Here is a 57,671-nt window from a genome sequence, read left to right on the forward strand (position 1 = left end):
GATGCGCGCCTTGTCTGCACGATGTCTGCGCCGAACCTGCATTTCGACCCGCGGCAAACAAAGCTAACTCGTTGTATCCGCAAACAAAATAGCTCGTGAAACCAATATGAAAAATGCGTGAAACAATTGTGTTCACGATCGCTGCGCAGCCATTCAATTGCATCAGCACGCCGGCATATAAATTTTCCACAAAATTCACGTCAACCGGTGCGCGAGCTCACGCGTTATTCGACGCAGATGCCGCCCGAAGCTATCCGGCATTCAGCCTTAAGGGCCTTTGCACACGCCGCGTTCGCGGTGAGTACGGGGAGTCTGAGCGCTAAGCAGACGCGTCGAAAAATTGTTCGATGCGGCTGTCAACCGAAAGGTGGATGGCACGTTTACCGACATGACTCTACATATAACCGGGTCATTTGGTTAATTAACTCAAGCTGAGGATTCACAAAATGAACAAACTGATCGCCGCTCTGGTCGCTGGCCTCTTCGCAACGGCAGCATTCGCACAAGCTTCGGCACCGGCAGCAGCTTCGGCAGCTCCGGCAGCAGCTGCTTCGTCGGCAAAGAAGACCACGAAGCACGCTCACAAGAAGTCGCACAAGAAGGCAGCAGCAGCTGCTGCAGCTTCGGGCGCTTCGGAGTAAGTTTGTTGTAAAAACGCAGTCAAGAACTCGCTTCATTGCCGTTCTTACGGCGTTGAAAGGCAGATCACCGCAAGGCGATCTGCCTTTTTGTTTTTGACGCGCTCGCGTAACATTCGCGAGTTAAATTCCAGCAAGGAGTTATGCCGTGCGATTTCCCATGCGCTCGTTGATTGCGCGTTTCGCTGTTGCCGTTGCACTGCCGCTCGCGGCAATCTCGTTCGCCGCGACGACCGCCGCCCCCGCTCATGCGCAACAGATGCCGGCCGGCGCGAAGCAGCCCGGCGACTTTCCGCGCGCGAAGCTGACCGCGGGCATGTTCGTGATCGACGCAGCCGTCGCCGCCAACGACGCCGATCGCGAACAAGGCTTGATGTATCGCACGACCCTCGCACCGAACGAAGGCATGCTGTTCGTCTTCAATGAAACCGCCGTGCATTGCTTCTGGATGAAGAACACGTTGATCCCGCTGTCGATCGCTTTCATGCGCGCCGACGGCACGGTCACCGACATCGACGAGATGCAGGCCGAGACCACCAACAATCACTGCCCGAAGAACAACGGCGTGTATGCGCTGGAAATGAGCAAGGGCTGGTTCTCGTCGAAAGGCATCAAACCGGGGATGAAAATCCAGGGGTTGCCGGCCGCGCAATAAAGGCGCGTCGATCGCGGCGACACCCTGCCGATTCTTCAGCGGACGCTTTTCAGAAAAAAGCCGGTGCCTTTCGCGAGGCACCGGCTTTTTTGCGTTCAGAGCACGGCGGACCCTGCGCGCTACCGCACCGCAAAAGGCCCGCGCCGTCTCGCGAGCCCTTACCGGCAGGCCATCAGGCGCGGCTGGCAAGATTCCTGCAAAAGACAAGCCGACGCGCTATCCTAGTATTCTTGGCAAAGCAGCATCCAAGGCTCCCCGGGCAGCAGGGACTGCCGCCCGGCAAGCGTTACAGGCGCGCCATTTCAAGGAGGTTCACGTGCCCCGCAAGACTCCCATCGAGCGCTACCGGAATATCGGCATCAGCGCTCACATCGACGCTGGCAAAACCACCACCACCGAACGCATCCTGTTCTACACAGGCGTGACCCACAAGATCGGCGAGGTTCACGACGGTGCTGCGACGATGGACTGGATGGAACAGGAGCAGGAGCGCGGCATCACGATCACATCGGCTGCCACCACTGCTTTCTGGAAGGGTATGGCCGGCAACTATCCGGAACACCGGATCAACATCATCGACACCCCGGGCCACGTCGACTTCACGATTGAAGTTGAACGCTCGATGCGCGTGCTCGACGGCGCCTGCATGGTGTACGACTCGGTCGGCGGCGTGCAGCCGCAGTCCGAAACCGTGTGGCGTCAGGCGAACAAGTACAAGGTGCCGCGCATTGCGTTCGTCAACAAGATGGACCGCGTCGGCGCGGACTTTTTCCGCGTGCAACGGCAGATCGGCGATCGCCTGAAGGGCGTCGCGGTGCCGATCCAGATTCCGGTCGGTGCGGAAGATCATTTCCAGGGCGTGGTCGACCTCGTCAAGATGAAGGCGATCTACTGGGACGAAGAGAACCAGGGGATCAAGTTCGAGTACCGGGACATCCCGCCGGAACTCGCGGCTACCGCGAAGGAATGGCACGACAAGATGGTCGAGGCCGCCGCTGAAGCGAACGAGGAACTGCTCGACAAATATCTGCACGGCGGGACGCTGACCGAAGAGGAAATCAAGCACGGCATTCGTGTGCGCACCATCGCCAACGAGATCGTGCCGATGCTGTGCGGCAGCGCCTTCAAGAACAAGGGCGTGCAGGCCATGCTCGACGCGGTGATCGACTATCTGCCGTCGCCGGTCGACATTCCCGCCATCACCGGCCACGACGAACACGACAAGGAAATCGAGCGTCATCCGAGAGACGACGATCCGTTCTCCGCGCTCGCCTTCAAGATCATGACCGACCCGTTCGTCGGCCAGCTGATTTTCTTCCGCGTGTATTCCGGCGTGGTGAATTCGGGCGACACCGTCTACAACGCGGTCAAGGAGAAGAAGGAGCGCCTCGGCCGGATCCTGCAGATGCATGCGAACGAGCGCAAGGAAATCAAGGAAGTCTACGCGGGCGACATCGCCGCGGCCGTCGGCCTGAAGGAAGCGACCACCGGCGACACGCTGTGCGATCCGCAGCACGTGATCATTCTCGAACGGATGATCTTCCCCGAGCCGGTGATTTCGCAGGCCGTCGAGCCGAAAACCAAGGTCGACCAGGAAAAGATGGGCATCGCGCTCAATCGTCTGGCTCAGGAAGACCCGTCGTTCCGCGTGCAGACGGATGAAGAATCCGGCCAGACGATCATCTCCGGGATGGGCGAGTTGCACCTGGAAATTCTGGTCGACCGGATGAAGCGCGAGTTCGGCGTCGAGGCCACCGTCGGCAAGCCGCAGGTCGCGTACCGCGAAACGGTGCGCACCAAGGTCGAAGACGTGGAAGGCAAGTTCGTCAAGCAATCGGGCGGCCGCGGCCAGTATGGCCACGCCGTGATCACGCTCGAGCCGGCGGCGCAAGGCAAGGGCTACGAATTCGTCGACGCGATCAAGGGCGGTGTGATTCCGCGCGAGTTCATCCCCGCGGTCGACAAGGGCATTCAGGAAACCCTCAAGGCCGGCGTGCTCGCGGGCTATCCGGTGGTCGACGTGAAGGTGACGCTGACCTTCGGCTCGTACCACGACGTCGACTCGAACGAAAACGCGTTCCGCATGGCCGGTTCGATGGCGTTCAAGGACGCGATGCGCAAGGCGAGGCCGGTGCTGCTCGAACCGATGATGGCCGTCGAAGTGGAAACACCGGAAGACTTCATGGGCAACGTGATGGGCGACCTGTCGAGCCGTCGCGGCATGGTGCAAGGCATGGAAGACATCGCCGGCGGCGGCGGCAAGCTGGTGCGCGCCGAAGTGCCGCTCGCGGAGATGTTCGGTTATTCGACCTCGCTGCGTTCGGCGACGCAAGGCCGCGCGACCTACACGATGGAGTTCAAGCACTACGCTGAAACGCCGAACAACGTCGCGGAAGCCGTGATCAACGCGAAGCAGAAATAAGCGCCGTGGGTTGCAACACGCGATGTCCTGCAACCCGCAATGCAATGAAGGCAAACGGCAAAAGGCCCGTCCCCTGTGGATGGGCTTTTTTCGTCCTTTTTTCGTCCTTTTTCGTCCATTACGCAGCCTCCGGCCGCAGCCAACACACACGTTTTTGAACGTGCAAAAATGCCGGACGGCACCGCGCCCTGCATCCGGAGACGTGCCCACGAGGAGACACACCATGAGCCAGGATCACGAACACCCGCACTACAAGGATGAGCAGGCGCCGGCGCCGATCGACTGGCGCGAGCACGGCGTGAAGGTCATCAAGGGCGACCAGCTCGACAGCAATACCGCGCAAACGCCGGGCATGAATCGCGCGGCGGCGATCAACGCGGCGCGCGTCGGCGCGCAGAAACTCTGGGCCGGCACCGTGACGATCCATCCGAATGCGAAAACCGGCGCACACCATCACGGCGCGCTCGAAAGCGTGATCTACGTGGTGCGCGGTCAGGCACGCATGCGCTGGGGCGAGCATCTCGAGTTCACGGCCGAAGCCGGCCCGGGCGACTTCATCTTCGTGCCGCCCTATGTCCCGCATCAGGAAATCAACGCGAGCACTGACGATCCACTCGAATGCGTGCTGGTGCGCAGCGACAACGAAGCGGTGGTGGTGAATCTGAACATCGACGCGGTGGAAGCGCCTGAAACGGTCTTCTGGGTCGATCCGATTCACAAGCATCCGCACGATCACTAAACCGCTTTCACGCCACTCATGACGCCGACCGCTTCGCTGCGCCCTCGCCTCATCACGCTCTATGCCGTCCTGATTGCCGCCAATCTCGGCGCGTGGGCCTGGGCGCTGATCGCGTTTCGTCACTACCCGCTGCTGCTCGGCACCGCGCTGCTCGCATACGGCTTCGGTTTGCGCCACGCCGTGGATGCCGACCACATCGCCGCGATCGACGCCGTCACGCGCAAGCTGATGCAGGCGGGCAAGCGTCCGCTCGGCGTGGGCCTCGCGTTTTCGCTCGGCCATTCGACGATCGTGATCGTGGCGACGATCGGCATCGCGTGGACCGCGCATTCGCTGCACGGCCGCTTTGACACCTTCAAAGCGGTGGGCGGCACGATCGGCACGGTCGTGTCGGCCGTGTTTCTGCTGGTGCTGGCGTGCGTGAACCTCGTGATTCTGCGCGACGTGTGGCGCCGCTATCGCCACGTCCAACGCGGCGGTGAACTCGCTGCTGAAGCGACGGCGAGCATCGCGCCCGCCGGCCTCCTGTCTCGCGCATTGCGGCCGATGTTCCGGCTCGTGACGAAAAGCTGGCACATGTACCCGGTCGGCGTGCTGTTCGGCCTCGGCTTCGACACCGCGACCGAGATCGGCCTGCTGGCGATTGCGGCGTCCGAAGCCGGCAAAGGTCTGCCGCTGTATTCGATTCTCGTGTTCCCGGCGCTCTTCACCGCGGGCATGACGCTGGTCGATTCAACCGACAACGTGCTGATGGTCCACGCCTACGGCTGGGCCATGGACGATCCGAAGCGCAAGCTCTACTACAACGCGAGCATCACGTTCGTTTCGGCGGTCGTGGCGATCGTCATTGGCGGCGTCGAAGCGTTGGGTCTGCTGTCGGACAAACTCGGTTTGAGCGGCGGCGCATGGGAGGCGGTGGCAGCCCTCAACGAACGCTTCGGCGTACTGGGTTATGGCATCGTCGCGACCTTCATGGCGTGCTGGATCGGCTCGGTGCTGTTCCACCGCTGGCGCCGCCCGAACACGGCCGCGCGGTAAATCCACCTTGCCTTCGCAGAGGATCGGTAACGTTTTCAAAGCGGGTTTTCGAAGCAGGTTTTCAAAGCGGCGCCGGCGTAACGGCGATTTCCGCGCTGCGGCATCCCGCGCTTTAGCGCAGGCCGTGCGAGACAACCGCCAAGCGTTGTCGTGACGACACACGCCGACCCTTTTATGCGCCAAACGGCAGCCGGACCGCGCTGCAAGCACGCCGAACCGGCGTGCAATCGCTTAAACTGAAACCGCTTTTCAGCACTGCAGCGCGCTGCAGCTTTTCGTCATTGCAATAAGTCGCCCTGTCGCGCGCATTCGGCGTGACCCTTCAGAACCGACAGCAGAACGGATTGGACACTCCATCGATGAAGACTCCCGCGGACCGATTTCTCGAACTCGACCTAGCCCGCCGCACCGCCGACGCCTACGGCAACCACGCCATCGACGAATTCATCGCCGGCCGCGTCACGCGCCGCGATCTGCTGCGCTACGCGAGCGTGATCGGTTTGTCGCTGGCTGGCGGCGGCGTGCTGAATGCGCCGCGAGCCCGCGCGCAAGGCACGCCGAGTCCGTCCAGCCAGACGATCCGCGTGGCCCATCTGACGCCGGCCGGCGCGGTCGATCCACTCACGGTGAACGACGCCGCGAGTCTCGCGCTGCTGAACCAGACCGGCGAATTCCTGATCGACGACGACAGCGAAAAACTCGCGCTGAAGCCGGCGCTTGCCTTGTCGTGGAAGCCGAACGACAAGGGTGACGTCTGGACTTTCACGCTGCGCCCGAGCGTCAAATTCCACGACGGCCAGCTATTCACCGCCAAGGACGTCGTCGCCACCTTCGATCGCCTCGCCGATCCGGCGAGCGGCTCGGCGGCGCTCTCGGTGCTCAAGGGCGTGCTCTCCAAAGGCGGTGCGAAGGTGGTCGACGAACACACGGTCGCCTTCCATCTCGACGCACCGAACGGCAACTTCCCGTACTACGTTTCCTCGGACAATTTCAACGCCGTGATCCTGCCCGCGAACTATGCAGGTGGTTATGAAAAGAGCTTTATCGGCACCGGTCCGTTCAAGCTCGAGAAGTATCAGGCGAAGGTCGGCGCTTCGTTCGTGCGCAATCCGGATTACTGGGGCGATAAAGCGTTACCGCAACGCGTACAGTTCTCGTTCTACGCGGACGAACAGGCGCAAATGCTCGCTTTGCAAGGCCATCAGGCCGACGTGATGGGCACCTTCACCGTGCAGGGCGGCGCGGGCATTCTGAACAATCCGGATTACAAGGCAATCGGCGTGAAGTCGAGCGCGCATCGCCAGATTCATATGCGCAACGACAACCCGTTGTTCAAGGACAAGCGCGTGCGTCAGGCGCTGGCGTTGTCGCTCGATCGCGAGGTGCTGGTGCGGGGTCTGTTCAAGGGCCGTGCGCAGCTAGGCAACGACAGCCCGTTCGCACCGGTGTTTCCGTCTTCCGATGCAGGCGTCGCGCAACGCAGGATCGACATCGCGAAAGCGAAGCAACTGCTTGCACAAGCGGGCGTGCCGAACGGCTTCGACGTCACGCTGACCACCGAAAAGTACATGGAGATTCCCGACCTCGCCGTGGTCGTGCAGAACGCGGCGAAGGCGATCGGCGTGCGCATCGATCTGAAGGTGGAGAGCCAGTCGCTGTACTACGGCGCGGGCACGCCGGGCAAATCGGATTGGCTCGACTCGCCGCTCGGCATCACCGATTACGGTCATCGCGGCGTGCCGAACGTGTTTCTGAACGCACCGCTCACCAGCACCGGCACGTGGAACGCCGCGCACTTCAAGAACCCGCAATACGATCAACTGGTCGCGCAGTTCGTCGCGGCGGTCGATCTGGGCACGCAGAAAAAGATCTCCGGACAGATCCAGACGCTGCTGCTCGACGAAACGCCCGTGATCATCCCGTTCTTTTACGATCAACTGATCGCCATGCGCAAGGGTGTGAACGGCGTGCGCTTCACCGCGCTCGCGCAACTGTATTTCGACCGCGCGGTGCTGAGCGCGTGATGTCGAACGCACGAGCGGTGAATGCAAAAACCGCTGAACGCATGAGCGCACGGCGCTTCTTCGGCAGGAGATCACGATGTCGACCACGGTGACCCCTTCCGCGTCCCCGATCTCGAGCGGCAATGCGGGCCGTGTCGTGCGGTTTCTGGCGACGCGGGCCGGTTTGTCGTTGATCACGCTGTGGCTGTTGTCGGTGATCGTGTTCGCCGGCGGCCAGTTGCTGCCTGGCGACATCGGCCGCGCGGTGCTGGGACCGCTCGCCGATGCACGCGCGGTCGCCGCGCTCAATCATCAGCTCGGCGCGGATCGTCCGCTCCTGACGCAATACGTCGAGTGGATTTCGCATTTCGTGCGCGGCGATATGGGGCTCTCCTACGCGTACCGTGAACCGGTCGGGCCGTTTATCGCCGACGCCCTGGCGCATTCGGCCAAGCTCGGTTTGCTGGCGTTTGTCGTCGTCGTGCCGCTCGGCATTGCGGGCGGCGTGTGGTCTGCCATGCACGCGGGGCGCTGGCTCGATCGCACCATCAGCATCGCAGGTTTGTCGGCGACGGTGGTGCCGGAGTTCGTCTCCTCGATCGTGCTGATTCTGGTGTTCGGCATATGGCTGCGTTGGCTGCCAATCGAGGCGTCGTATCCGCCCGAAGCGAGCGCGCCAGAACAATTGCGGTATCTGATTCTGCCGGTGCTGCCGCTGGTGCTGGTGTTCTTCGGCTACATCGCGCGGATGGCGCGCGCGGGCACCGTCGAAGCGCTCGATGCGGACTACACCCGCACCGCGATCCTCAAGGGTTTGCCACGCCGCACCGTGATCTGGCGGCACGTGCTGCGCAATGCGCTGCTGCCGACCATCACCGTCGCCGCTACGCAGCTCGGCTATATGATCGGTGGCCTCGTGGTGGTCGAGACGCTGTTCCACTATCAAGGTATCGGCTCGCTGATCTACAACGCCGCAAAAGCCAAGGATTTTCCGATGCTCGAAGCGGGTGTGCTGACGATCGGCGTGGTCTACACCGTCGCCAATCTCGTCGCCGATGCGCTGCATGTCCTGCTCAATCCGCGACTTCGCGTGAGGAGCGCCGAATGAGCACCCTTGTTCCGCCAGCCGCGCCGCCCGCGCCACGTCCGGCTACCGAGCCGCGCTTCGACCAGTTGCGCGTGCTGCTGCGCTCGCCCACGTTCGTGGTCGGCGTGTTGATCGTCGGATGGTGGGTCGTCTGTGCGATCGCCGGGCAATGGATCGTGCGGATCGACCCATACGCATCCGACCCGCTCAACTCGCTCACGCCGCCCGATGGCACGCACTGGTTCGGCACCGATCAGCTCGGCCGCGACGTGTTCTCGCGAGTGATCGTCGGCGCGCGGGACATTTTAACCATCGCGCCTTTGGCGACGCTGTTCGGCACGCTCGCGGGCACTGCGTTGGGATTGATCGTCGGCTACTTCGAGGGCTGGGTCGACAACGTGGTGGGCCGCGCGATCGACGCCGTGCTCGCGCTGCCGCTCGTGATCGTTGCGTTGCTCGCGCTGGCCGCGGTCGGCGCATCGAACTTCACCGTGATTCTCGTGATCGGCATCACCTTCACGCCAATCACCGCGCGCACCGTGCGCGCCGCCGTGTTCGCGGAACGGCATCTGGACTACGTCGCCGCGGCGCAACTGCGCGGCGAACGCGCGCCGTACATCATGTTCGCCGAGATTCTGCCCAACGTGCTGCCGCCGATCATCGTCGAGGCGACCGTGCGGCTCGGGTATGCGATTTTCGCGGTCGCAACGCTGTCGTTTCTCGGCTTCGGTATTCAGCCGCCTTCCGCCGACTGGGGCCTCGCGCTGTCCGAGTCATACACGCTGATGGCAGGCGGCGCGTGGTGGACTGTCGTGTTCGCAGCCGGCGCCATCGCCTCGCTCGTGGTCGGCGTGAATCTGATCGCCGATAGCGTGCAAGGAGTGCTCGACCGATGAACGGCCCGCCGCCCGCCTCGTTCCCCGCCTTCGACGTGTCGAAGAGCGATCGCACGGATGCGCTGACCGTCGTCGGCCTGACGGTCACGTACCGGATGCGCGGACGCGATCGTGAAGTGCTGCAGGACGTATCGTTTCGCGTGCGGCGCGGCGAAGCGTATGGCCTTGTCGGCGAATCGGGCTGCGGCAAATCGACGGTCGCGATGGCGGCGCTGCGCTATCTGCCGCGCAACGGCAAGGTGAAAGCGGGCAAGATCATCATCGCCGGCCAGGACGTGCAGAAGCTCGACGCCGACGCGTTGCGCACGATGCGCGCGAATGCGATCTCGATGGTCTATCAGGATCCCGGGCGGGCGTTGAATCCGTCGCTGACGATCGCGCGGCAAGTCACGGAAGCCTTTGAAGCTGCCGGCGTCTCGCGTGACGAAGCGGTGCAGCGCACGGTCGAGATACTGCAGCGGGTGCGTATCGCCTCACCCGAGCGCGTGATGGACAGCTATCCTCATCAGTTGTCGGGCGGCATGCAGCAGCGTGTGGTGATCGCCATGGCGCTCGCCTCGAACCCGGCCTTGCTGATTCTCGACGAACCGACCACCGGGCTCGACGCCACCGTCGAAGCCGAGGTGCTCGACCTCGTGGCGCAACTGCGCGAAGAGCTCGGCACGGCGGTGCTGTTCATCAGCCACAACCTCGCGGTGATCGGACGAATGTGCGAGCGCGTCGGCGTGCTTTACGCTGGCAAGCTGGTCGAGGAAGGCGCCACGCAGGACGTGTTCGCACGGCCGCGTCATCCCTATACGGTTGGACTGCTGCGCTGTCTGCCGACTGCGGGGCGCAGCAAGGACACCGAGCGGCTCGACACCATCGCGGGCAATCTGCCCTTGCCCGGCTCTGTCACGCAAGGCTGCATTTACGCGGACCGCTGCCGCCTCGCCGACGACCGCTGCCGCCGCGAAGCACCGCCGCCGTATCGCTTGAGCGCGGCGCACGGCGATCAGATGTCGCGCTGCCATTATCACGAGCGCGCAATCGAACTGCCGCGTACGGCTGCGGATGCGCTGCCTTCGCATGACGATACGTTGCGTGATGGCGAGCGCCCTGCTCTCGTGCTGCGCGCGGAAAAACTCTCGAAGACATTCCACGTGTCCGGCGCGCCGCTGCGCGCGGTCGACAACGTCTCGATCGATCTCGCCAGCGGCGAAACGCTCGGCCTTGTCGGCGAATCGGGCAGTGGCAAGACGACGCTCGCGAAACTGATGCTTGGCCTGCTGACGCCGGATGCGGGCAGCGTGCTCGAACTCGACGGCTCGCCACTCGCCGCGCGCGTCACGCGACGCAACGACGAGCAGGTCAAGTCGCTGCAGATCGTGTTCCAGAATCCGGACTCGGCGCTCAATCGCGCGCATTCGGTGAAGCGGCTGATCGGCCGTGCGTTGTCGCGCCTCACCGCGCTGCGCGGCGCCGCGATCGACGAACGGCTCGCCACCTTGACGGCGGCCGTGCGTTTGCCTGAACGCTATCTCGGTTCGCGCACGCGTCAGTTGTCCGGTGGCCTCAAACAGCGCGTGGCGATCGCGCGCGCGTTTGCCGGTGAGCCGCGCGTGGTGGTTTGCGACGAACCCACTTCGGCGCTCGACGTCTCCGTGCAGGCCGCGATTCTCAACCTGCTCGCCGATCTGCAACGCGAGCGTGGCGTGAGCTACGTGTTCATCTCGCATGATCTGCACGTGGTGCGCTATCTGTCGGATCGCATTGCCGTGCTATACCTCGGCCGCCTGCTCGAGATCGGACCGGCAGCCGCGGTTTTCGGCGGACCGCACCATCCCTACACCGAAGCGCTTCTGTCTTCGGTGCCGACACTCGACGCCCACGACAACACAGCTCGCATACGCCTGTCCGGTGATCTGCCGAGCGCCGCATCGCCTCCTTCCGGCTGCGTATTCCATACGCGCTGCCCGCGCAAGCTCGGAGCAATCTGCGAGCAGCAAGACCCGCCCTTTCTCGAAGCCGGCAGCGACGACCGTGCCCAGCCGTCCGCGCATCGCATCCGCTGCCATATCCCCGTCGACGATCTGCGTGTGCTGCAGGCCGCCTCGCGCAGCAACGCCGTCGAAGCCTCCGGCAGCACCTCGGAAAACGCACCGGAAAACGCCGCGCGCAACGAATAACGCGCAATAAGGCGGCTTTCCGGCCACGCGTTTCATCATCGAAACGTTTTCCCGCATTTTTTCCTCGCGGGCATCGCACGTGCCTATTCGACGCCCATCACTGCAAGGCTTTGCGGGCAATGGCATGGATATCGCTAAGTAGCGTCCAGACATTCGAAGCCAAAGAGATCGCGATAGAGACTGATGCGCCGCTTGTGCGAATCGCCGTGACAGGAAGCGAACCGTAACGCAGCGCGCCCGGGCGGTATCGGCTGAAGCGCGTGCAAACGCCGCGCACCGGCTAGGACACCGGGAAGACAGTGACGGTGTTTGACTTGCATTCGCAAACCAGACTCGGGGAGCGACGAGGCCCGCGTTCAGACAGGCCCGCCGTTGAAGGATCAGCGTGGGAGATGACGGCAGCGAGGTGCCGGCGTCCCCTCGGGAGAGACGTGATGAAAACCAGAAAATTCAATCAGTACTACTTCGGGGTTTTACGGAGTACGGCAATCGCGGCAGGCGTGGCTTTGCTGGTAACCCAGGTCGCGTACTCGGCGTCGACCGATGCGGTCCCCAGGTTGATGACGGTTGCCGATGCGCCCATGCCTGCGAGCGGCTCGCACGCCGCGACGCAAGCGGCGCAGGACGACGGTTCGGCGGAGGGCGCAGCGGCCACCGGCACCGCGCCCGACGAACCGACCGCTGCCGACGACGCGGCGCTGGTGTTCAGTCCGCGCGAGTGCACAAGCACCAGTGTCGGAGGATGCGTGCAGCATCGCGGCGGCAACGGCGCGGCGAGCGCCGGCAGCAGTGGCGCGGGTGCGAGCGGCAATGGCGCCGGCGCAGCCGGCGGAGCAGCAGGCTCGGGCAGTGGCGGCGGCAAGGGTAATGGCGGCGGCAGCGGTGGTGGCGGCGGCGGAGGCGGCAGCAGCAGCGGTGGTAGCAGCGGTGGTGGTAGCAGCGGTGGCGGTAGCAGCGGTGGCGGCGGCAGCGGAGGCGGCAGCAGCGGCGGCGGCAGCAGCGGCGGTGGTAGCAGCGGCGGCGGTAGCAGCGGCGGCGGTAGCAGCGGCGGCGGTAGCAGCGGTGGTAGCAGCGGCGGCGGTAGCAGCGGCGGCGGTAGCAGCGGCGGCGGTAGCAGCGGCGGCGGTAGCAGCGGCGGCGGTAGCAGCGGCGGCGGTAGCAGCGGCGGCGGTAGCAGCGGCGGTGGTAGCAGCGGCGGCGGCTGCGGTTGCGGTAGCGGTAGCGGCCCCGGCGGCGGATTCGGCGGTGGAAAAGGCGGCCCCGGCGGTGGTTTTGGCGGTGGTTTTGGCGGAGGCTTCGGTGGCGGGTTCGGCGGCGGCTTTGGCGGAGGCCCCAGCGGCGGTCACGGAGGCAAGGGTAGCGGCGGTAACGGTGGTGGCAATGGCGGAGGAAATGGGCACTAGCAGTCGCCTGTTTCCCGGGTAGGGGGCCCCCGCGCCCTACCCCTCGCTAACGACACGCGTATGCCGTCCGCAGTCCCCCGGCATCGGCGGTGATGTCTCGATCCCCCGGTCGAGCGTCACCGCCTGAGGCCGGTTGGCGTCGGCAGCACCCGCAGGCGGCCCGGCAAAGCGCCACGCACGGCCGCGAAGCGACAACAGGCGGCGCCTGCTCTTGCACACGTTTAAAACCAAAACAGTCGATCGCGTCGTGCGCGGCCGGAACCAAACCGAAGCGTTCGCCTCATATCAGATTCAACGTTCGATATGAGGGCATCACAACATGCAACGAAACGTCCCCCACTCCATGGCGCGCACGGCCACCGGCCTGCTGATGGTTGCCGCTCTGGGCCTCGCATCGCTCGCTCATGCGCAAACACCGGCGCCAACACCGGCTACGTCGGCCCAGCCACAAACCTTGTCGCAAGCCGCCCCGCCAGTCGATCCGACCTTCTCCGCCTATTCGCTCGCGCAAACCTGCAGGCAGAAAAACGACAACGTCGCGCAGGGTCAATGCATCGGCGCGATCCGCGGCATCATCCACGGCTATCAGTACGGCGTGCTGTTCCTCGGTCAGCGCGCCTCGCTGCCGCCCAACGAAACGCAGCGCGTGTCGCTGTGCTTGCGCAATACGCAGGTGTCGTCGATCGTCGACGACTTTGTCGCCGACGCCGCCCAGGTCAACGAAGACTCGCTCAAACACACGCCCGCTGAAGTCGCCGTTCTGGGTTCCGTGCACATGCACCATGGTTGCAATTAACGGCGCCGGCGCATCGAACCGCAGCGGCATAAGCGCACCGACCCGACCGGCGGCTGCAATCCGCTAACAGCCGCCGCTGCGCTCACAGCATGTCGAGTGGCCGCTTGCTGCGTGGCGGTTTGAAATAAGTGTCGATCGCAGCAAGTTCACGAGCGTCGAGTTGCAGTTGCGACGCCCGATGGTTGTCTCGCACATGCTCGACGCGGCCCGCTTTCGGAATCGCGAACACACCCGGCTTTTGCAACACCCACGCGAGCGCCACCTGGAAGATCGAGACGCCGCGTGCGTCGGCGATGTCGTCGAGCGGCGAGCGCTTCGGCAGGCGCGCGTGATCGACCGGGCTGTATGCCATCGCCGGCATGTTGCGCGCGGCGAGCCACGGCAACAGCTCGAATTCCGGCCCACGGCGCGCAACGTTGTAGAGAATCTGATTGGTCGCGCAGGCCTCGCCACCCGGCGTGGCGACAAGCTCTTCCATATCGTCGGTATCGAAGTTGCTGACGCCCCAGTGGCGAATCTTGCCCGCGCTGCGTAGTGCCTCGAATGCCTCGACCGTTTCGGCGAGCGGCACCGAGCCGCGCCAATGCAACAGATACAGATCGAGCCGATCGGTTTTCAGGCGCTTGAGACTCTGTTCGCAGGCCGCGATCACGCCGCGCCGGCTGGCGTTATGCGGATACACCTTGCTGACGAGAAAGACCTGATCGCGCAGCCCCGCCAGCGCTTCTCCGAGAAGCGACTCGGTGGCGCCGTCGCCGTACATTTCCGCCGTGTCGATCAACGTCATGCCCAGCTCGATGCCGCAACGCAGCGCGGCGAGTTCCGAGGCGCGCCGCGCCGGCTGTTCACCCATCTCCCAGGTGCCCTGCCCCAGTTTCGGAATACGCTCGCCGTCGGGCAGGCTCACGCTTGCGATATCGGTCGTCATGCTTTCTCCTCGAAGTGGCTAAAGTGGCAAAGATGGCTAGTGTGGCTAAACCGGTGGCCACGCGCGTGGGAGAACGCGTGGATGTCGATGCGGCGGCCCGTGAGTGCGCGGTGCACATCACGGAAATCATAGCGACGAGTTTAGCGGTTGCACGAGCACCGGATCGGGCACCAGGCAAAAGCCCGCTATAACGGAGCGCGCCGATGTCTTAGAATTGCCGCTTGCCCTTCTTGCGTAAGCCCCATGACCTCAGCCTCGGAAGACCGCTGGCGCGACCTGCGCCCGGACCCGGAAAACGACACGCCGCTATACCTGCAACTCGCTCGCAAGCTCGGCAGTGCGATTCACGAAAACCGTTGGAACGCGGGCGAGGCGCTGCCTTCCGAGCGCGTGCTCTCCGAGGCGCTCGGCGTATCGCGGATCACCTCGCGCAAAGCCATTGCCCTGCTGGTCGAACAAGGGTTGATTCGCCGCACTCAAGGTGCGGGCAGCTTCATCACGCCGCGCTATGAAGATCCGCTATCGCGTCTGTCGAGTTTCAGCGAGATGCTGCGGCGACGCGGTTTTACGCCGAGTTCGAAGTGGTTGTCGCGGGAAATTTCGCCGGCTAACCGCGATGAGGTGATTCAACTGGGCTTGTCGCCGGCGGCGGCCGTGACCCGGCTGCGCCGCCTGCGCCTCGCCGACGGCATCGTAATGGCCGTGGAGAATTCGACCTTCCCCGCTGCGGTGATTCCCGATCCTCAGGCAATTGGCGATTCCTTGTACACGTACCTGGAAAATCGCGGACTGACGATTGTGCGCGCGCTGCAGCATTTTCGCGCAGTCAACGCGAACGAAGAGATCGCGCAGCAGATGAGCATCGCACCCAACGAAGCGCTGTTGCTGATCACGCGTGTCGGGTACACGGCGGATCAACGGGCCATCGAGCTGACCGATACCTACTGCCGGAACGATTACTATGATTTCGTGGCGGAGTTGAGGAAGTAAGCGCGTTTTTTGTCCCGGCCATCCGCACCTTTACGCCCATTTCGCTTCATGCGCGCCTATCCGCGCCGGCGGCAGCGCAAAATACGCAGGCGTCGCCTCCAGACGCTCGGCCGGCAGAACGCCCAAAACCCGCCCGAACTCCGACTGCACGGTTCCCAGGCAATCCCGCACGTCGTCGATCGAAACATCGGGTGCCTTCCAGCCGTCGGGAAGCAATTCAAACGACTGCAACCAGCGCCCGGTCTGCGCAAGCGAGACCCTCACGTGCCAGCTCCCGCCTTCGGTGGCCCGGCGCGCCAAGGCGGTCATTGCGCCGAAAGCGGCCAGATACCCCGTCGCGTGGTCCAACGCCTGACACGGTAAATGCTTCGGTTCGTGCCATCCCGCCGCCTCGCGCTCAGTAAAAGCAATCCCGCTAGCGGACTGCACCAGGCTATCGAAACCGCGCCGCCCGGCCCACGGCCCCGTGTGCCCATAAGCGCAAACCGAGACATAGACGATCCCCGGCCGCACCCGCGCCAGCTCCTCGGGGCCAAACCCGCGCGCCGTCAGCGCCCCCGGCCGATATGCCTGCAAGAACACATCGGCACCGCCGACGAGGCCACGTAACGTTTCCCGCCCGGCTGCATCGCGCAGATCGATCACGGCCGAGCGCTTGCCGCGCCCGTTGTCGATCACCAGCGGCGCAATGTTCGGCAAGTGCGGACCGTTGACCATCAACACCTCCGCGCCATGCTGCGCGAGCGCGCGCCCCGCCACCGGCCCGGCAATGATGCGCGACAGATCCAGCACCCGCACACCCGCCAGCGGCCGCTCCGCGCCCGCCTCGCGTGGCGGTTCGAGCGGCGCGTCGCCAATGCGCTCGATCTCGAACAACGGCAGCTCCGCAATCGCCTTCGCCTGATCGAGCGCGCTCCACTCTTCGGGCGTGCGAATCAATGCCGCGCACAAGCCGGCGTCGGCGAGCGTCTGATCGAGCGTCGCGCCATCCCAGCCGCGGATCGCCTCGGCCACCGCCGTGCGATCGTTCGCGCAGCCCAGCACCTTCAGCACCCCTGCGAGATGATGCGGAAAGTTCGTGTGCAGTTGAATCCAGCGAGCGTCGCGCGTCGCGTAAAAGCCCGTCACCGGATCGCGCAAGGCGGGCGGCGGGCCGTCGTCGATACGCAGATAGCGTTCGCTGCGAAACGAGGCCAGTGCGCGCCGCATCTCCACCGTGACGTGTTGCCGGCGCCCGGTGCGCAAACGATGGTATTCCGCAGCCGCAAGGCCGCTCGCGGCGATGGTTGCCGAGGCCAACGCGCCGACCTGATAGACCGACGGCAAACCCGGATCGGCGCCGGGAAGCGAAACGGACCTCAGCGCGGCCGGGTCGCATTCCGCAGTCATCCAGATATGTTTGAGGGCGAGTTCAGGCGTCGTGGCGTTCATGTCGTTCATCGTGTTCGGGTTGTGTGTGTCAGAACAGGAAGAAAGTGAACCGAGTCTAGAATTTCGCCTTGCCGCAATCAATCTTGATTATGATAATCAATATATATTGATTTCTTCGGTTTTTGCACGTTTCCATGCCGCCCTCCCAATCCCTGACCGCTGCCGAAGCTGCCGACGCGCTCGGCATCAGCCTGCCTACACTGTATGCGTATGTCAGCCGCGGCATGCTGAGCTCGTCGCCGGACGCGCAAGGCAAGCACCGGCTCTACGACGCCGGCGAAGTGCGGCGGCTCGCGCGGCGCAAGGAAGACGGCAAGCGCGCCGGCAAGGTTGCGCAAAAGGTGCTGGACTGGGGCGTGCCGGTCCTCGAATCGTCGATCACGCTGGTGGCCGGCGGCCGCCTGCTGTATCGCGGGCACGACGCCATGGAGCTGGCGCGCACGGCATCTCTGGAAGATGTCGCGGCGTTGTTGTGGGAATGCAGTGCGAGGCGTATCGCCGACGCACCGGCCGTGCCGTTCGCCGCCGCTCAGTGGGCCGCGTGGCTCAAGCTCTGGAGCGACAGCACGCCGCTCGACCGTGCGCTCGTGCTGCTGCCGGCCGCCGCGGCGCAAATGCCGCGGGTATGGGCGCTCGGTCGCGACGCGCAACTCGATACCGCCTGCGCGGTCATGCGCTTGCTGGCCGCCGCGATGATCTCGGCGGCGCCGTCGAACGAACCGCTCCACAAGCAGCTGGCGTCAGCATGGAATGTGAGCAACCGTCAGCAGGCAGGGTTGCTGCGCGCGGCGCTGGTGGCATGCGCGGATCATGAGTTGAATGCATCGACCTTCACGGTTCGCTGCATCACGTCGACGGGGACGCATCTGTTCGGCGCCGTGGCAGGCGGTCTGGCCGCATTGGCCGGGCCGCGGCACGGTGGCGAAACGGTGCGGATTGCGGCGCTGCTCGATGAAGCGTCACGCGCACCCGATCTCGACCGCTATCTGGCGAACCGGCTCGCCCGCCACGAACACGGCGCGCATGGGCCGGTGCTGTCGGGTTTCGGCCATCCGCTTTATCCGGAAGGCGACCCGCGCGCACGCCTGCTGCTCGGAATGCTCGCCGACTGCGCGCCGGCCCGCTCGCCGCTAGGCGAAGTGCAGGCGCTCGCGCGCACGGTGCGCGACACGACCGGCGCGGAGCCGACCGTCGACTTTGCACTCGTGGCCATAGAGCGGGTGCTCGGTCTGCCGGCCGGCGCTGCATTCACGCTGTTCGCGGTCGGCCGGGTGGTCGGCTGGATCGCCCATGCGATGGAGCAGACGCGCGACGGCCGGCTGATCCGGCCACGCGCGCGCTATATCGGGGAATATGAGGCGGCCGGTTGAAGCGCGGCCTTGCCCAGCCGCTCAGCAAATACGGTTCGCATCCGTGTCTGCAACGGTTGCCGCAGTTGCCGCGGTCGGCAGCGACTGCCGACCGCGGCTCCCGGTCACGCCACGCCTAACCAGCGCGGCAGCCAGTTCAACATCGGCAAACCGCTCAGCGGCCGGGTTGCAGTGCGTTCTGAGCCGCTAGCCAGCGCGAAACGCGCACCGGCCTGCCCTGCGCTGACCCACGCCACCTCGCCGCGCGGCAACTCGATCGATTGCCCCGTTGCCAGCCAGTGATCCCCGTTTTCGCCTTCGACGGTCAGCCAGATCTCGCCAGAGATCACCTTGAAGACCGACGGACGCGCGACACGCCAGGCCGCTGCGGGCTCGCCATGTTCCATTTCGAAAATACGGACTTCACGCATCGTTTTTCTCCTTCAAATAACTTTCCTGTTGTACTGATTATTGACGTGTGATCATCGGATACCCATGCACAGTTCCGAACACTTTCATCGGAACTGTTCAGTCGAAAAAACGGACAGTTGGTAGCAATAGCGCTTCGTGGGTGCATGCAGTGCGCACCGCACGGAAGGTTCGGCACCCCGACTGCCCCGCTACCCGGCGAAGGAAAGGCACTGCATGAAACTCGAAATCCAACTCGATCGGGATAACGGCGTACCGCTCACCGAGCAGATCGTCACGGGCGTCACTGCCTGGATTCGCTCGCGCGCCGCCCATCCTGGTTCAAAGCTGCCGTCGATCCGTCAGTTCGCAGCCGACTACGGCGTGAGCCGTTTTCCCGTGATCGAGGCTTACGACCGACTGGTGTCGCTCGGCTATGTCGACTCGCGCCACGGCTCGGGCTTCTATGTCGCCGACCGGCAACCGGCGAACACAACGTGCCAGGGTTCCTCGGACCCGCGCCGCGCCGAGGACGAATCGGGGCACATCCTCCAGCAGTTCAATCATCAGGGTGAGACGCTCAAGCTTGGCAGCGGCTTCATACCCGATGCGTGGCGCGACATGGACAGCCTCGCGCAGGCGATCCGCCACGTGTCGCGCACCGACACGGCAAGCATGATTGATTACGCGACCCCGCTCGGCAATCTGACCTTGCGCGAGCATCTGCAAAGCCGCATCGGGCAGTTGGGCATTCAGGCGGACGCCTCGCAGATTCTGATCACCAACGGCGCGAGCCAGGCGCTCGATCTGCTGATGCGCTACATGCTCAAAGCCGGCGACACGATGTTCGTCGAGGACCCCGGTTACTACAACCTGTACGGTTTGCTGAAACTGCATGGCGTGAAGCTGATCGGCATTCCGCGCACCCGCAACGGCCCCGACCTCGATGTACTGGAGGCGCAGTTGCAACTGCACCGGCCCAAGCTGATGTTCGTCAACACTGTGTTCCACAATCCGACCGGCACCACGGTCGCGCCGCCGGTGGCGTTCCGGCTGCTGCAACTGGCGCGCACGCACGGCTTCAAGATCATCGAAGACGATATCTACGCCGACTTCCAGACCGACGTCACCGACCGTCTCGCGACGCTCGACCAACTCGAACACGTGATCTACGTGGGCGGCTTGTCGAAGACGCTGTCGTCGTCGTTGCGGATCGGCTGCGTGGTGGCGAGCCACGAGATCATCAAGGACCTGGTCGACATCAAGATGCTGACGAGCATCGGCGGTTCGCGCTTTGCCGAGGCGGTCGCCGTGTCGTTGCTGGAGCGCGGCGCGTACCGCAAATATCTGGATCGGCTGCGTCGCCGCATGCGCGACGCGCTGGGCTCGACTACCCAGATACTCGAAGACGCCGGCTGGGAACTGTTCGAAAAGCCCGTCGGCGGCAAGTTCCTGTGGGCACGCGTGCCGCACGTCGACAATGCCGAACGGCTGGTGGCATGCGGCGCGCCGCTCGGCGTAACGGTGGTGCCCGGCAGCTATTTCCGGCCGCACATGGAAGTAAGCCCGTGGATCAGGATTCACGCGGCATTCGGCAACGAACCGCGCGCCCAGGCATTTTTCCATGCCGCCGCGGCGCTGCCTGCTTCAGTCTGAGCGGCTCAGCCAGCCTTCGCGCTTGACGGATGCCCGCTGCGCCGGGACTCGCTTTTCCCTAGAATAGCGAGTCCCAGCCCGTCCCCGCGCGCCTAGCCGCTCTCCATGTCCACGCCGCCGATCCTTCCCGCTTCCACTTCCGCATCTACCCCCGCCGCCACGCCGGGTCCCTCGGCCCGCTCGCTCACCGTGATGCTGTGGCTCGTCGCCACCGGCTTCTTCATGCAGACGCTCGACTCGACCATCGTCAACACCGCGCTCCCGGCGATGGCGACGAGTCTCGGCGAGTTGCCGTTGCGCATGCAATCGGTGGTGATCGCGTACTCGCTGACGATGGCAGTGATGATCCCGGTGTCCGGCTGGCTCGCCGACAAACTCGGCACACGGCGCGTGTTCTTCAGCGCCATCCTCGTGTTCGCGGTCGGCTCGCTGCTGTGCGCCAACGCGCATACCCTGAATCAACTGGTGATCTACCGCGTCGTACAAGGCGTGGGCGGCGCGATGCTGCTGCCGGTCGGAAGGCTCGCGGTGCTGCGCACCTTCCCGGCGGAACGCTATTTGCCGGCTTTGTCGTTCGTGGCGATTCCCGGACTGATCGGACCGCTGATCGGCCCAACGCTCGGCGGCTGGCTCGTGAAAATCGCGTCGTGGCACTGGATCTTTCTGATCAACGTGCCGGTGGGAATCGTGGGTTGCATCGCCACGTTCATCTTCATGCCGGATAGCCGCAACGAGCACACCGGCAAGTTCGATCTGAAAGGCTATCTGCTGCTGATCTTCGGCATGGTGGCGATTTCATTCGCGCTCGACGGCCGTACGGAGTTCGGCATCCAGCACGCCACGGTGCTGGTGCTGCTGATCCTGAGCCTTGCCTGCTTCGTCGCCTACGGTTTGCACGCCGTGCGCGAGCCCACGCCAATCTTCCCGCTCGACCTGTTCAAGATCCACACCTTCAGCGTCGGTCTGCTAGGCAATCTGTTCGCGCGGATCGGCAGCGGCGCGATGCCGTATCTGATCCCTCTGCTCCTGCAAGTGAGTCTCGGCTATAGCGCCTTCGAAGCCGGCATGATGATGCTGCCGGTGGCCGCTACGGGCATGGCGGCGAAGCGCCTCGTCACGACGCTGATTGTCAGGTATAGCTACCGGCGCGTGCTGATCGTCAACACGGTGCTGGTGGGCCTGACCATGGCGAGCTTCGCGCTCACCTCCGCGGGGCAGCCGCTGTGGCTGAGGCTCGTGCAACTGGCGTTCTTCGGCGGCGTCAACTCGATGCAGTTCACCGCGATGAACACACTGACACTCAAGGACCTCGGCACCGGCGGCGCAAGCAGCGGCAACAGCCTGTTCTCGCTGGTGCAGATGCTCTCGATGAGTCTCGGCGTGACGGTTGCCGGCGCGTTGCTCGCGACCTTCACCGGCCTCCTGCCGCGCGTGACCGCCGCCAACTCGCTGCCCGCGTTCCATGCGACGTTCCTGTGTGTCGGCATCATCACCGCCGGCTCGTCGTGGATCTTCGCGCAACTGTCGCCCGACATCCGCACGCCGGCGAAAAAGACCGATCCCTCGGAGCGGACCTGAGTTTCGCGCCGGGCTGCGGCGGCCCGACTTGCGCCGGGCGTCGCTGACTTCGCTGCGACCCGGCCGCGACTCGCCGTCGCCCTGGATTAACGCGACAATCGTCTCCGCCGCACCAGCGTCACCGACCCGCAACGGGGCGCGGGCCGCACCACCGAAGTGCGGATCTTCGCTTTCACGCCCGTGCTGGCGCACAATCGCCGTACTGACCGTGGCCTCCGAGCGCTTACAGTGTGTTTCCGCTCGCGCATAGTTCTTGCTCGCTATCCTGTAAACTCACGATTTGCGCGTACCCACTCGTGTCGACCATGCGAGCGCACCGCCACTTCCACACGACTGACATGATGAGCATGATCGAACTCGATCCTCCCGGCTTCCAGCCGCCACGTCCGATGGCCGGCGACGAAGGCTCCCGGCGCACCGTCCTGTACGGCGGCTACACTGTTTTCAGCGTGTTCCAGCCGGTTTTCTCGGTGTCGCACCGGCGCGCGATCGGTTATCACGCTTCACTGCGCGCACACGACGAACATGCTCTGCAAGTACCGTCGCACGAAGTTTTTACGCAGGCGGCACGGCGCGGCGACCTGCTGGAACTCGGACGGCTCGCCGAATCGCTGCATCTGGGCAACTTCAACGCATTCGACAGCCACGACGAATGGCTTTTCCTGAGCCTGCACCCGGCGGCGCTGATGGACACCAGTTACGGCGACGCACTGCTCGCCGGCCTCAAGGCGCTGGGCCTGCCGCCGCAACGGGTGGTGCTGGAAGTCTCCGAACAGGCCGGCGGTGAAACCACGCGCTTCGCCGACATCATCGACGCGTTGCGCAAGTCCGGTTTCCTGATCGCGCTGGACGGCTTCGGCGCGAAGCATTCGAACATTGACCGCGTGTGGAATCTGCGTCCGGATATCGTCACGCTCGACCGCTGCATCCTCGCGCAAGCGAGCGAACACTCGCATATTGAACGCGTGCTGCCGGGCCTCGTCTCGCTGCTGCACGAATCCGGGCAACTGGTGCTGATGGGCGGCCTGAGCACCGAGCGCGATGCGCTGATCGCGCTCGAATGCAATGTCGACTTCGTACAGGGCGCCTACTTCGCGGGCCCGAGCGTCGAGCCGGTGAAACCGCAAGCGGCAGCCGGCTTGATGGACTCGCTCTCCGCGGCGCTGCGCGAACGGGTCGCCGCGCGCGAACGCGCGCAGTCCGCGCGGCTTGCACCCTATGTCACGGCGCTGGAAACGGCGGCTGCCCAACTCGTGGCCGGGGAATCGACGACCCAGGCGACCGCGACGCTGCTCACGCTCGGCGAGACGGCACGCTGTTTCGTACTCGACGGTTCGGGCCGGCAGATCGGCGACAACGTACTGCCGGCGGGGCGTGCGTCGCAACGCGCCAAGCGCTTCCGGCCGCTGCTACATTCGGAAGGTGCGAGCTGGGAGCGCCGGCCGTACTTCATTCAGGCCATGCGCGTGCCAGGCCAGGTGCACCTCACGCCGCCCTACCTGTCGATCAACGAAGCACACCTGTGCGTGACGGCCTCGATCGCCGCACATACGCCGCACGGCACGCAGGTGCTATGCGTCGACATCAACTGGGAAGTCGCTGCACATCGTAATTGAGGCAACGCTGTTCCGCCGGATCCGCGCGAGCAGCTTCATGACGGCCGTGCGGCCCAGCAAGCGGTTGGCTGCCTGCAAACGCGCCGCGCGGGTGACGGCGCGCAACGCGACGATCTTCGTCGAACCGTCCGGCAGACTTTGCGTGGACACGTCGATGACTCCGACAACCTCGCCTTCAAAGAGCAACGCAATACACATTGCGCCGCCGACCGACACCACCTCCGCATGGCTCGCCTGATGTGCGAGCGCTGTCACCGTCTCCATCCAGGCCACGGGCGCCAGTTCCTGCGTGCATACCGGCGCGTCGCTGACGACGTCGCTGACAACTTCAGGCGCGTCGCTAAAGAGACGCAGCAAACCCACTCGATCCTGCGCCTCCAGCGCGATACGCAAGCGTTCCACGATCCGCGCATGGGCGGCGGGGTCCGGGCGCTCCAGCGGCGCGCCCGCACGCTGCAAGCGCTCCTTGGCCCGATGGACGATCTGCCGGCAACTGCCCGGCGTACGGTCGAGGATTTTCGCAATCTCCGCGTAGTCGCAATCGAACGCTTCGTGCAGCACGAATGCCGCCCGCTCATCCGGCTTCAGGCGCTCGAGCAGGAGCATCACGCCGTACGACATCTCCGCCGCGCGCAAGGCCAGCTCCTCCGCCGATGGCGCCACCTCGTCGAGCCAAGGCTCCGGCAACCAGCCGGTGGCCTGTGACGCGCGTTCGCGCTGCACCTGACGCAGCCGGTCGATGGCCGCGCGCGTGGTGATCGTGGTAAGCCAGGCGGCCGGTGTCTGCACCTCTTGCGTATCGGCGAGATGCCATTTGAGCCAGACGTCCTGCACCACGTCTTCCGCTTCGGCGCGGCTGCCGAGCATGCGGTACGCGAGCGCGAGCAGGCGGGCGCGCACGGCCTCGAAGCTGGATGCCCTGTCGATTTCCTGTTCTGTCATGCGTAGACCTCCAGATCGTGCGTGGTGAAAAGCGCGGCGCCTGCTGCCTGCTGCCTGCTGCCTGCTGCCTGCTGCCTGCTGCCTGCTGCCTGCTGCCTGCTGCCTGCTGCCTGCTGCCTGCTGCCTGCTGCCTGCTGCCTGCTGCCTGCTGCCTGCTGCCTGCTGCCTGCTGCCTGCTGCCTGCTGCCTGCTGCCTGCAACATTGTCGAGGCGTGCCCTGCAATCTACATCCTTCTCAGCTTGACGCTCGGTCCCCTGCCGATGTGACAGCTCGACAAAAAAATATTCCTGTCACGCCGCCGCCGTTCTCCTCGTCATAAGGACAACAACCCGCGCAACGGGCACGCGGTTGTTCGAATCGGCCACCGCTGCCGGCTGACGGCTAATCGCTACCGGCAACACGCCACCTGAAACGAGGCAAACATGCATTCCAGCCATCCCTCCATCACCGGACTCGGCCTCGTGCCCACCGTGATCGAACAGTCCGGCCGCGGCGAGCGCGCCTACGACATCTATTCGCGTCTGCTGCGCGAGCGCATCGTTTTTCTGGTTGGTCCGGTAAACGAACAGTCGGCCAGTCTGATCGTCGCTCAATTGCTGTTTCTGGAGTCCGAGAATCCCGACAAGGATATTTCTTTTTACATCAATTCGCCGGGTGGCTCGGTGTACGACGGCCTCGCCATTTACGACACCATGCAGTTCATCAAGCCCGAGGTGTCAACCTTGTGCACCGGCTTTGCCGCGAGCATGGGGACGTTTCTGCTGACCGCCGGCCAGCGCGGCAAACGGTATGCGCTGCCCAACGCGCGCATCATGATTCACCAGCCGTCGGGCGGCAGCCAGGGCACCGCTGCCGACGTCGAAATCCAGGCGAAAGAGGTGCTCTACCTGCGCGAACGCCTCAACGCGGTGATGGCCGAGCGCACCGGGCGCAGCATCGAGGAGATCGCCCGCGACACCGACCGCGACAACTTCATGTCGGCTCACGGCGCGAAGGCGTACGGCATCGTCGACGAAGTACTGGAAACCCGCGCGGCGCTGAGCCTCCCAATCGACCCGGCCCGTCACCGTGACATGTAGCGCGCAGCGCCCGCACCGACGAACCGCCCCGGATCCCCGCCCCCGGGCGGCTTTTGCCTGCCCTATCGGTGCGCCAGGAACACAAAAGCTGATCACCTCCGCTGGAATCGCTATCATGGTCGCGATTCGTCGAATTTGACGATTGCTTCTATGGAGATATTCATGGCGTCAGCCAACGAAACCGTCAGCATGGCGCTATTCTGCGACTTCGAAAACGTTGCGCTCGGCGTGCGCGACGCGAAGTACGACAAGTTCGACATCAAACTGGTCCTCGAACGTCTGCTGCTCAAGGGCAGCATTGTCGTGAAGAAAGCGTATTGCGACTGGGACCGCTACAAGAGTTTCAAAGGCGCGATGCACGAGGCCAATTTCGAGTTGATCGAGATTCCGCACGTGCGCCAATCGGGCAAGAATTCCGCCGACATCCGGCTGGTGGTCGACGCACTCGACCTCTGCTACACGAAATCGCACGTCAATACTTTCGTCATCATCAGTGGCGACTCGGACTTTTCGCCGCTGGTGTCGAAGCTGCGCGAGAACAACAAGCAGGTGATCGGCGTCGGCGTGCAGCAGTCCACCTCCGATCTGCTGATCGCGAACTGCGACGAATTTTTCTTTTACGACGACCTCGTGCGCGAGAGCCAGCGCGCGGTCGCCAAGCGCGAGTCGTCGCGCCCGCAACAGAGCGCGCAGCCGGCGGCCAAACGTGCGCCCGACGAGGAAAAGTCGCGCAGCAAGGAAGACCTCGAAAAACGCCGCACCAAAGCGATCGAGATCGCCGTGCAAACGTTCGACGCGCTCGCGTCCGAGCGCGGCGACAGCGGCAAGATCTGGGCGTCGGTGCTGAAGAACGCGATCAAGCGTCGCAAGCCGGATTTCAACGAGACGTACTACGGCTTTCGCGCGTTCGGCAATCTGCTGGAAGAGGCGCATGCGCGCGGGCTGCTCGAATTCGGCCGCGACGAGAAGTCAGGCGCCTACGTTTATCGGGGCGCGGCCGGAAATGCGGGCGCCGAAAACGTGAGCGAGCCGGCCGAAGCAACTGAGTCGGCAGAACAGATCGTCGAGGCACAGGGTGCCGAAACCGTGGTTGCCGAGTCGGTCGGCAAGCAGGAGTCGCGCCGCCGAGGCCGCGGCAATCGCAAGCCCGGCCGCGGCCAGCAGGAAACCGCACATGAAGAGCGCGCGCCGGTCGAGCACGCTGGCCGCGCGCAGCCTCAGGCGAAAGCTGCGCACACGCATGCGGGGTTCGCCGGCGAACCCGTTTTCGAACAGCCGGAGGCGCCTTGGGCGGAACCGGAGGCCTTTGCGGCTGAACCGGTCGAAGTAGCCGGCAAAGAAGCGCAGGAAACAAGTGGCACTCAACCTAAGCGCAGCAAGGAACGCGCACCGCGCAAGACAGCCGCGAAAAAAGTGAAGAAGACAACGCCGCGAACGATCGAAGAGGTTCCGCAAATCGCTGCGCCTGCTGAAGCACCGGCAGCATCGGTTGCCGAAGAAGCGCCGGTGGCCGCAAAAAAGGCAGCGCGCAAAGCGGCCCCGCGCAGTCGCCGCCCGCGCAAGACAGCCGCTACGAGCGAGGCGGAATAAATGCCTCACATCGCGTGCGGCGTACTGATTGCCTCCGGCACCGCGTACTGATTGCACCGTCACCGCGTTTAGCAAGGCACAGCGCAGCACTATCCGCTAAGCCGCAAACAAAAAGCCCCTGCTCGTGATGAACAGGGGCTTTCTTAATTTCCGCTCCGCAGCACCTCGTTGGAACTGAAACCGAAACTGAAACTGAAACCGCAACAGCGCCGGCACGCCCCACCGTTCAACGGCGGCTGTTTTGCGATCGGCAATATCAGCTCACCTCATCCCGCGACCGTTGGCTGTGGCCACCCCAGAAACGGCGAAGGCAACGCCTACCGCAAACCAAACACCGCCACCCCATTCGTCGCGCCCACATACACTTTGCCGCGCGCGATCATCGGCGTGATGAACTTGTTGCCCGCGCCCCATTGATCGCGCGTGCCGGCCTGATTGCTGTTGTACAACTCGTTCCCGAGATTGCTTGCGTCGTACGCATGCAAGGCACCCGTCGTGCCGTTTTCCGCCACCCAGACGATACCGTTGCTCGTGCCGTTGGCCGACACGGCCGGTGTTGCGCCGGGATAGGCAAACGTGGTGGGACTCTTCGAGGCAGCGGTGGTGGCAAGAAACGCCCCCGAGACCGGCAGCGCCTTCAGGTTATCGTTCCAGCCGCCGTAATAGACCGTACCGCCGTAGTAAGCCGGCGAACCCCAGATGCCGCCCGCGAGCGTGCCGGTCAGCACCTGCCAGTTATTGTTCGCCGTGGGACTGAATTTACCCATCGCATCGCGATCGACCACGTAGATCAGATTGTCCTTACCCGCCGCTACGGCCAGGTGTTTGACGACGCCGCCCGTGGTCGTCTGATCCGGCAACAGCATCACGCCGCCCGAGCCGAAATCGTTGTCGGCATTCGCCTCGGCCACGACGTTGTCCATGGCGAAGTAGTCGGTGACCTGGAGGTTTCCCGACGACAGCTTCATCAGCGAGTTGCCGAAGTCGCCGTCGACGGGAAAGCCCTGCGCGTTCAGCGTGGTGCCGAACGTGCCGTTGCCGTCGACGACGTAAATCGAGGTACCCTCCGACGCCATCCCCGAGCCCGCCATCCAGATCGATCCCTGGCTGCCGTTCGGCGTGATGTTGAGCACGCTGGTCTGTTGGAGCGTGTCGGCGCTATAGGCCATCAGCCAGCCGGTGTACGCACCCGACATGCAATGCGAGGTCCAGCCCATATAAATGTTGCCGCCGACCAGCGTGAGCGCCGCACGCTCCGTGTGCGACGAAGGATTAAAGGTAATCAGGCCGTTGACGCTGCCCGCACCGCTGCCCGGGTAGGTCGCGGCGATCTCGGTCGGGCCGCCCAGTACGTCGGCGCCGGTCGTCAGATCGAGCGCATGCAGGCGGTGATGATAGGCGCCGTTGCCGTCTCTCGTCATCGCCACCGCGTACAGAATACCGTTCGCGCCACGATTGCGGTCGATGACCGGCGTCGACGTGATGCCGATTTCCGGCGTGAAGTCCTGACAACTAAAGTCGTCGCTGGGTGTTTCGCCGCTGCCGACCAGCGAGACCTTCCACAATTGCGCGAAGGTGGTGGCGTCGTACGCGTACACGCTATCGTGTTCGGTGGCGACGTAGACCACGTCGTGAGTGGTGCCGCCAATAGGCAGACTCGTGACGAACAACGGCTCTGCATCGACCTTGCCGTCCGCGGCGAGAAACGCGACTTTGCCGAAGCTCGCCGAATTGACGTTCGCAAGCGTCAGCGTCGTCTCGGCCAGCATCTGGCCGGTGCGTGCGAGATCGTTGTGATGCATCAGCACGTCGGTGGCGAAGGCCGCCGTTCCCATGGACGTGCCGCCCGAGCCGGTGCCGCTCGTGCCGCCGCTGCCAGTTGTCGAGCCACCGGCGGCGCCGCTGCCCGCCGCCGAACCCGTTCCCGACGAGCCACCCGAGCCGCCGCCGCAAGAAAGAAAGAAGACGGCGACGGATGCGATCGCCAGCCACTCGCACACACGGGACCACACTCTCGGATTGAACGCGCCGATTTGCGGTCGTTGCATGGTCGCCTCGTTTGCACGATGTCCGGCTCCCTCCGTACGCTGGGCTACGTCGAACGGCGGAATCAGAAACGGCGTGCGCCGGCAGGGATGAAGGGGAATGTGCGGGCTGCGCGGAATCGCCAGACAAACGGCGTCCCTGGCCCTCCATCCAAACGTACGCCCTTTGTCGGGCGGCTTGCCGCCATCGTTTCGTGTCTTTCCGCCAGGTATGACAAAAGCTTCACAGCCACAAGCTTGTCCACGTCCTGGCGCAAACGGCTCATTTCAGCAAAGCAAGCTTCCCGATCGACCTCAGTAATACGGGTAAGGCGCGTACATCACCGGAGGCGGCGCGACATACCTCGGCGGCGGCGCGTAGTAGTACGGCTGCGGGGCGTAATAGGCCGGCTGCGGGGCGTAGTAGGCCGGCCGCGGCTGCGAGATCGTGTTGCCCTTCGAGGTCATGCATTGTGCGTAGGCGGCGTCGTAGCGCGCTTGCAGACCGGCCGCGGAATACTGCGCGCCATTCGCCCCGTTCGCGCTGCCGATCATGAGCCCGCTGCCCGCGCCGATCGCCGCGCCCGCGCCGGCATTGCCCGCCGCCGCACCGATCAATGCGCCCACGGCGGCGCCGCCGAGCGTGCCCACCGCCGCGCTGTTCACGCTGTTCTGGGTCGCCGCCTGAGCGGCCGCATTGGGATCCGTCGAGCGGTTCGCGTAGTCGCGGCATGCATAGTCGTCCTGCTGGAACTGCCCGAGCGGCTCGCCGCTGCGCGGCAGCGCGACCACGCTTGGGCCGCTCGGCGGCATAACGGCGCAACCGCCGAGCGCGAGCGCAACGACGGCGGCCGGTATGGCGAGGCTTATCGACTTGGTGCTGGAGATCATGTTCGTGCGCTTCAGAGACATTGGAATTCAAACGTTAGGCCAATCGGCATCGTCCTTGGTTACAAGATCGTTACAGAAAGTTTTTCGCTTACATTCTCACCCGCGCCCGCACGGCACGGCACGGCACGGTATCGCAGCCTGGACGACGCAGGCCGCCGCGTCATATCGGGTCACACATGGATGTCGACGGATTCCGATACAGCCGGAACCGCCTCGGCGCAGCCTTGATCGAACGCGCAAGAGGTCTGAATCCGCGTCGAACACGGGTCCGCCGACCTCGCAGCAGTTACCATCTGTGACAAAGCTTGCAGGCTCAGCCCGTGTCACCTTGCAGTTCGGCCTCGACCGCGACATCGACGGCGCGGCGCGCGATGTCCAGGCGGCGATCAATGCGGCACGCGCCGACTTGCAGTCCAGTTTGAAAAGCAATCCTACCTATCACAAGGTCAATCCCGCCGATGCCCCGATCCTGATCCTGATTCTGGCACTGACGTCGCACACCTTGCCGCGTGCAAAAACTCTACGATCTTGCCTTGACCATCCTCTCCCAGACGCTCTCGCAGTTGCCCGGAATCGGCGAGATCGACGTGAAACCCGTAAGTAACAATGGGCGTGGACGGCGAAAGATTTGATGCGGGAATGCGACGGAGTAGAACGGCGCAAACGTTATTGATCGACCGCGCACTCGCCCGAATTCTGCTGAAGGCGCCCTGCGTCGCCAACATTGGTGGACCCAAAAAGCAGAAAGCCCTCGCGAAGGAGGGCTTTCTGTTTCACTACCGTTTCCAGACTTCATTGCAGCGACACGTTCGGATCTCCCGTTTTGTTGGACATCCGAACTATCTCGTCACGCTGCAACCGGCATGTCTCACGCGAAGTTCTTCGACGCGAATTCCCAGTTGGCGATGTTCCAGAACGCTTCAACGAACTTCGGACGCGCATTGCGATAGTCGATGTAGTACGCGTGTTCCCACACGTCGATCGTCAGCAGTGCCTTTGCGTCGGTGGTCAGCGGCGTAGCGGCGTTGCTCGTGGACACCAGGTCGAGCGAACCGTCGGCCTTCTTCACCAGCCATGCCCAGCCCGAGCCGAACGTGCCGACTGCCGTCTTGGCGAATTCTTCCTTGAACTTGTCGAACGAACCCCACTTGGCGTTGATCGCGTCAGCCAGCGCGCCGGTCGGGGCGCCGCCACCTTGCGGCGACAGGCTGTTCCAGAAGAACGTGTGGTTCCAGATTTGCGCGGCGTTATTGAAAATACCGCCCGATGCCTTCTTGACGATTTCTTCGAGCGACAGGTTTTCGAACTCCGTGCCCTTGATCAGATTGTTCAGGTTGGTCACATAGGTCTGATGGTGCTTGCCGTAGTGATATTCGAGCGTCTCTTCCGACATGTGCGGAACGAGTGCGTTCTTTGCGAACGGCAGCGGCGGGAGCGTATGTTCCATGGTGCTTTCCTTGTGTCTGTATCTGTTGTGGGGGAGTCTGCGGATAACGCTTTAGAGCACTCGATTGTAGGCGAGTTGGAATAACCCCGCAAACCAACGGACTTTATATCCGGCATCGGCGAACATGCCGCACACATAGCGTAATTAGTGCATTCGCACGGGCCGGGCCGAGCCCATGCGGAGGTCAAAAGTACGCTGTTGTGCGCCGTCGTCTACGTGTCAGAACCCGTCGGTCAGGCGCGGTTGCACGTCGGCGAGGGCGATGTCCGCCGCCCCTTCGGCGAGATGCACCGTGAGGCGCCGCCCCGGCTTCAGCGACGACGGCGCACGCACCGCGCGGCCGCTCTGCGCATCGAGCACGGCGGCATAACCGCGCTCGAGCGTGCGCCGCGGACTCAGTACTTCGAGCCGGGCGGCCAGCGTGTCGATACGCGCGGACTGACGTTCATGCTGGCGTAACAATGCAGCGTCCAGACGCTGCGAGAGCGTGCCGAGTTTTGCCTGATACGCGGCGAGATCGGGCCGCCAGCGCTGCCAGCGCATCTGCAGCAGAGAAAACCGCGCTCGGGCGTCGCGCACGGGACGCGCCCCCGCCGATGCCAGCCGCACGCTCAATTGCTGCAAATGCGTGCGCTGCCGCGCAAGCCGCTCGGCCGGCGACACGAGCCGGCGCGCGAGCCAGTCGAGCTGTTGGGCACGCCGCTCCATCATGCGGCCAAAGCCGCGTGCGAGCGTCGCGTGCCGGTGATCGAGCTCGCGCAGCAACAGCGCACGCTGCGGGCTGACGAGTTCGGCGGCGCCGGTGGGCGTCGGCGCGCGCACGTCGGCGGCGAAGTCGGCGATCGTGAAATCGGTTTCGTGGCCCACGCCGCTCACCACCGGTATCGCACTTTCGGCGATGGCGCGTGCAAGCACTTCTTCGTTGAACGCCCACAGATCTTCAATCGAGCCGCCGCCGCGGCATACGATCAGCACATCGACTTCGCGCCGCGCGTTGGCCGCGTCGACCATGTCGGCCAGTTTGGTGCTGGCGCCCACGCCCTGCACCGGCGCCGGATAGACGATCACCGGAATATGCGGCGCGCGGCGCGACAATGTTGTCAGGACGTCACGCAATGCGGCGGCCTGTAACGACGTCACGATGCCGATCGCACGCGGGTGGGCCGGCAAGGCCCGTTTGCGGTCGGCCGCAAAGAGACCCTCGGCTTCGAGTTGCGCCTTCAGCCTGAGAAACGCTTCGTAAAGACGCCCCTGCCCCGTGCGGCGCACCGCTTCCACATTCAGTTGCAGCTCGCCGCGCGGCTCGTACATCGTCACCAGCGCGCGCACTTCGATACGGTCGCCTTCGCGCGGCGTGAATTCGGCGTATTGCGCGCGACCGCGGAACATCACGCAGCGCATCTGCGCCTGCGCGTCCTTGATCGAGAAATACCAATGGCCGCTCGCGGCGCGCGTGAAGTTCGACACCTCCCCTGCCACCCAGACGAGTGGAAACGAGCGTTCGAGCATCGTGCCGATCGCACGGTTGAGCGCGGAAACGGGGATGACAACTTCACCGCCGGGCGTAGCCGACGAGGAAAAAGGGCTTTCGGGATTCATGCGAGGAATATCGGTGACTGGCCGGACAGACGATAGACCGAGTGGCCATCGGCGTCCAGCGCGGCGGCGGAATTGTTAAAAGTGTCCACATGTCGGGAGCCATTAGACGAATACCGCCAGATCGCCCGCCAGGCCGTGCGAATTGGAAGCATGTCCTTGATTTATATGGCGTTTGCATCTCGTTAAAGAGAACGATTGCCGATACGGAGCGCTCGGCACGGCCCTTCCAGCCCGTTGACTGGCAGGTTTTCCACAAAGTTATCCACAGGCCATGGGCATCGTCGGACGCAGCGATTGGCCAGGCGGCGCGAGGCGCGCGACTTGCCGGGCGGGACTTGCGCGCGCTAGAGTGGCGGGTTCGACGGCATGCCGAACGCCCCGCCGCGCTCGCTATTGCGGCACATAATCGGCACACGGCTGGGCACACGGCGTGGCAAACCACGAGCAAATTGCAGGCAGACTGCGCACGCGCATCGGATGCCGCTGCCGCCTGACCTTTTCGTTTCACTTTTCGATTGTCCGGAGAACCGCGTTGATGCCTGCACCGCGTATTGCAACTGACGCTTCCACGCCGACGTCCCGGCCCCTTTCGCCTGTCCCTCCGGCCTGCCGATGAGCGAACTCAACGACCGTCTCGAAGCGCGCCTCGCGCGCGAGTGGCAACGGCGTGGTCCGCTTGCATGGGCGCTGACGCCGCTCGCGTGCGTGTTCGGCGCGATTGCCGCCGCGCGCCGCGCCGCTTTCTCGTTCGGCTGGCTGAAGTCCGTGCGCATCGGCGTGCCGGTGGTGGTGGTCGGCAATGTAACCGTCGGCGGCACCGGCAAGACGCCGACCGTCATCGCGCTGGTCGAAGCCTTGCGTGCCGCCGGCTTCAAGCCCGGCGTCGTGTCGCGCGGCTATGGCGCGCGCGTCAAGGGACCGACGCGGGTTCTCGCGACCTCGGCGGCAAGTGTCGGCGGCGACGAACCGCTGCTGATCGCGCGCCGCACCGGCGCACCGGTGTGGGTCTGCCCGGATCGCGTCGCGGCGGCGCAGGCGTTGTGCGCGGCGCATCGCGAAGTCGACGTGATCGTCAGCGACGACGGCTTGCAGCACTACCGCCTCGAGCGCGACGCCGAACTGGTGGTTTTCGATCACCGGCTCGGCGGCAATGGTTTTCTGCTGCCGGCCGGCCCGCTGCGCGAGCCGCTGTCGCGCCGCCGCGATGCGACGCTGATCAACGATCCATACGCCCGCACGCTGCCCCCATGGCCGAACACGTTCGCGCTGCAACTCGCGCCCGCCGACGCCTGGCATCTCGACAACCCCGGTCTGCGCCGTCCGCTCGCGCAATTCAGCGGCGATCGCGTGCTGGCCGCGGCCGGCATCGGCGCCCCGGAGCGTTTTTTCGCGACGCTGCGCGCGGCCGGCCTCACGCCCGCCACCCGCGCCTTGCCGGATCACTACGCGTACGAGCGCAATCCTTTTGCGGACGTCGACGCCGACGCCATCCTGATAACCGAAAAGGATGCGGTAAAATTAGGGACCTGGCACGACGCGCGCATCTGGGTTGTCCCTGTCGAAGCCGCGCTCGATCATCGCCTCATTGCATTAGTTGTGGAGAAAGTCCGTGGACGCTCGCCTGCTTGAAATTCTCGTCTGCCCGATCTGCAAGGGCCCGCTCAGCTACGACCGTTCCGCGCAGGAGCTGATCTGCAACGCGGACAAGCTTGCCTACCCGATCCGCGACGGCATTCCCGTCATGCTGGTCGACGAAGCACGGCAGACCGTGGAAGGCACGCCGGTCGATCTGAATCCGGGTTCGGTCGCCTGAGTCGGCCTGATTGGGCCTGATTGGGCCTGCTTGGCTTTCCTCACGCGCGGCGGCCGCGACCCGGGTGTCGCGCGTGGTTAATGCGGGCGTCTGATCTGCGTTTCCGATCCGCGTTTGCCGTTTTTTTCCCATCCGCGTCCGTATGCCACCGTGCGTAGGTTTGTACCGTGTGCATTCACAGCCGCTCTCTTCCGGTTCCAGCGCCGCTCGCTTTTCCAATGACCAACGCCACCACTCCTCCGTTCATCGCCGTCGTGCCGGCCCGGCTCGCCTCGACGCGTCTGCCCAACAAGCCGCTCGCCGACATCGGCGGCAAGCCGATGGTGGTGCGGGTCGCCGAACGCGCACGCGAATCGGGCGCGCAACAGGTGCTGATCGCCTCCGACGCGCAAGCGGTGCTGGACGTGGCCCGCGAACACGGCATCGAAGCCGTGCTGACGCGCGCCGATCATCCGTCGGGCACCGACCGTCTCGCGGAAGTGGCGGCGCGCTTCGGCTGGAGCGACGAGACGATCGTGGTCAACGTTCAGGGCGACGAGCCGCTGATCGACCCGGCGCTCGTGTGCGGCGTGGCGTCGCACCTGGCGTCGAGCCACGGCTGCGCGATCGCCACCGCCGCGCATCCGATCACCGACCCCGCGGAAATTTTCAATCCGAACGTCGTCAAGGTCGTGCTGGACGCGCACGGCGTCGCGCTGTACTTCTCGCGCGCGCCGATTCCATGGGCACGCGACGCGTATCAGCCGCATTGGCCCGACGTGGCATCGATACCCACGCCGCCGGCCCCCGCCGTCGTCCATCGGCACATCGGCCTGTATGCGTATCGCGCCCAATTCCTGCGCACCTATCCGAGTCTCGCCATCTCGCCGATCGAACAGGTCGAAGCGCTCGAACAACTGCGCGCGATGTGGCATGGTGAGCGAATCGCGGTGCTCGTCACGCAGAACGCGCCGCTGCCCGGTGTCGACACGCCCGCCGATCTTGCGCGCGTGCAGGCTTTATTCGGGGCTTGAGCGGAAAAACCCATGGCATAATCGGACGGTTGTGCGCGTCTCCCATTAAGTGCGAAAGTCAGGGTTTGCCCCGGTCGCACCGTTGCGGTCTTGCAGCGCCGTCGTTGTCGACGTGCAGCGCGAGACCCGAAACGGCAGCTGATGCGGGTCCCTCGTCGAATCGCGGGATAGCAGCGCCACCAAAGAATTCACATAGATCTGGAGATATCACATGCGTTTGATCCTTTTGGGTGCGCCCGGCGCAGGCAAGGGCACTCAGGCAAACTTCATCAAGGAAAAATTCGGCATTCCGCAAATTTCCACCGGTGACATGCTGCGCGCGGCCGTCAAGGCAGGCACGCCGCTCGGTCTTGAAGCCAAGCGTTTCATGGATGCCGGCGAACTGGTCACGGACGAACTGATCATCAATCTGGTGAAGGAACGCTTGCAGCAGCCCGATTGCGCGAACGGTTATCTGTTCGACGGTTTTCCGCGCACCATTCCGCAAGCGGAAGCCATGAAGCAGGCAGGCGTCGCGATCGATTACGTGCTGGAAATCGACGTGCCGTTCGAGGAGATCATCGTGCGCATGAGCGGCCGCCGCTCGCACGCCGCGTCGGGCCGTACGTACCACGTCAGGTTCAACCCGCCGAAAGTTGAAGGTGTGGACGACGTGACGGGCGAACCGCTGATCCAGCGCGACGACGACAAGGAAGAAACGGTCAAGAAGCGCCTCGACGTGTATGTGGCGCAAACCAAGCCGCTGGTCGAGTACTACAACACCTGGGCGCAAAACGGCGACCCGGCCAGCGCGTTGACGGCACCGCAATATCGCCGCATTTCGGGCCTCGGTTCGGTCGACGAAATTCGCAACCGCGCGTTCGATGCGTTGAAGTAATCTTGCCTCTGCGGTTGTCGCTCGAAAACCCCGCCCATTCCGGCGGGGTTTTTTATTGCAGACCGCGTGGCGCGTGCTTCTCTGCTGTCCACTATGCTCGGCATTAGTTAGCCATCCGTATCAGCTTGGCAGTGCGATGGGGCTCCAGCAGGCCCTCAGGCGGCCGCCCCGCCACGTCGCTTTCCGCATTGCAGCATAGCCGTTACAATCGATCATCGAAAAAATATTCGATCGAGACATTACTGAACTGAAGCAAAGGAGAAGACATGGAGATTCGTGACAACGTATTTCTGATCACCGGCGGTGCATCGGGCCTCGGCGCGGCCACGGCGCGCCTTTTCGTCGAGAACGGCGGCAAGGTGGTGCTGGCCGACCTGAATCAGGACGCTGGTGAGGCGCTCGCCAAGGAACTCGGCGGCGTGTTCGTCAAATGCGACGTGAGCCGCGAAGACGACGCCACGCAAGCGGTCGAAGCCGCCACGAAGCTCGGCACGCTGCGCGGTCTCGTCAATTGCGCGGGCGTTGCGCCCGCGATCAAGACGGTCGGCAAAGACGGTCCGCATCCGCTCGAGTCGTTCGCTCGCACCATCTCCATCAATCTGATCGGCACCTTCAACATGATCCGGCTCGCCGCCGCAGCCATGTCGAAGAACGAACCGAATGCGAATGGCGAGCGTGGCGTGATCATCAACACGGCATCGGTGGCCGCGTTTGACGGCCAGATCGGCCAGGCCGCCTATGCCGCGTCGAAGAGCGGCGTGGTCGGCATGACGCTGCCGATCGCACGCGACCTGTCGCGCAACGCGATCCGTGTGATGACGATTGCACCGGGCATCTTCGAAACGCCGATGCTGCTCGGCATGCCGCAGGAAGTGCAGGATGCGCTCGGCGCGATGGTGCCGTTCCCGCCGCGTCTCGGCAAACCGGCAGAGTACGCGATGCTGGCCAAGCAGATCTTCGACAATCCGATGCTCAATGGCGAAGTGATTCGTCTGGACGGCGCGATCCGGATGCAGCCGAAGTAACGATGTAGCCGACGCGCCGCTTTACGCGGCCGCGCCCATGAAAAAACGCCTGCGCATGAGTCGTGTGCAGGCGTTCTGTTTTGACCGGCAGGCCGCGAGGCGTGCTTAGCCGCGGTCGTCGTACTGGGTGCGTTGACGCAGTTCATGCAGCTGCGACTCCACCACCGTCGCGTCCTCCGCATCCGGCCGGTCGCCGAGATATCGTTCGAGATCCTCGAGCGCCGGGCGCAGGTAATCGAGCCGTGCGTAGGCGAAACCGCGATCGCGCACTTCCTCGATGCTGTCCGGCAACAGAATCACAAGACGCTGCTGCACCGCCAACAGACGCTGCCAGCGTTCCGTCTGAAGATAGGTGGACTTCAGATTGCGCAGCATGCGAGCGATGATCTCGCGGCGCGTGGCCGGCTGCAGCAACATGCGCAGCGCCCTGCTGACCGATTCGCCTGCCGACGCCACATACGGCTCCAGCATGTCGACCATCTGCGATTCGGACAGAGAATGCCCGCTGGTCGGATCGAGCATCACGTCGCCGTCCGGTGTCGTCACGCGCAGCAGGAAGTGGCCCGGAAACGACACGCCGCGCGCCGGAATGCCGATCTGCTCGGCCATCTCCAGATACAGCACCGCCAGCGAAATCGGAATGCCGCGGCGCCGCTTGAGCACCGCATTCAGATGGCTGTTGTCGGGATCGTAATAATCGTTGAGGTTGCTGGCAAAACCCAGCTCGCGGAAGAAAAACCGGTTCAGAATGCCGACCTTCTGCCTGATGTCGGCGTCGTCCGGCATGCGGCGCTGCAGACGCAAAACCAGCTCGTCGATCTCGGCCAGTGTGCCTTGCAAGTCGAGATCGGGATAAGCGTCCTGCGCGAGCGAAAGCGCCGCCTCGGTCAGCGGCAGGCTGTCGTCGTCGGCAACCAGCGTACTGAAATAGTCGAGAACTCGCGTCATCGTGATCACTTCACTCGCCTTTTGAAATACGCGTACTTGAAGCCCATCAGCCAAAGCATACCGAAATATAGCGCGGCGAAGAGAACGAGGCACGCCCCAAGCAACACGATGCGGTCGACCGGCCGGCTATGCATGCCGATCCAGTCGAAGCTGATCGCAAGCCAATGCATCGTGCCGGCCAGCACCAGGCAGGCGCCGAGCAACTGCACGAAGAACTTCAACCAGCCGTTCGACGGCATATAGATGCCACGCTTGCGCAAGCCGAGAAACAGGAACAGCGCGTTGACGCACGCGCCGAGCCCGACGCTCAGCGTGAGACCCGCATGCGCGAAAATCGGCACGAACAGATAGTTGCTCAACTGCGTGACGATCAGCACGCCAATGCCGATCTTCACCGGCGTCTTGATGTCCTGTTTCGCGTAAAAACCGGGCGCGAGGATCTTGATGAGAATCAGGCCGATCAGGCCGATGCCGTAAGCCGACAGTGCGCGGCCGACCATCACCACCGAGTTGCCGTCGAACTTGCCGTAGTGAAACAGCGTCGCGGTGAGCGGCTGCGCGAAGAAAAACAGCGCGACGGCGCTCGGTGCGGCCAGCAGGAAGGTGACGCGCAAACCCCAGTCGAGCAGCGACGAGTACTCGTGCGGATCGGCGTCCACGTGCGCCTTCGACAGACTCGGCAGCAGGATCGTGCCGAGCGCTACGCCGAGCAGCGCGGTCGGAAACTCCATCAGGCGGTCGGCGTAGTTGATCCAGGAGACGGCGCCCGGACCGATGCGCGACGCAATGTTGGTGTTGATGATCAGGCTGATCTGCGCGACCGACACGGCGAACATGGCCGGCACCATCTTCGACAGCACCCGCTTGACCCCGCGGTGCGCGAGCGCCTTCACCGGATTCAGGCCGATGCGCGGCAGCATGTCGATCTTCTTCAGACCCGGCAGTTGCACGATGAATTGCAGCAGGCCACCGGCGATCACCGCCCACGCGAGCGCATACACCGGCGTGTGCAGGCGCGGCGCGACAAACACCGCCGCGACGATGAAGGCGACGTTCAGCAGGACCGGGGCGAACGCGGGCAGCGAAAAGTTCTTGTACGTATTCAGCACGCCGGACGCCAGCGACGTCAGCGAGATGAAAATGATGTACGGGAACATGATGCGCGTCATCGTGACCGCCAGCGCATACGCCTGACCTTCATGCGCAAGCCCTGACGCCACGACGAACACCACGCCCGACGCCCCCACCACGCCGATCAGCGAGAGAATCGCGAGCGCCCAGGCAAGCACGGTCGACGTCGCGTCGACGAGCACCTTGGTGGCATCGTGTCCTTGCTGGTTCTTGAATTCGGCGAGGATCGGCACGAAGGCCTGTGAGAACGCACCCTCGGCGGAAATGCGCCGCAGCAGGTTCGGAATGCGAAACGCGACGTAAAACGCGTCAGTATATTGACTGGCGCCGAACGCGCGGGCGATCAGCGTTTCGCGGGCCAGTCCGGTCACGCGCGACAGCAGCGTGAAGCCGCTGACCGTCAGCAGGGCTCGGAATAGATTCATGGGGCGCTTATTATACGGGTGCCGCGGGGGCGGACGACGAGCCGGAACGCGAATCGGACCGATTTGCGCCGCAGACGTTCGGTCGGATGAGGCGATCAGGCCGTTTTTTTGTTGCGCGCCGGGCCCGCCGCGCGCTCGCCCGTTGCAGCGCCGCTCACACGCTCGCCACGACTCGCCGTCCCGCCGTCCCGCCGTTTCGTCGCCCTTCCTCCGCCGTTCCTCCGCCGTTCCTCATTCGGGCCTGCAGAATCCCAGGATTCGCGCGACAGCCCGGCCTATTGGAATTGGCGATTCCCCGTTGCCACGTGCCTGATTTTGTTGCTATAATCGCCGGTTTCGAAGCTCGCTCAGTTTTCGGACGGTTTGCGGATAGGGCTAGGCACGTAATACTCGCCTGGCGCTCAACTAGCGCGTAAGCGCCACACAAGCCGCGTTGAGACGCCCAACCAGCCTCGAGACACACCGGAACACGGGCCCGCCTTCGCGTAGTCCGATCGATTTTTCGAATTATTTCGACACTTTTGCGCTCTTGGGCAATCGCTTCCAAGAGTTCGATCTAAAAGCAGCACCTCACCACTTGAAGGTCAGGTACTGGAAACAGGAACAGGATAAGGAACCGTCATGGCTAACTCCGCACAAGCACGCAAGCGCGCCCGCCAGGCCGCCAAGGCAAACTCGCACAACTCGGCACTGCGCTCGAAGTTCCGCACGGCTATCAAGGCTGTCCGCAAGGCAATCGAAGCCGGCGACAAGGCTAAGGCCGCTGAGATCTTCCAGGCATCGTCGAAGACCATCGACATCATCGCCGACAAGAAAATCGTTCACAAGAACAAGGCCGCTCGCAACAAGAGCCGCCTGGCTGCAGCCCTCAAGGGTCTGCAAGCACCCGCAGCGCAGTAAATTCGGTCAGCCCGCTTCGGTGGGCTACCTCCTGTTTCCGCTGCAACAGAAAGGCTCGCTTCGGCGGGCTTTTTTGCTTGGCACCGATCGAACTCGATACTGACCCACGCTTCTTCGCGAGTCAGTCGGCCGCACATCGAAGCCATCGCATTGAAGCAATCCGCCTTGGAGCCATGGCTTCAGGCGCAAAAAAACCCGCCTGTGGCGGGTTTTTGCTTTTGCTTTTGCCGATCCAACCGGCTCGCGCTAGATCACGTGCCTTTTCTCTTGCGGCGCGGCGTGCTCGAGTTGCAACTCGCATGCCTCCGTCACGACAAGGTCGTTGTCTTTCGCGAAGTTCAGGACGAAATCGAACGCCATCGGCTCGATGTCGCGCAGGCGCGAATCGAGAATCACGCATTTGAGGTCGCCGATCATGGTGGGCCGGACATACAGCGAGTACTGCATATACGCGTTCGGCCCCTTCCTTGCGCCGGGGCCGAAACAGGCCATGACGCCTGCGAGCCGCTCCGACCAGTCACTCGGCCGAAACTTTTTCCCGGTCGACGTGATGCCCTGAATGAAATATTCGGTTGGAGCTGCTTCGGCCATGTAGGAATACCTGTGTGACTGCCCAGCGGGATGACGGCAAAGCTGATTGCAAAGCGGCTTTGGGATGCCTGAACACGCGGCCACGCCTGACTGGCGAACTGCGCCGCCAGAAACCGCGAAAGGCCGGACAAGCCGCCTCGGCGCTCATCGTGACGGTGCACCGCGAGGAAACTTTCCGGAGCGCGTGCGCCGTGTCCCGCAAGCTCAATACCGGCCTGCTGGGCTTAGGGATAACCGGTAGATTATAGCGCAGCGGACCTTTTTCCGCAGCGCACACAAGCCCCACTCGAGTGTTGCGAAAGGCTTTCAGACAGCTTGCCCAGCCTTTTGGCCGACTCGTCAAACGGGGCGAAATCCTTTATGCTGCATTGAGTTACCACAAACGACGGCGGCGCCGTCCGGCAATCCTGCCGGGTGAGACCGCCGTATTTGTTTCATGACCGCCAAGAAAATTCGCCACTACCTGCAGTTCAAGGATTTCTCGCTGGACGACTACGAGTACGTGCTGGAACGCGCGCGCATTCTGAAACGCAAATTCAAGAACTACGAGACCTATCACCCGCTGCACGACCGCACGCTGGCGATGATCTTCGAGAAAAACTCCACGCGCACGCGCCTGTCGTTCGAAGCCGGCATCTTCCAGCTCGGCGGCCACGCGGTTTTCATGAGCACGCGCGACACCCAGCTCGGGCGCGGCGAGCCGATCGAAGACGCGGCGCAAGTGATCTCGCGCATGGTCGACATCATCATGATCCGCACGTTCGGCCAGGACATACTCACGCGCTTCGCCGAGAATTCGCGCGTGCCGGTGATCAATGGGTTGACCAACGAATATCACCCATGCCAGGTGCTGGCGGACATCTTCACGTATTTCGAACACCGCGGTCCGATTCGCGACAAGACCGTTGCGTGGGTCGGCGACGCGAACAACATGCTGTACACATGGATCGAGGCCGCCCAGATTCTCGGTTTCAAGCTGCGCCTGTCCACGCCGCCGGGCTACAAACTCGACCACGCCATGGTCGCGGCTGAAAGCGCCCCGTTCTACCAGGAATTCGACGACCCGAACGAGGCCTGCACGGGCGCCGACCTGGTCACCACGGACGTGTGGACCAGCATGGGCTTCGAGGCTGAAAACGAAGCTCGCAAGAAGGCCTTCGCGGACTGGTGCGTAGACGCCGACATGATGGCGCGCGCCAATTCTGACGCGCTGTTCATGCACTGCCTGCCGGCCCACCGCGGCGAGGAAGTCAGCGCGGAAGTGATCGACGGCCCGCAAAGCGTCGTGTGGGACGAAGCGGAAAATCGTCTGCACGTGCAAAAGGCGTTGATGGAATACCTGCTGCTCGGCAAGCTGAATCACTAAGCGAGTCTTTTTTCATCCTCTGCAGCATCTGCGTGAAGCGTGACGGGGCCTTGAATACGAGGCAAGGCATCCACGTTTAACGCCACGCATCGGGCCGGCTTCCGCGGTTGCAAGCGGAACCGGCTGACCCGCCGCACAGCTCCAAAAACGCGGGCAAGCGGCGGTTTAGTGTCAAAATAGTGGTTTTCCGCGCTCCGGAACTGCCGGCGCGCCCTGTTTTCCAGCTTTCTCCAGCTACGAGTTCACCATGAGCGATATCAAGAAAGTCGTGCTCGCCTATTCGGGCGGCCTCGACACCTCCGTCATCCTGAAGTGGTTGCAGGACAATTACGACGCCGAAGTCGTCACGTTCACGGCCGACATCGGCCAGGGCGAAGAACTGGAACCGGCGCGCAAGAAGGCCCTGCAACTCGGCATCAAGCAGGACAACATCTTCATCGAAGACCTGCGCGAAGAATTCGTGCGCGACTACGTGTTCCCGATGTTCCGCGCCAACACGATCTATGAAGGCGAATACCTGCTGGGCACGTCGATCGCGCGTCCGCTGATCGCCAAGCGTCAGATCGAAATCGCTCGCGCCACCGGCGCGCAAGCGGTCTCGCACGGCGCAACCGGCAAGGGCAACGACCAGGTTCGCTTCGAACTCGGCTACTACGCGCTGGAACCGGGCATCAAGGTGATCGCGCCGTGGCGCGAATGGGATCTGCTGTCGCGCGAAAAGCTGCTCGCTTACGCCGAAAAGGCCGGCATTCCGATCGAAATGAAGCACAAGCAAGGTGGCGCGCCGTATTCGATGGACGCGAACCTGCTGCACATCTCGTTCGAAGGCCGCCACCTGGAAGACCCGAAGGCCGAAGCCGAAGCCGATATGTGGCGTTGGACGGTGTCGCCTGAAGAAGCGCCGGACCAGGCTGAATATCTCGACATCGAGTATGAGCACGGCGACCCGGTCGCGATCAACGGCAAGCGCCTGTCGCCGGCTGAAATGCTGACCGAGCTGAACCGTTTGGGCGGCAAGCATGGCATTGGCCGTCTGGACCTGGTCGAAAACCGTTACGTCGGCATGAAGTCGCGCGGCTGCTATGAAACGCCGGGCGGCACGATCATGCTGAAGGCGCACCGCGGCATCGAGTCGATTACCCTCGACCGCGAAGTGGCTCACCTGAAAGACGACCTGATGGCGCGTTACGCATCGCTGATTTACAACGGCTACTGGTGGAGCCCGGAGCGTCGCGCAATCCAGGTGCTGATCGACCATACGCAAGAAAAGGTCAACGGCTGGGTGCGTGTGAAGCTGTACAAGGGCAGCGTGTCGGTTGTCGCGCGCGATTCGAAGGAAACGCTGTTCGACAAGACGATCGCGACGTTCGACGACGACGGCGGCGCGTACAACCAGGCCGACGCAGGCGGGTTTATCAAGCTGAATGCACTGCGTATGCGGATTGCGGAGAATGCGCGTCGTCAGCGCGGCTGAGAACATGCGCTTCGGTGAAGGCTAACTTCTTGCAAGCGAAGTCAAGCGCCGCAAGGCGCGGTCAGAACTGAAGCGCAGATGCGAAAAAAGGCGCCGGGGGAAACTCCCGGCGCCTTTTTTATTGCAGCGCACTGTGCACCAAATCGAACGACGGCGGACTGGCTTCAAGCCGCGCCCACCTTCTCGCACCCAATCGCCAGGACGACAGCCAGCCACTTAAGCGCGGCTCGCGTCGTCCCCTGCCGCAATCACAGGCAAACCGGCTCCGCTTCCAGCTCAACCCCGAATCGCGCCAGCACATCGCGCTGAACCGCCTTCGCCAGCGCCAACACCTCGGCGCCGCTCGCCCCACCGCGATTGACCAGCACCAGCGCCTGCCGCTCATGCACGGCCGCTGCGCCCATTGCGCGACCTTTCCAGCCACATCGATCGATCAGCCAGCCCGCCGCAAGCTTCACCCGGCCGTCCGGTTGAAGGTAAGACACGACCTCGGGCTCCTGGACCTTCAGGGCCTCGAACTGTGTGGCCTCCACGACTGGATTCTTGAAGAAACTCCCGGCGTTTCCGAGCTGGAGCGGATCAGGCAGCTTGGCGCGCCGCACCGCGACTACCGCGTCGAAAATCGCTTGTGCGTTCGGCGGTGTATCGGCGCGGCCACTCGCAGCCAGTTCGCGCGCAAGATCCGCGTACCCAGCCCGCGGCTGCCAAACCTTCGGCAAACGGAAAGTGACCGAAGTAATCACAAACCGGTCGCGCCCTTCCCGCTTGAAAAAACTGTCGCGATAGCCGAATCGGCACGCGTCGGCATCGAGTTCGAGCACTGCCCCCGTTTCCAGCTCAACCGCCCGCAGCGACGCAAACCGCTCGCACATCTCCAGCCCATAGGCGCCGATATTCTGAATCGGCGCCGCCCCCACCGTGCCCGGAATCAGCGCGAGGTTCTCCAGACCGGGCAACCCTTGCGACAAAGTCCATGCGACAAAGTCATGCCACGGCTCACCGGCTGCCGCCTCGACGTACCATGCATCATCGTCCTCGCGCACGAGGCGGCGGCCTTGCAGCGCCACCAGCAGCACCAGTCCGGCGAAGTCCCGCGTCAGCACGACATTGCTGCCGCCGCCCAGCACCAGCCGCGGCAAGCCGGCGGCACGCGGATCGCGCACGGCAGCCATCAGTTGCGCTTCGTGCTCGATCCGGCATGCAAACCGCGCACGAACATCAAAACCGAAGGTGTTATGCGCCTTCAGCGGATAGCCGGCAATGAACGCGGCGGAGTCGGATTGGGACATCGGATTGAGAAGAATGGAACGACCAGCAAAACGGCATCTGGCCCTGGCCGCGCGGCAATGCGCGGCGGCCTTAGGCAAAAGGGAGTGGCGTCGGTAAAATGACGTCCGGTTCGTGATTATAGCGAGTGCCTCGTGAGCAGCCGACCGGCCGCGCCACGCACCGCAGCACTATTGGGAGAAAACAATGCCATCGTTTGACGTCGTCTGCGAAGCGGACATGATCGAAGTCAAGAACGCGATCGAGCAGTCCAACAAGGAAATTTCAACCCGCTTCGACTTCAAAGGGTCGGACGCGCGCGTCGAGCACAAGGAAAGCGAAATCACCGCCTATGCGGACGACGACTTCAAGCTCGGCCAGGTGAAAGACGTCCTGCTGTCGAAAATGGCCAAGCGCAATGTGGACGTGCGCTTTCTCGACTACGGCAAGATCGAGAAGATCGGCGGCGACAAGGTCAAGCAGGTCATCAAGATCAAGAAAGGCGTGTCCGGCGATCTGTCGAAGAAAATCGTGCGCCTCGTGAAGGACAGCAAGATCAAGGTCCAGGCGAGCATTCAGGGCGACGCGGTGCGCATCACCGGCGGCAAGCGCGACGATCTGCAAAGCGTGATCGCGATGCTGCGCAAGGACGTGACCGATACGCCGCTCGACTTCAACAACTTCCGCGACTGAACGCCCGTCGCGTTCGGCACCGGGCCGCGCTGGCGCGCCCGATGCCGAACGTGACGCACCCACCCGCGCTCAAGGTTCGTTACCGCCCGCCGCGCCAGCTGCTGCGTCGGGTTTCTTCTTTGCGCCGATGCGGCTTTCCTGGCCGCGCATCAGCTTGGCGATGTTGCCGCGGTGGCGCCAGACCAGCAGCGAACTCATCACGACAATCGCCAGCGCGATGATATGCGGCCCGAACAGAAAGCCGTCGAAGATCGGTGCGAACACCGCCGCGGCCAGTGCCGCCAGCGAAGAATAGCGCGTGAAGAACGCCACGATCAGCCACGTGAGCAAGGTGGCCGCGCCGAGGATCGGGTTGATGGCGAGCAACACACCCGCTGCGGTCGCCACGCCCTTGCCGCCCTTGAAGCGGAAGAAAATCGGATACAGGTGGCCGAGAAACACCGCCACGGAAGCAATCGCAACCGACGTATCGTCGAGGCCGTAACGCGCGCCGAAGTGCACCACGAACCACACCGGCAACCACCCTTTAAAAGCGTCGCCGATCAGGGTGAGAATCGCGGCCTTCTTGCTGCCGCTGCGCAGCACGTTGGTGGCGCCCGGGTTACCCGAGCCGTACGAGCGCGGGTCGTCCAGCCCCATGGCGGCGCTCACGATCACGGCAAACGACACCGAGCCGATCAGGTAGGCAACGACAGCAACGATCAGGTTTTGCATCTGGGACTCTTATAAGGATCGACGGTCTGGAACTCGACGCCCCGACCGCAACAGGGAACAAGGCGGCGCACATTCTACCGAACCCGCCTGCCCGGAAAACATTGAGACAAACGTCAATCGACGCTCGCGCACTGAACCGGTTTCGCCGCCAGCAAGCCCGTCAATACCGTGGGCTCGATGCTGACCAGAAAACCGCGCCGCCCGCCGTTCAGCCAGATTTTGTCCATCGCGAGGATGCTCGACTCGACGTACACCGGCATCTGCTTCTTCGTACCGAACGGCGACGTGCCGCCGATCAGATAGCCCGAGTGCCGGTTCGCCACCTCGGGCTTGCAAGGCTCGACGCGTTTCGCGCCGATCTGCCGCGCCAGATTCTTGGTGCTGACGGTGCGGTCGCCGTGCATCAGCACGATCAGCGGTCTCGCGTGCTCGTCTTCCATCACCAGTGTCTTGACGACATGATGTTCGTCCACGCCGAGCTGGCGCGCCGATTCCCCGGTGCCGCCGTGCTCCACGTAATCATAAGGATGTTCGCCGAAAGTGACGCCATGACGGCGCAGAAACTGCGTCGCGGGCGTTTCGGAAACGTGTCTGGATTTGCTCATCGGCGCATTGTAATGGCGAGTTTGCACGACGGCTATTTGCCGAATGGCCAATTGTGTGGCGCCGGTGATTGTGGCACGATCGTTCGAAAACTTTCCGGCGCACGCACGCCGGGCACGGAATCGTTTTGCAACTATGTTGCATGGGACCCGAGTAGGCGCTAAAGCGCTAACTCGGGTCGACTGCGTTGCATGGGACCCGAGTAGGCGCTAAAGCGCTAACTCGGGTCGACTGCGTTGCATGGGACCCGAGTAGGCGCTAAAGCGCTAACTCGGGTCGACTGCATTGCATGGGACCCGAGTAGGCGCGAAAGCGCTAACTCGGGTCGACTGCGGTGCATGGGACGCGAGTAGGCGCTAAAGCGCTAACTCGGGTCGACTGCATTGCATGGGACCCGAGTAGGCGCGAAAGCGCTAACTCGGGTCGACTGCGGTGCATGGGACGCGAGTAGGCGCTAAAGCGCTAACTCGGGTCGACTGCATTGCATGGGACCCGAGTAGGCGCGAAAGCGCTAACTCGGGTCGACTGCGGTGCATGGGACCCGAGTAGGCGCTAAAGCGCTAACTCGGGGCGACTGCGTTGCATGGGACCCGAGTAGGCGCTAAAGCGCTAACTCGGGTCGACTGCGTTGCATGGGACCCGAGTAGGCGCTAAAGCGCTAACTCGGGTCGACTGCGTTGCATGGGACCCGAGTAAGCGCTAAAGCGCTAACTCGGGTCGACACAGGAGACGACGTTGAGCTTTGATTCATCCAGCCGTTCCACGATCGACATCCCCGCGCTGCTGGCCGCGCTGCCCGCGAGGATTGCCGGGATTCCGGCGCTCGCGGCCGCGCGCGATCCACAACACGTCGCTTTGATCGAGGATGCGCGCCGCCTCACCTACGCGCAACTTCAGGAAGCGGTCAATGCCGCCGCCGCACTGTTGCGCGAATGGGGCGTGCGTGGCGGCGATCGCGTGATGATCGTGGCCGAGAACAGCATCGCGCAGATCGTGCTGCTGTTCGCGACCGCAAAGCTCGACGCGTGGGCGCTGGTGTCGAATGCCCGCCTGTCCGCCGCCGAACTCGACGCGATCCGGGCGCACGCAGCGCCTCGCGTGGTCGCGTATGCGGTCGAAAGCTCCGTGGATGCCCAACAGCATGCACAGAGGCTTCAAGCCGTCACGGCGCCTGCCATCACCCCGGATATCGGCGCCTGGTCGTACACGATCGACACCAAGGCGCAGGCCGAACCGGTCGAAGCCGTCAATCACCGCCAATGCGCCGCACTGATCTACACCACGGGAACCACGGGAGCGCCGAAAGGCGTGATGCTGTCGCACCGCAATCTGCTCTTCATCGCGGCCATCTCGAGCCGCTTGCGCAAAGTCGGTCCGGACGATGTCGTGTACGCCGTTCTGCCGATCTCGCACGTGTACGGCTTTGCCTCGGTCTGTCTCGGCAGCCTGCACGCCGGCGCAACCTTGCGCCTCGCGCCGCGTTTCGTGCCGGAAGCAGTGCGGCGCGCGCTCGCCGAAGAGCGGGTGTCGATCTTCCAGGGCGTTCCGGCCATGCACGCCAAACTGCTCGAATATTTGCAGACACACGGCCACGCGTGGTCCGCGCCGCATCTGCGCTTTGCCTATTCGGGCGGCTCGCCGCTCGACGCCGCCCTGAAAGCGCACGCCGAAAGCGTCTACGGCCTCCCGCTGCACAACGGCTACGGCATGACCGAAAGCAGCCCGACCATCTCCCACACCATGCTCGACGCGCCGCGCAGCGATTGCTCGGTCGGCGAGGTCATTCCTGGCGTCGATGTACGGTTCGTCGGACTCGACGGTGTCGATGCCGCACCGGGTGAAATCGGCGAACTATGGGTGCGCGGCCCGAACGTGATGCTGGGTTACTACCGCAGCCCGGAGCAAACCCGCGTCGCCGTTACCGAAGACGGCTGGCTCAAGACCGGCGATCTCGCGCGGCAAGACAGCGACGGTGCATTGCATATCGTCGGACGCAGCAAGGATCTCATCATCCGCTCGGGCTTCAACGTGTATCCGGCGGAAGTCGAGCATGTGCTGAACGCGCACCCGCAGGTCGTGCAGTCGGCGGTGATCGGGCGCGCCGTGGAGGGCAACGAGGAAGTGGTCGCGTTCGTCGAATTGATCGCAGGCGCAACAGTGACGCCGGCTGAACTGATCGCGTGGTGTGGCGAGCGTCTCGCGCCGTACAAGCGCCCTGCCGAAGTGAAAGCGCTCGCGGCGCTGCCGGCCGCGTCGACCGGAAAGATTCTCAAGCATCGGCTTCGGGATCTCATGTAAAGCAGCAGCCACCATGGTTTCGGCCACGCCAGGCCGCACAAAAGCTACGGCAAGGGCAGGCGCGCCTCACCCCCGCGGATGATGCTGCGCATGCAGCGACTTCAACCGTTCGCGGGCCACGTGCGTATAGATCTGCGTGGTCGAGATATCCGTATGGCCGAGCAGCAATTGCACGACGCGCAAATCGGCGCCGTGGTTCAGCAGATGCGTCGCGAACGCGTGCCGCAACGTATGCGGTGAGAGCGGCGCGCGCACGTCGGCCGCCGCGGCATGACGCTTGATGATGTTCCAGAACTGCTGACGCGTCATGCCCTCCGCGCGGCTCGTGACGAACAACGCATCTGTCGCCCGCGCACCGAGCAAAGCCGGACGCGCTTCGCGCAGATAGCGTTCGATCCAGCCGTGCGCCTCTTCGCCGAACGGAATCAGGCGCTCTTTCGAGCCCTTGCCCATCACGCGCACGACGCCTTCGTTCAGGCCCACTTCCACCGTCTTCAGCGTGACCAGTTCCGTGACTCGCAAACCGCTCGCGTACATCAACTCGAGCATGGTGCGGTCGCGCAGGCCCAAGGGCGTGTCGATATCCGGCGCGCCGAGCAGCGCTTCGACTTGCGCTTCGGTGAGCGTCGAAGGAAAACGCGGCGGCTGCTTGGCCGAACGGATACGCACCGTCGGATCGACCTTCGTGCGATGCTCGCGCACCGCCCAACCGTAGTAGCGGCGAAACACCGAGAGCCGGCGGTTCGCCGAGGTGGATTTGTCTTTCTGGCGGGCCGCGCTGTAGGCGTTGAGATCGGCCTCGCTGGCGGTGTCGAGCGAGGTGTTGCGAGTTTGCGCGAGCCATTCGCAGAACAGCCGCAGATCGCGCCGGTACGCATCCAGCGTGTTGCGCGACAAACCGTGCTCGAGCCACAACGCGTCGCAGAACGCGTCGATCGAGGCCGAGCTCGCCATAAACAAGGGTGACGCGATCGGCGCGTCGTCAGTCACGGTGTCGCTCATGCGTAGGGAATGCCTTCATGCGCCAGAAGCCAGCGCTTGACGTTGCGAAAGAAGCCATCTCCGGCGTGATGCGCGAATCCGCCGATGCCGCTCGAACTGACCACCCGATGACACGGAATCACGATCGGAAAGTAGTTGGAGCCGCACGCCTGGCCGACCGCACGCGGGACGCTACCCAGTTGTTTCGCCAATTGCCCATAGGTCAGCACGACGCCCGGCGGGATCTCGCTGATCGCTTGCCACACGCGCCGCTGAAACGGGGTGCCGACCGCGGCCAGTGGCAATTCGAACGTCGCGGACGCGCGTTCGAAATAGCGTTCGATCTGCTCCACAGCCTGCTTTGCGAGAAGCGTGTCCGGCGCGACGTTCTGCACCGACTCCGGCAGATAGACGATCTCGCGCACGGCCTCGCCTTCGAGCCGAATGCCGACCTTGCCGAACGGTGCATCGATCACTGCGTTGAACATGGTTGCCTGCTTCGTGATTGGCGGGGCGCTTTTTACCGCACGGCAGCGTACCTGCGTTGAGTGCAGGTGCTTAACCCAAAGAAAACGCCCCCCCGCCGGAATGCCGCTACTTTACGCTGCTTCCAACGCCCATTCCACATGCTCGCGCACGACGGCGGAAGGGTCGTCGGCGCGCAACTTCAGCGCGTCGACAATCGCCTCGCGCGCATCCGCGCTCAGGCTTTCCGGCGCGGCTCGCAGCGCATTGCCCATCCCCACGGCCAGGTTGCGCAGCCAGCTCTCGTAGCCGATGCGGCGAATCGCACTACCCTGCATGCGCGTATCGAACTCCTCCGCGCTCCATGCAAACAGTTCGACCAGCGTCGCGCGATCGAGCCCATGCCGCACATCGAAATCGGCGACCGGTGCGGCCTGCGCAAACTTGTTCCACGGACAGACGAGCTGGCAATCGTCGCAGCCATACACACGATTGCCGATCAGCGGCCGCATTTCCAGGGGAATATTGCCCTTCAATTCGATCGTCAGATACGAAATACAGCGGCGCGCATCGACCTTGTAGGGCGCCACGATCGCACCCGTCGGACATGCGCCGATGCAGCGCGTGCAACTGCCGCAATGTGAGCCCGGCGTTTCGGGCGCAGCGTCGGGCGATGTCTCGGCATCGGTGGGCAACGGCACGTCGACGTAGATTTCGCCGAGAAAAAAAAGCGAACCGGCATCCCGTTGCAGCAGCAGCGTGTGCTTGCCGCGCCAGCCAATTCCGGCCTTCTGGGCAAGCTCGACTTCGAGTACCGGCGCCGAATCGGTAAATACGCGGTAGCCGAATGCGCCGATCTCCGCCTCGATTTTCTCGGCCAGATGTTGCAAACGGTTACGCATCACCTTGTGATAATCGCGGCCCCGCGCATAGATCGACACCACCGCCGCCGACGGGTCCGCGAGCCGCGCATGCTCGGCCGCGCGCCAGTCTGGCGGTGCGAGCGGCGTGTCCTGCAAAGCGCTTTCGTGCGCCTTTCCGCTCAATGTCTGAGCAGGCAAATAGGCGATGCGCGCGGTAATCACACGTCGCGTGCCGGCCACAAGCTCGGCGGGGCGCGCGCGTTTCATGCCGTGTTTCGCCATATAATCCATCTCGCCGTGGCACCCCGCGTCCAGCCATGCTGCAAGCGGCGCTTCGGCAGCGGAGAGATCGGTGTCGCTGATACCGATCGCCGCGAAACCCAGTTCACGGCCCCACGTTTTGATCTTGAGCGCGAGCGCATTCAGCGCCGCTTCATCGAAATGACGCTCGGCACGCGTTTCGTCGTTTGACGCTGGCGTGCGGGAAACAGGGGACTCCGGACTTCGGTTCATCACGCCATTTTACGAGAATGCCCGTCAATCCCGATCTCGCGATCCAGCCGCCCGCGGATGTCCTGCTCGAACGCTCCTTCGCGCTCGTGGACGAGGCCGCCACTCACGCATTCGGCGAGCGCTTCGCGCAGGCGATCGAAAGCGTGCGCGAGTTGCAGCAAAAGCCGCTGCAGGAAGCACAGCAAGGAACCCGGCAAGCGGCGCAGCAACACGCGCCAGGCGCCGCGGATCAACACGCATTCCACGGGCTGCAAGTTCAACTCGCCGGCGACCTCGGCGCCGGCAAAACCACGCTCGTGCGCGCGACCTTGCGTGGCCTCGGCCACACCGGCCGCGTGCGCAGTCCCACCTACACACTCGTCGAACCCTACGTGCTCGAGCGGCCCGCCGGGGAACTCGCGCTCTATCACTTCGATCTGTACAGATTCACCGACCCGGCCGAATGGGCCGACGCTGGCTTTCGCGAGTACTTCGACAGCGGCGCCATCTGCCTCGTCGAATGGCCGCAGCGCGCCGGGCGTCTGCTTGGCGTGCCGGATCTCGTCTTCGCGCTCGACCTGGACCACGAGGGCGACGGCCGGGTACTCGTTGCACGGGCATACAGCGAATCAGGAAAGGCATGTCTCGAAAGATGTTGATCAAACCGTTCCGCTCGATCGAATCGGCGGCGACCGCAACGCATAGCTGGCGGCGCCGGCAGATTCTGCGCGCGGGCGCGTCCACGCTGGTGCTCGGCCTTGTCGTTCCGCGCCTCGCGTGGGCGAGTTCGGTGCTGGGCGTGCGGGTCTGGCCGGCGCGCGATTACACGCGCGTGACGATCGAATCGGATCAGCCTTTGCAGAACGCGCAGCAATTGTTGCAGGGTCCTGACCGGCTGGTGGTCGATCTGAACGGCCTCGATCTGGATCAGGCGCTGAAGGATCTGGTGTCGAAGATCACGCCGAACGATCCGCAGATTCAGTCGGTGCGCGTCGGGCAATATCAGCCGCACGTCGTGCGCATGGTGTTCGATCTGAAGGGTTCGGTGAAGCCGCAGGTGTTCACGCTGCCGCCAGTCGGCGCGTACAAATACCGGCTGGTGTTCGACCTGTACCCCGCGGTCGCGCCCGATCCGCTGATGGACCTGCTCGCGCAGACCGAGCGCAAGCAGCAAACGCTGGACGAGAACAACGCACCGCCCGCCACGCTGAGCGGGCCCGGTATCACGCCGCCCGCCGCCGACAACAGCGAAGCCTTCTTCGAGCGTTATGCGCAGAACGGCAGCAGCGGGACGTCGCCAGGCGTGCCGCGTCCGCCGGTGCACGTGAGCCCGCCCCCCGCGCCGCCGATCCTCGGCAAACCTTCGACCCCGACTGCGCCCGTCGCGCCGCCAATCGCCATCGCTCGCAACAAAGGCGGCAATAGCAGTGGCAACAGCGCCGGCAATCTCGGCGACGACAACGACGGCGACGATAGCTACGCCTTCACCAACCCGAAATCCGGCAAGAGCAGCACGGTGCGCCTGTTGACCGTCGCGATCGATCCGGGTCACGGCGGCGAGGACCCAGGCGCGATCGGCGGCTCGGGCACGTACGAGAAACACGTCGCGCTCGACATCGCGAAGAAGTTGCGCGCCAAGATCGACGCACAGCCGAACATGCGCGCCATGATGACGCGCGACGCCGATTTCTTCGTGCCGCTGAACGTGCGCGTGCAGAAGGCCCGGCGGGTCGGCGCGGACCTGTTCGTGTCGATCCACGCGGACGCGTTCACCACGCCCGACGCGAAAGGCTCGTCCGTGTTCGCCTTGTCGGAGCACGGCGCGTCGAGCGCCGCGGCGCGCTGGATGGCGAACAAGGAGAACTCGTCGGATCAGATCGGCGGGATCAACATCAAGTCCGCGGACGCCACCGTCAACCGCGCGCTGTTCGATATGTCGACCACCGCGCAGATTCGCGACTCGATGCGCTACGGCAACTTCGTGCTGAAGGAGATCGGCGGCATCAACAAGCTGCACAAAGGTTCGGTCGAACAGGCCGGATTTGCCGTGCTGAAGGCGCCGGATATTCCGTCGATCCTCGTGGAGACCGCGTTCATCAGCAACCCGGACGAGGAGCGCCGCCTGAACGACGACGCGTATCGGGAGAAGATGGCCGATGCGATCATGACCGGCATCAAGCGCTATTTCGCGGCGAATCCGCCGTTGGCGAAAAACCGGATGACCTGACCTGATGCCCCCCCGGCTTGACACCTCGTCACGCCGGCATCAAGCAAGAACGGCCGCTCGATGCGGCCGTTTTTTCTGTTTCTCGCCCAAACACCACCTAAGCGGCATTCAACGCGCCGGTGAAAACCGTTGCACGACCCACCCACCGAACACGTTCACCACCAACCCCGCCATCACCAGCAAGGCGCCCACGATCTCCGCCTCGGACAACCGCTCGTCGAGAAACACGGACGCCGACGCCAGCCCGACAATCGGCACCAGTAGCGAGAACGGCGCCACCTGGCTCGCCGGATAGCGCGACAGGAGCCGGCTCCACAGCCCGTAACCGATCAGCGTTGCAATAAACGCGAGGTACACGATGGCGAAAATCGACATCGCGCTGATCCCGGACAGCGCCGCGACGATCCGCTGCGGTCCCTCGAACGCGTACGACAGCGCGAAAAACGGCAACGGCGGAATCAGGCTGCCCCACACCACCAGCCCAACCAGATCGACGTTGCCGACCTTCTTGGTGACGATGTTGCCGAGCGCCCACGAACACGCCGCGCACAGCGTGAGGACGAAACCGGCGAGCGTCATCGCATGGCCGCCTTGCATGCCGATGACCGCGAGCCCGCCCGCCGCGATCAGCAAACCGACAATGTTCGGCACGCGAAAGCGCTCATGCAGAAACAGCGCCGCGAAGATCAGCGTGAAGAATGCCTGCGCCTGCAAGACGAGCGATGCAAGCCCGGCCGGCATGCCGACATACATGGCCGAGAACAGGAACGCGAATTGCCCGAACGAAATCGTCGCGCCGTAAACGAACAGCCAGCGCCACGGCATCTGCGGCCGCTTGACGAAAAACACCGCCGGCACCGCGGCGAGCGTGAAACGCAGCGCACCGAGCAGCATCGGCGGCACACCGTGCAGGCCCACCTTGATCACGACGAAATTGACGCCCCACGCAATCACGACGACCAGCGCGAGCAGTAGGTCCTTCGGCGACATCCCGGTCTCCATCCGATTGTTGGAACCGGCAGTTTAACGGAGGTCGCGGCGTCAGGGGACGGCGTGCATTACGGAATCACGGAACGATCAGGCGGGGCAAACCGTTGCCATTCCGCCCTCCGCAGTAGAATCAACAATTAAGCCAAATCCGACTCACCCTTCCAGCCGAGCCTGCCCATGTCTTCTTCGATCAAAGCAGTTCTCAAACCGCATCTGCGCGACGTCGGCAGCCTCACCGTGCGACGTGTGCTGCCGGCCATGGCGGCGCGCCTGATCGGTCCGTTCATCTTTTTCGACCACATGGGCCCCGCCACGCTCGACCCCGGTGTCGGACTCGACGTGCGTCCGCACCCGCATATCGGCCTCGCCACCGTCACGTATCTGTTCGAAGGCTCGATCATGCATCGAGACAGCCTCGGCTCCGAGCAGAAGATCGTCCCGGGCGACGTCAACTGGATGACGGCGGGGCGCGGCATCGTCCATTCCGAGCGCACGCCGGCCGAAGACCGCGCGAGCGGCCTCGCCATGCACGGCATCCAGACCTGGGTCGCGCTGCCGCTCGAAGACGAAGACACCGAACCGTCCTTCTCGCATCATCCCGCCGCTACGCTGCCGGTGGTCGAACGCAACGGCGTCACGCTGCGGGTGATCGCCGGCACGGCGTTCGGCGAAACCTCGCCGGTCGAAACCTTTTCCGGCACGCTGTATGTGGCGGCGGAATTCGCCCCGGGCGGCGCTTTCGCGCTCGAGCCGGAACATGAGGAGCGCGGTGTCTATCTGGTGGACGGCGATCTGGAGATCGACGGCACGCCGCTCGAAGTGGGCCAGATGGCCGTGCTCGCACTCGACGAAACCGTCACGCTTGCCAGCACCCACGGCGCGCGCGTGATGCTGCTCGGCGGCGAGAAGCTGGATGGCGAGCGCTTTATCGAATGGAACTTCGTTTCCAGTTCGCGCGAAAAGATCGACGCCGCGAAGCTGGCTTGGACCAATCAGGAGATGGGCAAGGTGCCGGGCGAAACCGAATGGATTCCCCTGCCGACAAGAAAATGAGTGAGCAAGGCGGCACCCATGGCATGGGGCCGCCATTGGCAAGCTCGCCGTCTGTGCGAGCATTTTCGGCCCCGGCAGCCTGCATCCGC

At 63.8% G+C, this 57,671-nt stretch carries 50 protein-coding genes and 1 pseudogene; 32 read left to right on the forward strand and 19 right to left on the reverse strand.

The genetic code is table 11. The features are described 5' to 3' along the window. The first annotated feature begins 446 nt into the window (after positions 1-446). The 11 genes from DSC91_RS21975 (at position 447) to DSC91_RS22025 (ending at position 13,845) form a co-directional block, all read left to right on the forward strand. A complete protein-coding gene (locus DSC91_RS21975; protein ID WP_011489640.1) occupies positions 447-641 on the forward strand; it encodes a hypothetical protein in 195 nt (64 codons plus the stop codon). Positions 642-786: 145 nt separating this feature from the next. Beyond that, positions 787-1,293, forward strand: coding sequence for a DUF192 domain-containing protein (locus tag DSC91_RS21980; RefSeq protein WP_115780842.1), 507 nt, complete (start codon positions 787-789; stop codon positions 1,291-1,293). Between the two features lie 316 nt (positions 1,294-1,609). Then, a complete protein-coding gene (gene fusA, locus DSC91_RS21985; RefSeq protein ID WP_115780843.1) occupies positions 1,610-3,715 on the forward strand; it encodes an elongation factor G in 2,106 nt (701 codons plus the stop codon). A 223-nt stretch (positions 3,716-3,938) separates the two neighbouring features. Beyond that, on the forward strand, positions 3,939-4,454 hold the full coding sequence (locus DSC91_RS21990; RefSeq protein ID WP_115780844.1) for a cupin domain-containing protein: 516 nt from the start codon (positions 3,939-3,941) through the stop codon (positions 4,452-4,454). A gap of 18 nt (positions 4,455-4,472) precedes the next feature. Further along, entirely contained in the window at positions 4,473-5,492 is a 1,020-nt protein-coding gene (locus DSC91_RS21995; RefSeq protein WP_115780845.1) for a HoxN/HupN/NixA family nickel/cobalt transporter, read from the forward strand. A gap of 359 nt (positions 5,493-5,851) precedes the next feature. After that, a complete protein-coding gene (locus DSC91_RS22000; protein ID WP_115780846.1) occupies positions 5,852-7,516 on the forward strand; it encodes an ABC transporter substrate-binding protein in 1,665 nt (554 codons plus the stop codon). A gap of 76 nt (positions 7,517-7,592) precedes the next feature. After that, positions 7,593-8,603: an ABC transporter permease gene (locus tag DSC91_RS22005; RefSeq protein ID WP_115780847.1), complete on the forward strand. Its 1,011-nt coding sequence runs from the start codon at positions 7,593-7,595 to the stop codon at positions 8,601-8,603. Then, entirely contained in the window at positions 8,600-9,478 is an 879-nt protein-coding gene (locus tag DSC91_RS22010) for an ABC transporter permease (RefSeq protein WP_115780848.1), read from the forward strand. The genes DSC91_RS22005 and DSC91_RS22010 overlap by 4 nt, the downstream gene beginning before the upstream one ends. After that, on the forward strand, positions 9,475-11,646 hold the full coding sequence (locus DSC91_RS22015) for an ABC transporter ATP-binding protein (protein WP_115780849.1): 2,172 nt from the start codon (positions 9,475-9,477) through the stop codon (positions 11,644-11,646). Before DSC91_RS22010 ends, DSC91_RS22015 begins: the two co-directional genes overlap by 4 nt. 434 nt (positions 11,647-12,080) lie before the next feature. Continuing rightward, a complete protein-coding gene (locus DSC91_RS22020; RefSeq protein WP_162831449.1) occupies positions 12,081-13,049 on the forward strand; it encodes a hypothetical protein in 969 nt (322 codons plus the stop codon). 319 nt (positions 13,050-13,368) lie between these two features. Further along, a complete protein-coding gene (locus DSC91_RS22025; protein WP_115780851.1) occupies positions 13,369-13,845 on the forward strand; it encodes a hypothetical protein in 477 nt (158 codons plus the stop codon). An 82-nt stretch (positions 13,846-13,927) separates the two neighbouring features. Here the strand turns inward: DSC91_RS22025 and DSC91_RS22030 are convergent, their stop codons facing one another. Further along, positions 13,928-14,773 (reverse strand): aldo/keto reductase, encoded by an 846-nt coding sequence (locus tag DSC91_RS22030; protein ID WP_115780852.1) that lies wholly within the window; start codon positions 14,771-14,773, stop codon positions 13,928-13,930. A 243-nt stretch (positions 14,774-15,016) separates the two neighbouring features. Between DSC91_RS22030 and DSC91_RS22035 the strand changes: the two genes are divergently transcribed. After that, entirely contained in the window at positions 15,017-15,763 is a 747-nt protein-coding gene (locus tag DSC91_RS22035; protein ID WP_115780853.1) for a GntR family transcriptional regulator, read from the forward strand. Between the two features lie 30 nt (positions 15,764-15,793). Here the strand turns inward: DSC91_RS22035 and DSC91_RS22040 are convergent, their stop codons facing one another. Next, the gene (locus DSC91_RS22040) at positions 15,794-17,194 is read right to left on the reverse strand and encodes a CoA transferase (protein ID WP_115783430.1); all 1,401 of its coding nucleotides are present in this window, start codon (positions 17,192-17,194) and stop codon (positions 15,794-15,796) included. Between the two features lie 134 nt (positions 17,195-17,328). Here DSC91_RS22040 and DSC91_RS22045 point away from each other — a divergent pair, with 134 nt between their 5' ends. Further along, positions 17,329-18,564, forward strand: coding sequence for a citrate/2-methylcitrate synthase (locus tag DSC91_RS22045; RefSeq protein ID WP_115780854.1), 1,236 nt, complete (start codon positions 17,329-17,331; stop codon positions 18,562-18,564). Between the two features lie 104 nt (positions 18,565-18,668). Here the strand turns inward: DSC91_RS22045 and DSC91_RS22050 are convergent, their stop codons facing one another. Then, positions 18,669-18,974 carry a DUF2917 domain-containing protein gene (locus tag DSC91_RS22050; protein ID WP_115780855.1) on the reverse strand — a complete coding sequence of 102 codons (306 nt, stop codon included), beginning with the start codon at positions 18,972-18,974 and terminating at the stop codon, positions 18,669-18,671. Between the two features lie 214 nt (positions 18,975-19,188). Here DSC91_RS22050 and DSC91_RS22055 point away from each other — a divergent pair, with 214 nt between their 5' ends. From DSC91_RS22055 to DSC91_RS22065, 3 genes are all read left to right on the forward strand, one after another. Then, the gene (locus DSC91_RS22055; RefSeq protein WP_115780856.1) at positions 19,189-20,607 is read left to right on the forward strand and encodes an aminotransferase-like domain-containing protein; all 1,419 of its coding nucleotides are present in this window, start codon (positions 19,189-19,191) and stop codon (positions 20,605-20,607) included. Between the two features lie 192 nt (positions 20,608-20,799). Continuing rightward, a complete protein-coding gene (mdtD, locus tag DSC91_RS22060) occupies positions 20,800-22,185 on the forward strand; it encodes a multidrug transporter subunit MdtD (RefSeq protein WP_115780857.1) in 1,386 nt (461 codons plus the stop codon). 341 nt (positions 22,186-22,526) lie between these two features. Then, a complete protein-coding gene (locus DSC91_RS22065) occupies positions 22,527-23,801 on the forward strand; it encodes an EAL domain-containing protein (protein WP_115780858.1) in 1,275 nt (424 codons plus the stop codon). On the opposite strand, the gene DSC91_RS22070 is transcribed toward DSC91_RS22065, so the two are convergent. After that, positions 23,757-24,743 (reverse strand): sigma-70 family RNA polymerase sigma factor, encoded by a 987-nt coding sequence (locus DSC91_RS22070; RefSeq protein WP_115780859.1) that lies wholly within the window; start codon positions 24,741-24,743, stop codon positions 23,757-23,759. The two genes, DSC91_RS22065 and DSC91_RS22070, sit on opposite strands and share 45 nt — an antisense overlap. After that, positions 24,740-24,946, reverse strand: a complete 207-nt coding sequence (locus DSC91_RS37580; protein WP_162831450.1) for a hypothetical protein — start codon at positions 24,944-24,946, stop codon at positions 24,740-24,742. The genes DSC91_RS22070 and DSC91_RS37580 overlap by 4 nt, the downstream gene beginning before the upstream one ends. A gap of 220 nt (positions 24,947-25,166) precedes the next feature. Between DSC91_RS37580 and clpP the strand changes: the two genes are divergently transcribed. Next, positions 25,167-25,823, forward strand: a complete 657-nt coding sequence (clpP, locus tag DSC91_RS22080; protein ID WP_115780861.1) for an ATP-dependent Clp endopeptidase proteolytic subunit ClpP — start codon at positions 25,167-25,169, stop codon at positions 25,821-25,823. 162 nt (positions 25,824-25,985) lie between these two features. Beyond that, the gene (locus DSC91_RS22085; RefSeq protein WP_115780862.1) at positions 25,986-27,413 is read left to right on the forward strand and encodes an NYN domain-containing protein; all 1,428 of its coding nucleotides are present in this window, start codon (positions 25,986-25,988) and stop codon (positions 27,411-27,413) included. A 317-nt stretch (positions 27,414-27,730) separates the two neighbouring features. On the opposite strand, the gene DSC91_RS22090 is transcribed toward DSC91_RS22085, so the two are convergent. Both DSC91_RS22090 and DSC91_RS22095 read right to left on the reverse strand, forming a co-directional pair. Next, on the reverse strand, positions 27,731-29,461 hold the full coding sequence (locus DSC91_RS22090; protein WP_115780863.1) for a PQQ-binding-like beta-propeller repeat protein: 1,731 nt from the start codon (positions 29,459-29,461) through the stop codon (positions 27,731-27,733). A 291-nt stretch (positions 29,462-29,752) separates the two neighbouring features. Next, entirely contained in the window at positions 29,753-30,328 is a 576-nt protein-coding gene (locus DSC91_RS22095; protein ID WP_115783431.1) for a glycine zipper family protein, read from the reverse strand. Between the two features lie 310 nt (positions 30,329-30,638). Between DSC91_RS22095 and DSC91_RS22100 the strand changes: the two are divergent. Beyond that, positions 30,639-30,933, forward strand: a pseudogene (locus tag DSC91_RS22100) (efflux RND transporter permease subunit); the annotation flags it as partial. 263 nt (positions 30,934-31,196) lie between these two features. On the opposite strand, the gene DSC91_RS22105 reads toward DSC91_RS22100, so the two are convergent. Then, a complete protein-coding gene (locus DSC91_RS22105) occupies positions 31,197-31,775 on the reverse strand; it encodes a superoxide dismutase (protein WP_115780864.1) in 579 nt (192 codons plus the stop codon). Between the two features lie 219 nt (positions 31,776-31,994). Then, the gene (xseA, locus tag DSC91_RS22110; RefSeq protein WP_115780865.1) at positions 31,995-33,374 is read right to left on the reverse strand and encodes an exodeoxyribonuclease VII large subunit; all 1,380 of its coding nucleotides are present in this window, start codon (positions 33,372-33,374) and stop codon (positions 31,995-31,997) included. Positions 33,375-33,986: 612 nt separating this feature from the next. Between xseA and lpxK the strand changes: the two genes are divergently transcribed. The 5 genes from lpxK (at position 33,987) to DSC91_RS22135 (ending at position 38,102) form a co-directional block, all read left to right on the forward strand. Beyond that, positions 33,987-35,003 carry a tetraacyldisaccharide 4'-kinase gene (gene lpxK, locus DSC91_RS22115; RefSeq protein ID WP_115780866.1) on the forward strand — a complete coding sequence of 339 codons (1,017 nt, stop codon included), beginning with the start codon at positions 33,987-33,989 and terminating at the stop codon, positions 35,001-35,003. After that, positions 34,984-35,187 carry a Trm112 family protein gene (locus tag DSC91_RS22120; RefSeq protein ID WP_006050060.1) on the forward strand — a complete coding sequence of 68 codons (204 nt, stop codon included), beginning with the start codon at positions 34,984-34,986 and terminating at the stop codon, positions 35,185-35,187. Before lpxK ends, DSC91_RS22120 begins: the two co-directional genes overlap by 20 nt. A gap of 218 nt (positions 35,188-35,405) precedes the next feature. Continuing rightward, positions 35,406-36,200: a 3-deoxy-manno-octulosonate cytidylyltransferase gene (gene kdsB, locus DSC91_RS22125; RefSeq protein ID WP_115780867.1), complete on the forward strand. Its 795-nt coding sequence runs from the start codon at positions 35,406-35,408 to the stop codon at positions 36,198-36,200. Between the two features lie 211 nt (positions 36,201-36,411). Then, a complete protein-coding gene (adk, locus tag DSC91_RS22130; protein WP_115780868.1) occupies positions 36,412-37,077 on the forward strand; it encodes an adenylate kinase in 666 nt (221 codons plus the stop codon). Between the two features lie 266 nt (positions 37,078-37,343). Beyond that, positions 37,344-38,102 (forward strand): 3-hydroxyacyl-CoA dehydrogenase, encoded by a 759-nt coding sequence (locus DSC91_RS22135; RefSeq protein ID WP_115780869.1) that lies wholly within the window; start codon positions 37,344-37,346, stop codon positions 38,100-38,102. Positions 38,103-38,207: 105 nt separating this feature from the next. Here the strand turns inward: DSC91_RS22135 and DSC91_RS22140 are convergent, their stop codons facing one another. Both DSC91_RS22140 and murJ read right to left on the reverse strand, forming a co-directional pair. Continuing rightward, positions 38,208-39,050 carry a SirB1 family protein gene (locus DSC91_RS22140; protein ID WP_115783433.1) on the reverse strand — a complete coding sequence of 281 codons (843 nt, stop codon included), beginning with the start codon at positions 39,048-39,050 and terminating at the stop codon, positions 38,208-38,210. 5 nt (positions 39,051-39,055) lie between these two features. After that, entirely contained in the window at positions 39,056-40,606 is a 1,551-nt protein-coding gene (murJ, locus tag DSC91_RS22145) for a murein biosynthesis integral membrane protein MurJ (protein WP_115780870.1), read from the reverse strand. Positions 40,607-41,227: 621 nt separating this feature from the next. Between murJ and rpsT the strand changes: the two genes are divergently transcribed. Beyond that, positions 41,228-41,506 carry a 30S ribosomal protein S20 gene (rpsT, locus tag DSC91_RS22150; RefSeq protein ID WP_028197938.1) on the forward strand — a complete coding sequence of 93 codons (279 nt, stop codon included), beginning with the start codon at positions 41,228-41,230 and terminating at the stop codon, positions 41,504-41,506. Positions 41,507-41,752: 246 nt separating this feature from the next. On the opposite strand, the gene DSC91_RS22155 is transcribed toward rpsT, so the two are convergent. Continuing rightward, a complete protein-coding gene (locus tag DSC91_RS22155) occupies positions 41,753-42,097 on the reverse strand; it encodes a DUF3579 domain-containing protein (RefSeq protein ID WP_115780871.1) in 345 nt (114 codons plus the stop codon). 436 nt (positions 42,098-42,533) lie between these two features. Between DSC91_RS22155 and argF the strand changes: the two genes are divergently transcribed. Both argF and DSC91_RS22165 read left to right on the forward strand, forming a co-directional pair. Then, on the forward strand, positions 42,534-43,463 hold the full coding sequence (gene argF / locus DSC91_RS22160) for an ornithine carbamoyltransferase (protein ID WP_115780872.1): 930 nt from the start codon (positions 42,534-42,536) through the stop codon (positions 43,461-43,463). Between the two features lie 247 nt (positions 43,464-43,710). Continuing rightward, positions 43,711-44,937 carry an argininosuccinate synthase gene (locus DSC91_RS22165; RefSeq protein WP_115780873.1) on the forward strand — a complete coding sequence of 409 codons (1,227 nt, stop codon included), beginning with the start codon at positions 43,711-43,713 and terminating at the stop codon, positions 44,935-44,937. 248 nt (positions 44,938-45,185) lie between these two features. On the opposite strand, the gene murB is transcribed toward DSC91_RS22165, so the two are convergent. Continuing rightward, positions 45,186-46,226 carry a UDP-N-acetylmuramate dehydrogenase gene (gene murB, locus DSC91_RS22170; RefSeq protein ID WP_115780874.1) on the reverse strand — a complete coding sequence of 347 codons (1,041 nt, stop codon included), beginning with the start codon at positions 46,224-46,226 and terminating at the stop codon, positions 45,186-45,188. 184 nt (positions 46,227-46,410) lie between these two features. On the opposite strand from murB, the gene DSC91_RS22175 reads away from it, so the two are divergent. Then, entirely contained in the window at positions 46,411-46,896 is a 486-nt protein-coding gene (locus DSC91_RS22175; RefSeq protein ID WP_028197943.1) for a YajQ family cyclic di-GMP-binding protein, read from the forward strand. 69 nt (positions 46,897-46,965) lie between these two features. On the opposite strand, the gene plsY is transcribed toward DSC91_RS22175, so the two are convergent. Beyond that, positions 46,966-47,610 (reverse strand): glycerol-3-phosphate 1-O-acyltransferase PlsY, encoded by a 645-nt coding sequence (plsY, locus tag DSC91_RS22180; RefSeq protein WP_115780875.1) that lies wholly within the window; start codon positions 47,608-47,610, stop codon positions 46,966-46,968. Positions 47,611-47,723: 113 nt separating this feature from the next. Beyond that, positions 47,724-48,215, reverse strand: coding sequence for a Cys-tRNA(Pro) deacylase (gene ybaK / locus DSC91_RS22185; protein WP_115780876.1), 492 nt, complete (start codon positions 48,213-48,215; stop codon positions 47,724-47,726). Positions 48,216-48,948: 733 nt separating this feature from the next. Between ybaK and DSC91_RS22190 the strand changes: the two genes are divergently transcribed. Beyond that, positions 48,949-50,511 carry a class I adenylate-forming enzyme family protein gene (locus tag DSC91_RS22190; protein ID WP_115780877.1) on the forward strand — a complete coding sequence of 521 codons (1,563 nt, stop codon included), beginning with the start codon at positions 48,949-48,951 and terminating at the stop codon, positions 50,509-50,511. 66 nt (positions 50,512-50,577) lie between these two features. Here DSC91_RS22190 and xerD read toward each other — a convergent pair whose 3' ends face one another. The 3 genes from xerD to queG form a co-directional block, all read right to left on the reverse strand. After that, the gene (xerD, locus tag DSC91_RS22195; RefSeq protein ID WP_115780878.1) at positions 50,578-51,513 is read right to left on the reverse strand and encodes a site-specific tyrosine recombinase XerD; all 936 of its coding nucleotides are present in this window, start codon (positions 51,511-51,513) and stop codon (positions 50,578-50,580) included. Beyond that, positions 51,510-51,980, reverse strand: a complete 471-nt coding sequence (locus DSC91_RS22200) for a methylated-DNA--[protein]-cysteine S-methyltransferase (protein ID WP_115780879.1) — start codon at positions 51,978-51,980, stop codon at positions 51,510-51,512. Before DSC91_RS22200 ends, xerD begins: the two co-directional genes overlap by 4 nt. Before the next feature lie 111 nt (positions 51,981-52,091). Further along, entirely contained in the window at positions 52,092-53,333 is a 1,242-nt protein-coding gene (queG, locus tag DSC91_RS22205) for a tRNA epoxyqueuosine(34) reductase QueG (RefSeq protein WP_115780880.1), read from the reverse strand. 17 nt (positions 53,334-53,350) lie between these two features. On the opposite strand from queG, the gene tsaE reads away from it, so the two are divergent. Both tsaE and DSC91_RS22215 read left to right on the forward strand, forming a co-directional pair. Beyond that, the gene (tsaE, locus tag DSC91_RS22210) at positions 53,351-53,971 is read left to right on the forward strand and encodes a tRNA (adenosine(37)-N6)-threonylcarbamoyltransferase complex ATPase subunit type 1 TsaE (RefSeq protein WP_115780881.1); all 621 of its coding nucleotides are present in this window, start codon (positions 53,351-53,353) and stop codon (positions 53,969-53,971) included. Then, positions 53,953-55,539, forward strand: coding sequence for an N-acetylmuramoyl-L-alanine amidase (locus tag DSC91_RS22215; protein WP_115780882.1), 1,587 nt, complete (start codon positions 53,953-53,955; stop codon positions 55,537-55,539). The genes tsaE and DSC91_RS22215 overlap by 19 nt, the downstream gene beginning before the upstream one ends. A 108-nt stretch (positions 55,540-55,647) precedes the next feature. On the opposite strand, the gene DSC91_RS22220 is transcribed toward DSC91_RS22215, so the two are convergent. Further along, positions 55,648-56,529 carry an EamA family transporter gene (locus DSC91_RS22220; RefSeq protein ID WP_115780883.1) on the reverse strand — a complete coding sequence of 294 codons (882 nt, stop codon included), beginning with the start codon at positions 56,527-56,529 and terminating at the stop codon, positions 55,648-55,650. A gap of 177 nt (positions 56,530-56,706) precedes the next feature. Here DSC91_RS22220 and DSC91_RS22225 point away from each other — a divergent pair, with 177 nt between their 5' ends. Further along, on the forward strand, positions 56,707-57,582 hold the full coding sequence (locus DSC91_RS22225; protein WP_115780884.1) for a pirin family protein: 876 nt from the start codon (positions 56,707-56,709) through the stop codon (positions 57,580-57,582). The last annotated feature ends 89 nt before the right edge of the window (positions 57,583-57,671 follow it).

Source organism: Paraburkholderia caffeinilytica (assembly GCF_003368325.1).
Lineage (GTDB): Bacteria > Pseudomonadota > Gammaproteobacteria > Burkholderiales > Burkholderiaceae > Paraburkholderia > Paraburkholderia caffeinilytica.

Coding starts and splice junctions, on each gene's coding strand:
- DSC91_RS21975 (WP_011489640.1), top strand. CDS start 447: ATGAACAAACTGATCGCCGCTCTGGTCGCTGGCCTCTTCGCAACGGCA.
- DSC91_RS21990 (WP_115780844.1), top strand. CDS start 3,939: ATGAGCCAGGATCACGAACACCCGCACTACAAGGATGAGCAGGCGCCG.
- DSC91_RS21995 (WP_115780845.1), top strand. CDS start 4,473: ATGACGCCGACCGCTTCGCTGCGCCCTCGCCTCATCACGCTCTATGCC.
- DSC91_RS22000 (WP_115780846.1), top strand. CDS start 5,852: ATGAAGACTCCCGCGGACCGATTTCTCGAACTCGACCTAGCCCGCCGC.
- DSC91_RS22005 (WP_115780847.1), top strand. CDS start 7,593: ATGTCGACCACGGTGACCCCTTCCGCGTCCCCGATCTCGAGCGGCAAT.
- DSC91_RS22010 (WP_115780848.1), top strand. CDS start 8,600: ATGAGCACCCTTGTTCCGCCAGCCGCGCCGCCCGCGCCACGTCCGGCT.
- DSC91_RS22015 (WP_115780849.1), top strand. CDS start 9,475: ATGAACGGCCCGCCGCCCGCCTCGTTCCCCGCCTTCGACGTGTCGAAG.
- DSC91_RS22020 (WP_162831449.1), top strand. CDS start 12,081: ATGAAAACCAGAAAATTCAATCAGTACTACTTCGGGGTTTTACGGAGT.
- DSC91_RS22025 (WP_115780851.1), top strand. CDS start 13,369: ATGCAACGAAACGTCCCCCACTCCATGGCGCGCACGGCCACCGGCCTG.
- DSC91_RS22030 (WP_115780852.1), bottom strand. CDS start 14,773: ATGACGACCGATATCGCAAGCGTGAGCCTGCCCGACGGCGAGCGTATT.
- DSC91_RS22035 (WP_115780853.1), top strand. CDS start 15,017: ATGACCTCAGCCTCGGAAGACCGCTGGCGCGACCTGCGCCCGGACCCG.
- DSC91_RS22040 (WP_115783430.1), bottom strand. CDS start 17,194: ATGAACGCCACGACGCCTGAACTCGCCCTCAAACATATCTGGATGACT.
- DSC91_RS22045 (WP_115780854.1), top strand. CDS start 17,329: ATGCCGCCCTCCCAATCCCTGACCGCTGCCGAAGCTGCCGACGCGCTC.
- DSC91_RS22050 (WP_115780855.1), bottom strand. CDS start 18,974: ATGCGTGAAGTCCGTATTTTCGAAATGGAACATGGCGAGCCCGCAGCG.
- DSC91_RS22055 (WP_115780856.1), top strand. CDS start 19,189: ATGAAACTCGAAATCCAACTCGATCGGGATAACGGCGTACCGCTCACC.
- mdtD (WP_115780857.1), top strand. CDS start 20,800: ATGCTGTGGCTCGTCGCCACCGGCTTCTTCATGCAGACGCTCGACTCG.
- DSC91_RS22065 (WP_115780858.1), top strand. CDS start 22,527: ATGAGCATGATCGAACTCGATCCTCCCGGCTTCCAGCCGCCACGTCCG.
- DSC91_RS22070 (WP_115780859.1), bottom strand. CDS start 24,743: ATGACAGAACAGGAAATCGACAGGGCATCCAGCTTCGAGGCCGTGCGC.
- DSC91_RS37580 (WP_162831450.1), bottom strand. CDS start 24,946: ATGTTGCAGGCAGCAGGCAGCAGGCAGCAGGCAGCAGGCAGCAGGCAG.
- clpP (WP_115780861.1), top strand. CDS start 25,167: ATGCATTCCAGCCATCCCTCCATCACCGGACTCGGCCTCGTGCCCACC.
- DSC91_RS22085 (WP_115780862.1), top strand. CDS start 25,986: ATGGCGTCAGCCAACGAAACCGTCAGCATGGCGCTATTCTGCGACTTC.
- DSC91_RS22090 (WP_115780863.1), bottom strand. CDS start 29,461: ATGCAACGACCGCAAATCGGCGCGTTCAATCCGAGAGTGTGGTCCCGT.
- DSC91_RS22095 (WP_115783431.1), bottom strand. CDS start 30,328: ATGATCTCCAGCACCAAGTCGATAAGCCTCGCCATACCGGCCGCCGTC.
- DSC91_RS22105 (WP_115780864.1), bottom strand. CDS start 31,775: ATGGAACATACGCTCCCGCCGCTGCCGTTCGCAAAGAACGCACTCGTT.
- xseA (WP_115780865.1), bottom strand. CDS start 33,374: ATGAATCCCGAAAGCCCTTTTTCCTCGTCGGCTACGCCCGGCGGTGAA.
- lpxK (WP_115780866.1), top strand. CDS start 33,987: ATGAGCGAACTCAACGACCGTCTCGAAGCGCGCCTCGCGCGCGAGTGG.
- kdsB (WP_115780867.1), top strand. CDS start 35,406: ATGACCAACGCCACCACTCCTCCGTTCATCGCCGTCGTGCCGGCCCGG.
- adk (WP_115780868.1), top strand. CDS start 36,412: ATGCGTTTGATCCTTTTGGGTGCGCCCGGCGCAGGCAAGGGCACTCAG.
- DSC91_RS22135 (WP_115780869.1), top strand. CDS start 37,344: ATGGAGATTCGTGACAACGTATTTCTGATCACCGGCGGTGCATCGGGC.
- DSC91_RS22140 (WP_115783433.1), bottom strand. CDS start 39,050: ATGACGCGAGTTCTCGACTATTTCAGTACGCTGGTTGCCGACGACGAC.
- murJ (WP_115780870.1), bottom strand. CDS start 40,606: ATGAATCTATTCCGAGCCCTGCTGACGGTCAGCGGCTTCACGCTGCTG.
- rpsT (WP_028197938.1), top strand. CDS start 41,228: ATGGCTAACTCCGCACAAGCACGCAAGCGCGCCCGCCAGGCCGCCAAG.
- DSC91_RS22155 (WP_115780871.1), bottom strand. CDS start 42,097: ATGGCCGAAGCAGCTCCAACCGAATATTTCATTCAGGGCATCACGTCG.
- argF (WP_115780872.1), top strand. CDS start 42,534: ATGACCGCCAAGAAAATTCGCCACTACCTGCAGTTCAAGGATTTCTCG.
- DSC91_RS22165 (WP_115780873.1), top strand. CDS start 43,711: ATGAGCGATATCAAGAAAGTCGTGCTCGCCTATTCGGGCGGCCTCGAC.
- murB (WP_115780874.1), bottom strand. CDS start 46,226: ATGTCCCAATCCGACTCCGCCGCGTTCATTGCCGGCTATCCGCTGAAG.
- DSC91_RS22175 (WP_028197943.1), top strand. CDS start 46,411: ATGCCATCGTTTGACGTCGTCTGCGAAGCGGACATGATCGAAGTCAAG.
- plsY (WP_115780875.1), bottom strand. CDS start 47,610: ATGCAAAACCTGATCGTTGCTGTCGTTGCCTACCTGATCGGCTCGGTG.
- ybaK (WP_115780876.1), bottom strand. CDS start 48,215: ATGAGCAAATCCAGACACGTTTCCGAAACGCCCGCGACGCAGTTTCTG.
- xerD (WP_115780878.1), bottom strand. CDS start 51,513: ATGAGCGACACCGTGACTGACGACGCGCCGATCGCGTCACCCTTGTTT.
- DSC91_RS22200 (WP_115780879.1), bottom strand. CDS start 51,980: ATGTTCAACGCAGTGATCGATGCACCGTTCGGCAAGGTCGGCATTCGG.
- queG (WP_115780880.1), bottom strand. CDS start 53,333: ATGAACCGAAGTCCGGAGTCCCCTGTTTCCCGCACGCCAGCGTCAAAC.
- tsaE (WP_115780881.1), top strand. CDS start 53,351: ATGCCCGTCAATCCCGATCTCGCGATCCAGCCGCCCGCGGATGTCCTG.
- DSC91_RS22215 (WP_115780882.1), top strand. CDS start 53,953: ATGTCTCGAAAGATGTTGATCAAACCGTTCCGCTCGATCGAATCGGCG.
- DSC91_RS22220 (WP_115780883.1), bottom strand. CDS start 56,529: ATGTCGCCGAAGGACCTACTGCTCGCGCTGGTCGTCGTGATTGCGTGG.
- DSC91_RS22225 (WP_115780884.1), top strand. CDS start 56,707: ATGTCTTCTTCGATCAAAGCAGTTCTCAAACCGCATCTGCGCGACGTC.